We start from the raw sequence: 57,671 nt of genomic DNA, 5'->3' as shown, positions 1-57,671 counted from the left end.
TGTAAGACTGGTCAAGTATGTTCTCAGAGAAACAAAACTTGACCCTGATTGCCTTGAAATAGAGCTAACCGAGAGTATTGTGATGGATGACAGAAAACAGAATCTGCACAAGTTAAAACAGCTTAAGGAGATAGGGGTTCATTTAACAATTGATGATTTTGGAACAGGTTATTCCAGTCTCAACTACTTAAGGGAATTTCCCGTCGATAAACTTAAGATTGATCAATGCTTCCTTCATAATTCTGCCCATCATCTTAATGATGCCTCCCTCCTTCAAGCCATCATTGCGATGGGCCATAGCTTGAAGCTTCGGGTACTGGCAGAAGGTATAGAAACCTTTGAGCAGCTGCAGTTTTTAAGGGAAAACAACTGTGATGAAGGCCAGGGTTTCTTTTATGATTACCCGATGAAAGCAAACGAGTTTGCCCACTTGTTAAGCAAGAATGAACGATACCAATTTAAAAGATAGCTCGCTGGGTCTGCGACTTGACACACCTGTCCTGTATGAGACAGGTTAATTACTCTCTGGTTGCTATAACACTCATATGATTACCACTTGGTGGCGTTGGAAAGCGCTTCCTTTGCCACAGTCAGGCGTTTTTCAACCAGCCCTAACTCGTTCTTTATTGTTAACAACATTTGAGCATCATACTTGTGCAGCAACCGTTCTTTTACAGCATCTCGTTGTATTGATAAACGCTCTACTTCCTCTTCCAGTTTGCCTATAAGCTGCTGGCGTGTACATAGGCTGTCAAGCGGATGGCTGGCCTCAGTCTTTACCTCTTTAACGTGAATACGGTACAAATTAACCAGCACGTTGATTTTCTGATGAATCCTTTGCGCAAGATAATATCCGCTACGCTCACTCGGGCATCCAGCCAACGCCTGGATATCCTTTTTGACTTCCGTAATAAACGCTGCAGCAGGGGCATTTGCCTGTACCCGGAACAGGCCTTGAGGCAATGATTTGCTTGAAAAGAAAATACGGTCAAGCGCCCGGATTTTCCACTCAAGCTCCGGCAATCTGGCTTCCAGCTCCTCCAGTAATGATTCAATGCTCATCGCTTTACCTGTTTATACGGCAGCCGGATCCGTGTTTAACCGTTGCAAAGCCGCCTGGCGAGACAGGAGTTTGGAGCTAATGAAAGGAGGCAAACACATTAAAATTAACCCAATAATCAAGATCGATTCATAACGGGCCACAGTGCCAACATTGATCCCTTCAGGAGGTATGAAGCTCACCGCCAAAGTGGTCAGCACGCCAACGATACCAACTCCGCCAACCAGCAACATCCCTGGCATGCCGCCTGGAATACGGAAAGCTCGCGGATGTTCAGGCAAACTCAAACGTAACTTAATTGCCGCAGCAAACATGATTAGGTACATCAGCATATAAAGCTGGGCCGCCAATGCCGTTAACAACCAATAGGAGCCATTGACGCTGGGCATAAAAAGGAATAAGCCGGATAGCACCGTTACGATAACCGCCTGAGTCATCAACATAACCAGCGGCGCACCATGCCGATTTGTCTTCTGGAAAGCTGCAGGCAAATTATCATCTTCTGCCGCCACCAATAACCCTTTGGTTGGCGCTATAATCCAGTTGCTTACCCCGCCAAGTCCACCCATGACCAACATCAGGGCGACTACTGGCATCAGGATGCCAAGATGGTATTTGGCAAAAAAGGCATCAAAAGCCTGCATGATCCCTGCCACCAGATTGATTTCCTGATGAGGCAAAACCACAGCAATTGCAAGAGAGCCCAGGATTAAAGTGATTAAAATGATTAAAACAGAATAAATCAGGGCACGAGGGAAGGCTCGCTGGGGGTTATCAACATCATTAGCATGCACCGTGGCTATTTCAATACCACAAAAAGACATCATAATGGCAGTTAAGGAAACCCACATGGAGCTATCCTGCCAGTGCGGGCTGACACTTTGCACATCGAAATCGACTTGTAAAGGATTACCACCGATTATCCAGACGGTGCCCAAGCCAATAATTAACGCCATTGGCAGCAATAACCCTGATACAGCACAAATATTACTAAACAACGCCGAAGAGCGCATGCCGCGCAAATTGATAAAGGTGGCACCCCAAAACGAACTAACAATAATACCCCAGAGGAAGTAAGGGTTATTGGCCATTGATGGGTTAATTAAATAACCAATCGTTCCCGCTACAAATGACAAAATAGTCGGATACCAGATAACATTTTCAATCCATTGCAGCCAAATCGCAAGAAAACCCATTTTTTTGCCGAAGGCTTCCTTTACCCATATGTAGATGCCACCCTGTTTTGGCCAGCCGGAAGCCAACTCGGCTGAAACTAATGCAGTCGGAATTAAGAAAAATAAGGCACCCAAAATAAAAAAAGAAATCAACTGACTTCCAAATAACGCCGTTGCCGGTAAATTGCGGATGCTGTCAACAGAACCAACCGTAATCATTGTGAGGCTAAAAATGGTCAACGTATGTTTTTTACTGCTCATTGCATTCCTTCTTTGCTTTTCAAACACTGGCCAGAATCAGGTACCTGAGCAATTATCCTTTCCCATGAGAGCAGAACATCCTTCTTGCCCGATACAAGCCAAAAATTATTGTAACTTTTCAATCTTAAGTTAACCTTAATAATCGTGTAAAAACTAAACAAAAATCACTTTACGCGACTCTACCTATTTTGTAAATCTAAAATAAAAAAGATTAAACCCACATTCCACAGTAGAGGCTATTTTAAACTGGCTATTTTCAGGCTGGTAAATAGCGTCTGCGAAATACTAAATTTTGCACCAGCCTGAGGATAAGAATATGACCCTGATACATCTAATTCATCAGGAAAATTTTAGCAAACCAGACTGCCTCAGCCCTAAGCTGGTACCTTTGCAGTCCCTACGCCTAATTCCTCATTAATTTTCTCGATTTCCTTAGCAATTTCGGCACGCAGAGCGATATTGGTCTTTTTGGGATGCCATTGAATTGGCTGTTTCTTATCTTCGTTCACCAGATCATCCATCTTGTAAAGATAGCCATCCAATGCCTTCAGACAAGCTTTCAATTCCCCAGCTGGTACCTCGCTGAGTTTATCAATGCCAAAAAGATCGAGTATGATTTTCCCCAAGACACTTCCATCCTTCACTGCCTCTTCATTACCACCATAACTTCGGGTGATTATAATCAAATCCATCAGGAAAGCGCCTGCCACCACCTGTCTTAGATGCGGTGCTACATCAGCCTCATAATTCTTGTTGGCAAATTGTTGATTGATGGAACCATAACTAGCTTTATTCACTTTAACATCTGCTGCCACGGTTTTAACAAACTCAATCTGCTCGAATCTTTGCGGGTTCTTGGTTGCTGGCCGAAAACTGGCAAACCATCGCTTCTCATCTTTAGCCTTGCGCAGCTCCTCATAGCGAGGATTTAATTTATCAGCAGTCTTTAATAAAATTTGCATCGGGGGAATATGAAAGGTCATCTTTTTCTCCAGTTAGTGGTTAATCCTATGTAACTTAAACAACCTTGTAATGAAGAGCGGTTAACCTGGATAACACCAGTTAACATGCTACAGCCTTTAATCATCCTTCTGCTCAAACCGACTAACGCTTGCCATGATCTCTTCACGAGCAGCTGCCGGACCTTCCCAACCATCTATCTTGACCCATTTACCTTCTTCCAGATCCTTATAGTGTTGAAAAAAATGCTCCAGTGACAACAGTAAATGACGAGGCAAATCACTGTAAGTTTCTACCGACTCATACATCTTGGTTAATTTACTCGCAGGAACAGCCAACACTTTTGCATCAGCGCCTGCCTCATCGGTCATCTTAAGCATACCAACGACCCGACAAGGGATCACTGCACCATTAATCAATGGTACGGGAGTCACAACCAGCACATCAACCGGATCACCATCTTCCGACAAGGTGTTAGGAACATAACCATAATTGGTAGGGTAATACATTGCTGTTGCCATAAAGCGGTCGACAAATAAGGCACCGCTATCTTTGTCTACCTCATACTTGACCGGCTCGCCATGCATAGGAATTTCAATGATAACATTAATTTCATTAGGAATATCACGCCCGCTTTTAATATCCATCAATCCCATTTCACACCTGATTCTAAATTAATAAGGCGCTATTATGCGAAAAACCATTTCAAAAGGCAAAAATTAATGCCTCAAAGGTGCGATTAGCCAATTAACGTATGGCCTGAGCGAGCCTCTTTTTTATCTTATTAAACTCAGAGTATAATAAGATAAGCTAAAAAACCATCAGGATGATTATGAGTTGCTTGTTTTGTAAAATTGCATCTGGAGAAATCAAAGCCAATATAGTCTTTGAGACGCAGGAAATTATTGTCATTCGCGATATTAAGCCACAGGCACCAACCCATCTGCTGCTGATTCCCAAAAAGCACATTGCCACCATCAATGATGCGGACAGCCAGGATGAGCAATTGTTGGGCCGCATGATTCTTACTGCAAAAAATATGGCGAAAACTGAGCAACTGAGTGAAAATGGATACCGGCTGGTTTTTAATGTTAATTCCGGTGGCGGGCAGGAAATCCACCACATTCATTTACATCTACTGGGCGGGCGGCAGATGACGTGGCCTCCAGGTTAAGGCTGTTAGTAATGCAGGAACTATATAAACAAATTTTAGAACGAATCGGGGAAGATCCGACTCGAGAAGGCTTACGCGATACACCAGAACGTGCAGCAAATGCATTTCGTTACCTGACTAAAGGCTACACTGAGCGTCTTGATGACATTATTAACGATGCCTTGTTTGAATCCGACATGAGTGAAATGGTGATTGTGAAAGACATAGAAATGTATTCCACTTGTGAACACCATCTGCTCCCTTTTCTGGGCAAATGCCATGTGGGCTATCTTCCTAACGGACGGGTATTAGGCTTGTCTAAAATTGCCCGGATTGTCGACTATTTTGCACGTCGTTTGCAAATCCAGGAGCGGTTGACGGCGGAGGTTGCTGGCTGTATCGAATCAATTACCGGAGCACGCGGCGTCGCTGTGGTTATAGAAGCAAAGCACCTGTGCATGATGATGCGCGGTGTGGAGAAGCAGAACTCAACCATGACTACTTCTGTAATGCTGGGCGAGATGCGCAACAACCCTCCCAGTAGAAGTGAATTCTTGCGTTTGATAGGATAATTTGCCCTTTTATTGATATTAAATACTTAAAGAAGAATCTATCATAGTTCCTACAAAAGGATAAAATACATTAGTACAACGTTTCACTGAGTCTGTCCAGTTTGTCATTCCCGCGCAGGCGGGAATCTATCTCTCAGGTGAAGTGAGGAGCTAAATTGGGCTATGGATTCCCGCCTGCGCGGGAATGACAGTGTAAGACAGAATCAGTGAAACGTTATATTAGGTTGAAATTAATAAGGGATTACCATGAGAGCAAATGATCATGCTGCAAAAATACAGGGGATGGAAGAAGTTAAACAGTACCAACTCATCAGCAGCGATAAGCAGATAGACCTATTTTCTTCCTTGCTGCGAAATCCTGAAGCGCTAACCAATGAAATGATCCAATCAATAGGCAAGCGGTATTTAGCGTTATATAAGGTTGAAAAAGATCCAGGTCTTCTTGCCATTGTTGGCAACCATTTTGGTTTTCACCAAGTACACGTTAATCATCCATTTGCGCGTCATTAGTCAGCTTTAATTACCCCAGGGCTCAAAAGCGCTGGAATGCTTTAGTGGATATCTATTCAAAATTGCCAGACACTACCGAGGATTTGGCGATGACTTTACTCTATGTCTTTGGTTGGGCATTTCATAAAACCTATAAGACAGTTGACGCGAATGAAGTTTATTCAAACCAGGAGGTTGCCGAGCAGTTGCAAGCTTCCGTTGATCGTCATTACGCCACTCAGTATGACTTGCTTATGACTAATAATGACGAAATGAGTACTGAAAATAAAATTAAACCGGATTAAGCATCCTGCGAACGAGCAGATACCCGGTCCTCTGTGTTGGCATTCAGAGAACCGGGTATCAGACAAATGCCTCTATTCTTCAGAAGCTTGCTGGTCCTGATCGGCTATTTCCGGCGCCAATTCAGCCCCTGCTTTTTCTTCTGCTGGCTCCTCAGGTACAGCTGCCTGTGGTTTGTCCTTCCATTCCAGCTTAACACGTCCTTGCTTATCTACACCGGCAACAAACACTTCAATTTCCTGCCCTTCACTTAAGACCTCTTCAACCTTTCCTGAGCGGCTACTGCATATCTGAGAAATGTGCAAAAGCCCGTCTTTACCAGGCAAGAGATTGATAAAGGCGCCGAAATCAACGATTTTGCTTACTTTTCCTTTATAAGTTTGCCCGACTTCAACTTCAGCAATTAACGCTTTTATTTGACGTTGCGCATCCTCCAGGGCAACAGCATCAGGAGAGAATAACTGCACAACCCCAGTGTCATCTATATCAATGGATACGCCAGTACTTTCAATAAGGCCTTTTATCGTGGCACCTCCTTTCCCAATAATGGTGCGAATTTTGTCTTCAGCAACCTTCATCGTCGTAATCCGTGGAGCATGTTGGGATAACTCTTCACGATGCTCGGATAATGCACTATTCATGACCCCAAGAATATGCATCCGTCCAGCCAGGGCTTGAGCCAATGCCTGTGACATGATTTCTTTGGTGATTCCCGTAATTTTAATATCCATCTGCAAAGCGGTAATCCCTTTCTCCGTTCCTGCAACTTTGAAGTCCATATCACCCAGATGATCCTCATCACCCAGAATATCTGTCAAAACGGCAAAACGTTCGCCTTCCTTGATAAGTCCCATCGCAACACCCGCCACAGGTGCCTTAAGCGGCACACCGGCGTCCATTAACGCCAGACTGGTACCACATACGGTAGCCATCGAGCTGGAACCATTTGACTCAGTAACTTCGGATACTATCCGCAAGACATAAGGAAATTCACTGGCTGAAGGTAATACTGCCATCATGGCGCGTTTTGCCAGGCGGCCATGGCCAATTTCACGGCGTTTAGGACTGCCCACCATGCCAGTCTCTCCTACAGAGTAAGGAGGGAAATTGTAGTGCAGCATAAATCGGTCTTTGCTTTCACCAGTCAACTGATCAAGTATTTGCGCATCTCGCTCATTACCCAACGTTGCTACAACAATCGCCTGGGTTTCCCCTCGGGTAAACAAAGCAGAGCCATGCGTTCTTTCCAGGAATTTGGTACGGACAGCAATCGGACGTACTGTTTTTTGATCGCGCCCGTCAATGCGTGGCTCGCCATCAAGTATACGATTACGGACGATACTTTTTTCCAATGCACTCAACATATCAGATACAGCATCAATATTAAGTTCTTCCTGTTCGCCGGACAATGTTTCAGTAATCTGTTGCCTGACTTCAGCCAAACGCTGGCGACGCTGAGGCTTATCCTTGATTAAATAAGCTTCCTGAATCTGCTCTGCTGCTAACGCCGCAATACGAGACTCCAAGGTTTCATCCACTGGAGAAGGCACCCAATCCCAGGCCGGTTTACCTGCTTCTTCTGCCATCTCAGCAATAGCTTTGATTACTCCTTTCATCATTTCATGGCCAAACAATACAGCACCAAGCATGATTTCTTCACTTAATTCACGTGCTTCGGACTCTACCATCAGGATGGCATCTGAAGTTCCTGCAACCACCAGGTCAAGCTCAGATTCAGCGATTGCCTTATAACCAGGATTAAGGAGGTAAATACCGTCTTTATAACCGACTCGCGCTGCTCCAATTGGACCCTGGAAAGGAATACCGGAAATTGTCAGCGCGGCAGAGGCAGCAATCATTGCTACGATGTCTGCAGGCACTTCCGGATTAAGTGACATAACAGTCGCAATAATTTGCACTTCATTGTAAAAACCCTCGGGGAACAACGGTCTTATCGGGCGGTCCATTAATCGGGAAACCAAGGTTTCATGTTCACTTGGACGTCCTTCCCGCTTGTTAAAGCCACCAGGAATTTTGCCTGCAGCAAAAGACTTTTCCTGATAGTTTACAGTTAAGGGGAAAAATCCCTTACTGCCACCTTCTTCTTTTTTGCCAACGACAGTCACCAATACCTGGGTTCCACCCATATTTGCAAAAACAGCACCATCTGCCTGCCTTGCTATTTCCCCTGTTTCCAATACCAGGTTATGCTCACCAAATCGTATTTCTTTTGTGATTTTAGCCACGTAAGTTACCCCCTAAATTGTAATAGTGAAAAAAAAGGCGCAGAAAACTGCGCCCTTTTTAGATTGACTATAATGTTGAGGAATTTAGCCTCATTGAAATAATTCCAACTATCAATATGAATCCCGCAGACCCAGCTTTTGGATTAGAGTCTGATAACGGGCTTGATCGTTTTCTTTCAAATATTTAAGCAATTTACGACGCTTATTAACCAACGCCTGTAAACCACGTCGGGAATGGAAGTCTTTTTTATGGGCTTTAAAATGCTCAGTCAGATACTTAATACGCCCGGTCATCAACGAAACCTGTACTTCAGGAGACCCGGTGTCTTGATCAGCTCTTTTAAATTCATTAACAATTTCTGCTTTTTGTGCGCTTGTTAGCGACATATTCACTCCTAGAGATAGCTAAGTGTTCTTTCAAAAGGATGCATTCTACCAAGTCACGATTACAGAAACAAGCATTAAAGTTAATAATTTGTGCATCCAATCGCGGTAAGCGTCCTTTATTAAGAGAGCACTGTTGATAGCGCTTCATTTTAGCAGCTTATAACATAATTCCGGCTGCTTGCTCTGTCAACAAACGCTTTACTACAAGTGTATTCAATGGTTGTAACTCTCCCAAACCGATAAATTGAGCCGCTTCATTATGAAGGCGTACACAACCGGCAACATTCGCAAACCGTTCATCCTTAACGCTTCTGCCCTGACGCAATGCCAATACCTGCGTGTCATCTAATGTGAGCACCGGTAAATGCTTTACTGCCGACTCTATCGGCAGAAGACAAGACAATAATTGTTGCGGCTCTGTATTCTCAAGCTCATCAAGAGTATACATTTTTTCATAATCAAAGCCGGCAGTATATGAGCGGTGGAGCCTGGTAACATGGGCGCCCACCCCCAGATAATCGCCAATATCCTCAACCAGATTGCGGATATAAGTCCCTTTACTGCATCGCACGTCAATAGTAAACGAATGACCATCAAAAGCAGTCAGCTCCAGTTGATGGATAATAATATCTCGGGCATTCCTTTCAATATTCACCCCCTCCCTTGCATACTTGTAAAGTGGGAGACCTTTATGTTTTAACGCTGAGAACATAGAAGGGATTTGTTTGATATTGCCTCTGAAAGACACCATGGCGGCACGCAATTGTGATTCGGAGACAACCACATTTTCCTGCTCTTCAATTATCTCGCCCAACGCATCGGCAGTACTGGTTTTAATGCCCAATAAACCTGTTGCCTGATAAGCCTTATCAGCATCTAAAAGATATTGACAAAATTTTGTCGCTTCACCAAAGCAAATTGGCAACATGCCTGTTGCCAGTGGATCAAGGCTACCTGTATGGCCAGCCTTCTTTGCCTGGTACAACCTTTTTGCGCGCTGCAAGACAGCATTGGAGGATACACCCTGAGACTTGTTAACCAGTAAGATACCATTTATAAACTGGTTACAATCAATTTTGCTCATTATCATCATCCGGCGGATTAACCTCATCAATCAACCGGCTCAACTTTCTACCATATTCTATCGATTCATCATAAACAAAATGAAGCTGAGGCACAGTACGCAGTTTCACCGAGCGCGCAAGTGCCGTACGCAAGAAACTGGCTGCCGCATTCAGAATCGCTGCAGCCAGCTTCTTGTCACCATTAAAAACAGTAAAATAGACTTTAGCATGCCCCAGATCAGCAGATACCTTCACTGAGGAAATCGTGACGAAAGCCGGCAATCGCGGATCTTTGACTTCCTGATGAATTAATTGCGACAACTTGCGCTGCATCATTTCAGCAACGCGGTCGGTTCGTTTAAACTCGTTACTCATAAATCCCGTTTTACTTCAATCGTTTCAAAAACTTCAATTAAATCACCTGATTTAACATCATTATAGTTTTTCACACCAATTCCGCATTCAAATCCTTGACGAACTTCAACAACATCTTCTTTGAATCGTCTTAATGACTCCAGTGTTCCCTCATAAATCACTACGTTGTTTCTGAGAACACGAATAGGATTATTACGTTTGACAGAGCCTTCGGTCACCATACAACCAGCAATTGCTCCCAGTTTTGGCGAACGGAAAACGTCCCTTACTTCTGCTATGCCAATAATTTCTTCTTTAAATTGAGGAGCAAGCATGCCTGTCAAGGCATTTTTTACCTGATCGACAATATCATAAATAACACTATAGTAATGCAGGGAGACTGCTTCCTGTTCAGCCAGACGCTTCGCACCACCGTCAGCCCGGACATTAAAACCAATTAGAATTGCATTCGAGGCAATCGCCAAATGAACATCCGATTCAGTGATACCGCCTACACCGCTGGCAATAATCTCAACTTTCACCTCATCAGTTGACAGCTTAACCAATGCATCGGCAATAGCTTCTACAGAACCTTGAACATCGGCTTTCAGAACCACATTCAGTATTTTGACTTCGGCAGAGGCCATATTTTCAAAAATGCCTTCCAAAGAAGATTTTTGCCGCCTTGCCAATTTTACATCGCGGAATTTTCCTTGACGGAACAGGGCGACTTCACGGGCTTTTTTCTCATCTGGAACAACAATCGCTTCATCGCCGGCATGTGGAATGGCCGATAAACCTAAAACCTCGACCGGTATTGAAGGACCGGCCTGATCAACCTGCGTGCCACTATCACTTACTAACGCACGAACACGTCCATACTGTAACCCAGCAAGCAAGATATCCCCCTTCCTCAGAGTGCCGCTTTGAACCAGAACTGTAGCCACTGGTCCACGTCCTTTATCAAGACGAGATTCAATAACAACACCCTTGGCAGCGCCATCAGTAGGAGCAGTTAACTCCAATACCTCAGCTTGCAGTAAAACAGCATCCAGTAATTCATCAATACCAAGCCCGGTTTTAGCTGAAATACTAACAAACATGGTATCACCGCCCCATGATTCAGGAATCACCTCATAAGAAGACAACTCATTCATGACGCGATCCGGATCGGCATCCGGTTTATCCATTTTATTGACAGCGACAATAACAGGTACGTTGGCGGCTTTAGCATGTTGCACCGCCTCAATCGTCTGAGGTTTAACACCATCATCAGCCGCTACAATCAGAATAACGATATCCGTTGCTTGTGCTCCCCTGGCACGCATTGCAGTAAACGCAGCATGGCCTGGGGTATCCAGAAAAGTAATCTCTCCCTTTTCTGTACTCACATGGTATGCACCAATGTGTTGTGTAATGCCGCCGGCCTCACCCGCAGCCACTTTGGTGCGTCTGATGTAGTCTAATAACGAGGTTTTACCATGGTCAACATGACCCATAATAGTTACTACCGGAGCACGGGATTCAGTATGGCTCCCCTTGCTAATGACCTCACCCAGCGTATCTTCAATCGCGTTTTCTTTCAGTAACTGTGGTTTATGTCCCATTTCCTCAACAACAATAACCGCCGTATCCTGATCGATAACCTGGTTAATTGTAGCCATGGCACCAAATCCCATCATGACCTTAATCACTTCAGCCGCTTTTACTGACATTCTTTTCGCAAGATCAGCCACGGTAATTGTTTCAGGGATTAACACTTCACGGATTACTGGTGCTGTTGGCATCGCAAAACCATGGGTCAGTGCCTCTTCCGCTTCTCTGTATTTTTCGGATTTCTCATTGCCTCTACGCTTCTTAGGCTTGCTTCGCTTGTGGCGAATCAACAGCTGCTCGTCATCTTCTTGCTCTGGAGCCTGGTACTTACCGCGTTTTTTATTCCGTTTAAAATCTGAATCTGCATCAGCAACTTTTTCCTGATGCTTTTTCTTACTCGCTTTCTCAGCCCGCTCTTCTACCTCTGAGACAGTAGGCTCATTAGGCATCTCAACCGCCACATCAGGTTTTGCTTCCGATTCAGTGGTTTGATTTGATACTTCTGTTGCTTCAGCAACTGTTTCCATAATTTGCTCTGGTTCTTCAGTCACCGGCGCGGCAATTTGTGCTTCTTCAGCAGGCGCTGCATTTTCGGGTAATGTTGTTTCCACTGTCTTCGTTTCTTCCACAGGTATCTCTGCTGCCAATACCTCGTCATTCTCAACTTCAATCTCAGGCGGGTTTTGCTGTTCAAGCAAACTACTCCGCTTTACATAAGTTCTTTTCTTACGTACTTCGATATTCACAGTTTTACCACTATGAACATCATGCCCTACCGTAACCTGTGTAAAACTTTTACGTTTAAGCGTTATCCGCTCAGGTGCTACGCGGCTCTCTCGATAATTCAACAAGATTCGTTTTTGCTCTTCATTAACCGTCTGACTGTCATCAGTGAAGGCTAATCCTGCTTCCTGTAACTGATCCAATAGGCGTTTAGCAGGGATACCAACGACTTGAGCCAATTGTTTAACCGTCACATCCGCCATAATTTACCCCCTTTCGGCAATCCTAAAGCAAACTGCCTTCATTCTAATGCTGCTTAGCTTATAATAAGTGCTTAATCAAATTGCATTTTTGGTGCTTTTTGATATCCAATAATCAGCAGGTCTAAAACCTACTCTTACAACCAGCCAGTATAACTTTACCCGGAGAAACAAATTCACCAGGAACTGACAGAAATTATTTATTGCCAATGATCAATGAGAATTTTTATCTTACTTACTGGAACCATGGTTCACGAGCCCTCATAATAAGTTCAGCAGCTTTCTCTTCGGTCATACCTTCTATGTCAAGTAATTCATCGACCGACTGCTCTGCCAACTGCTCCATCGTACTAACCCCTTTCGCAGCCAAACGAGTTGCCATGGTGTCCGTCATACCTTCCATGTTCAACAATGATTCATCAGGGCTTGCTGGGGTCCCTTCTCCTGAAGCTAATGCTTGAGTTAAGAGGATATCATTAGCACGGTTTCTCAATTCATCAACAATTTCTTCATCAAACTCTTCGATGGCTAATAACTCTTCCTTTGGCACATAGGCAATTTCTTCCAACGAAGAAAAGCCGTTGGCTACCAGAAGATTGGCTATTTCCACATCAATTTCCAATGCCGAGATAAAGAGATTCGCTATCTTATTGGTTTCTTCTTCACTCTTGCTATTAAATTCCTCAACCGTCATGACATTTAATGTCCATCCAGTCAATTGGCTGGCCAGTCTGACGTTTTGACCATTACGTCCGATTGCCTGCGATAATTGTTCCTTCTGTACGGCCAGATCCATGGTATGGCTGTCTTCATCAACGACAATAGAAGTAATATCCGCCGGTGCCATAGCGTTGATTACCAGCTGTGCGGGATTATCGTCCCAGAGGATAATATCAACACGCTCACCGCCAAGCTCACTGGAAACAGCCTGAACCCTGGATCCCCGCATCCCTACACAGGCGCCAACTGGATCAATCCGCCCATCATTTGTTTTTACTGCAATTTTAGCACGGCTTCCTGGCTCACGTGCTGCAGCCTTAATTTCAATAATATTTTCACCAATCTCCGGCACTTCAATACGAAACAGTTCGGTAAGCATTTCATTATGGACTCTGCTAACAAACAATTGAGGCCCGCGTGCCTGGGAAACAATATCATAGAGGTATGCTCGAACCCTATCATTAGGCCTGAACATTTCATTAGGCAGCATCTCACTACGAGGCATAAAGGCTTCTGCTTTACCGCCCAGATCAATGATTACATTATCCCGTGTTACTTTCTTGACAACACCATAAATTAGTTGCCCCAGCTTGGCTTTAAACTGATCCACAATCTGTCGTCGCTCTGCTTCACGAACCTTCTGCACGATAACCTGACGGGCAGTCTGGGTAGCAATTCTACCGAACTCGATAGAAGCCATGGGTTCTTCAATACGATCGCCGATGGCTATTGAAGGAGAACGCTCCCTGGCCTGTTCCAATGTTATTTGGCTTTCTGGAAATTCCAAATCCTCTTCAGCCACAACATCCCAATATCGAAAAGTTTCATATTCACCAGTTCTGGGATCCAATTTAACCCTTACGCCGATATCCTTATTCGTAAGTTTACGAGTGGCAGATTCAAGTGCTGACTGAATGGCTTCCAATACCACTTCCTTACTTATACCTTTTTCATTAGATAATGCCTCAGCAACTAATAACAATTCTTTACTCATTGTTCGCCTCACTCGCTGTCAAGTTTGCCTTCACTATTTGGTTTAATTGTATGTCCAGTTGCTCATCGCCAACTTTCAATACCAAACTATCCTCATTAACAGACACAATAATACCAGATAATTTACGGCTGCCACTTATTGGTTTAAATAACTTAAGTTGAACACTATGCCCTGTATAACGCCGGTAATGCTCTTTACTGAAAAGAGGACGAGGAATACCCGGAGAGGAAATTTCCAGGCTGTAATTCCCTGTAATAGGATCTTCGACGTCTAAAAGTGCACTGACTTGCCTGCTTACCCGCTCACAATCTTCAAGCCCGATACCACCATCTTTATCAATGTAAAGACGAAGCAAGGAATGCTTCCCCTGTGCTAAATATTCACACCCCCAAAGCTCGTACCCTAAATCCTCAACCAGAGGTTTTAATAATTCTTCAATTTCACTTTTTATCATATGCTACCTAGGCCACCTGTTTAGAACAGGTATTTTGAAATGATGCCCTCATCTGACAAACCTGCAGCAGCTCTTATCCTCTCTCGTAAAGAACACGCATTCCTGATAAGAGGAACGGCTGTCAGGTCTTATTGAACACTTGCAGCATCTACGGCCTGACAAGTATCAATTAACTTTAAGAGAAAATAGTGATCTCATTTGGGTAATATTACCCTGCTGATGGCAATCGCAATTATCTTTTTAAACATAATAAAAAACCCCAAAAATGGGGTTTAGAATAGTGGTAGCGGGGGCAGGATTTGAACCTACGACCTTCGGGTTATGAGCCCGACGAGCTACCAGGCTGCTCCACCCCGCATCAACTGAAGGCAATTATACTTAGCCTTCTTTTATTAATCAAGTTTTTTATCATTTTTTTATTCAATTGCCTGTAAATGCTTACTAAATCACAATTTAAATACAGCAGCGGGTTAAACTGGTGGAATCCTGCAGTTAAGTCTGCAGGAGACAATAGCTCACTTCTAATATCTTAATCCTCCATTTGCGCAGAGTATTTAAACTCTATCCGCTAAATGCATTCATACAGGCAGTAATCAATGCCGAAGGGAATATTCCCAGATAAAGCAAGGAAAGGCAATTAACAGAAAAAATCATGTTCATCGGTATTGAAAACCGCACTGGCATATCGTCCTTTGCTTCATCAAAATACATCACCTTAACAATGCGGACATAATAGTAAGCACCCACCACAGCAAAAATCAAACCAAGCACAGCAAGCCAGGTTAAATGAACATCGACCAGTGCTTTCAATACCAGCAGTTTTGTAAAGAATCCAACGGTAGGAGGCACACCCGCCATTGAGAACATAACTATCAGCATCATAAAGGCAATCCAGGGATTTCTTTTGTTTAGTCCCTTCAGATCATCTATAAGCTCTACCTCAACCCCTTTATGCGATAAAAGAACAAGAAGGCCGAATGCTGCGACCGTCATCAGTGAGTAAACTAAGATATAATAGAGCGAAGCGGCATAACCAGCTGAGTTGCCCGCCACTATGCCAAACAAAGCATAACCTATATGCGAAATGGCAGAATAAGCCAGCAGTCGCTTTATATTAGACTGGGCAATAGCAAGTAAATTACCAACAGCGGTTGACAGCAAAGCCATAACAATTAAAATTTGTTGCCACTGTAACCAAACATCCGCTAACCCGAGGGTTAATAAACGCAAAGCCATACCAAGCGCTGCAATTTTAGGTGCAGAACTGATTAATAAGGTAACGGAGGTAGGGGCACCTTGATAGACATCCGGCGCCCACATATGAAATGGAAATGCTGCCAGCTTAAAGCCAACTCCTGCCAGGATAAATACTAATGAAAACAGTAATAATGTATTTTCCTGCTGCCAGTTAGCCGCAATGGCATTTGCTATATCGAGTAGATCCAGTTTTCCTGTCGCCCCATACAGTAAAGATAAGCCATAAAGCAGCATTCCAGAGGCAATCGCCCCCATTATAAAATATTTCATTGCCGCCTCAGTTGCGTTGCTATTGCTACGTTGAATTGCTGTCATGGCATAAAGCGGTAAGGAAAGCAGTTCCAATCCAAGGTAAATAGTCAGCAACGAATGCGCCGAAACAAGAACCATCATTCCCAGCGTTGAAAACAAGCCAAGGATATAATAATCCCCTGAGGGTATTTGCCGCTCTTCAATATAATTTCTAGAGTAGATGAAACAAAGAAACACACTCAGGCAGATGAATAATTTCATCAGCTGGGCAATATCATCACTGATAAACAATCCACCCAGAATTGTGATCTTGAAATTGCCAAGAAGAAGGAAACTAACCAGGCCAGCCAGCACTAAACCAATGGCTGAACAAGTGAATGCGATGGAAGAACAGCGCTGACGTAGAAAAAGATCGGCCAGCAAGGCAACACAAGCCGTAATCAGCACAATTATTTCGGGTAAAGCAATGTGTAGATTCTCAAGTAATCCTGTCATGTTTGTTTAACCTTGCTAGTTATAATTTTGATTTATCAGCCTGAGCCAAAGTATGACTTACGGAATGATGTACATACTCCAGCACTGGTTTTGGATAAACACCCATCCCTACCACCATAAAAGCCAGGAGGGCATAGGCGCTTATTTCAAAACCGGAAAGATCACGCAAAGCGGCTACTTTTTCATTAGCTACCGGACCAAAAATAACACGCTTATACATCCATAAGGTATAAGCAGCACCAATGATAAGGGTGCTTGCTGCCCAGAATGCTATCCAGAAGCCTGCCTTTATACTGCCTAAAATCACCATAAATTCACCTACAAAACCGGATGTCCCAGGCAAGCCCGCATTTGCCATAGCAAATAACATAAAAAAGGAGGCGAATATGGGCATCGTATGGACAATACCGCCAAAATCCCTTATCTGCCGGGTATGCATTCGATCGTAGATATAGCCTACCCCTGCAAACATTGCACTGGAAACAAAAGCATGCGAAATCATCACAATGATTGCCCCCTCTAGAACCAAGCCTGCATTATGCAGTCCGGATTGGCGGGCAATGGCAAAAATCGCAAAACACCCCAGTGTCACAAATCCCATATGAGAAATAGAGGAATAAGCGATAAGGCGTTTCATATCCTGCTGGATAATTGCCACTAATCCCACATACACCACCGCTATTAAGGACAACGCGATCATAACCATCGCATACTTGCTGCATGCATCGGGGACAATCGGCAGAGCAAAACGGATAAAGCCGTAAGCGCCAAGCTTCAACAAGATGGCAGCCAGGACTATTGAACCACCCGCTGGCGCTTCGGTATGTGCATCCGGCAACCAGGTATGGACCGGAAACATAGGAATTTTGATAGCGAAACCAAGAAAAAATGCGATAAAAATTAAGGTTTGCGCGGTCATTCCCAGTTTTACAGCATAAAGGGCTTCAATCTTGAATGAGCCTACAATGTAGCCCATATAAAGGAACGAAGCCAACATGAGTACTGAACCTAAAAAGGTATACAGGAAAAATTTGATCGCGGCGTAAACCCGATTGTCTGATCCCCAGATACCAATGATTAAGTACATTGGAATTAGCGTTGCCTCCCAGAAAATGTAAAAGACTATCGCATCCAGGGCGGAGAAAACACCGACAAGCAGGCCTTGCATGATTAGAAAAGCAGCCATGTACTGGGCCACACGCTTATGAATGCTGTTCCAGGTAGCCAGTATTACAATCAGATTGGTAAATACACTCAACACAATAAGTAACAGTGATAAACCATCAATTCCAAGACTGTAATTTATCCCCAATGCCGGCATCCAGGGAAATTCCTCGATGTATTGCATGCTATAGGTGTTGAGGTCAAATCCGGCAATTAAAGGAATGCACATGATTAACGTTAATAACACTGTAAATAGCGATAAATAGCGCGATACATTAGGGTTGTTATCATCGCCAGTGAGGAACACAAAAACACCGCCGATGATGGGCAACCAAATCAATAAATTCAGCAAATGATGCATACCTTCACCTTATAATCAGCCTAGTAACAACCAGCATAAGAAAACAAAAAGACCAAGAATCATAACCGTTGCGTAATGGTATAAATAGCCACTTTGAATATTACGACCTCTCTGCGCAAACCATTTAACCGTACGACCAGTCCCATTAACAATCATTCCATCAATAAGCCTTTGATCTCCTGTTTGATAAAAAAGGCGTCCCATTGCTTTTGAACCACGAACAATGACATGGTCATTAAACGTATCAAACCCATATTTATTTAAAAGGATGCGATAAACCCAGGAAAAGTTCCGGGCAAAGAAAGCAGGTATCGTAGGCAGGGCAATATAGCAGATCCAGGCAATCAGCACACCCGCTATAGCAAGCCAGAAAGTCACTGAATTGACTGCATGCAAAGCTGACTGTAATGGAGATGTAATTTCTTTCCCTAACTCGGCTAAAACATTATGTTCAGGAAGGACAAACAATGACTTACCCAGCAATGAGGGTACATCAAACAATATTGGCATATATAAAATATAACCAATAACAACCGATGGGATTGCCAACAAAACTAGAGGCAACCACACAACCCAAGGTGATTCCTGGACATGTGAAAGCGTATGCTCATCCATTCTTGGCTTACCATGAAAGGTCATAAACAATGCCCTGAATGTATACAGGGCAGTTACCATTGCACCAGCAGCAACACAAAAATAGGCATAGGCACTACCTGGAATTTCCGATAGTTTTGCCGCTTCGATAATGGTATCTTTTGAATAGAATCCTGCAAAAGGGGGAATTGCACACAGCGCCAAGCTACCAATAACAAAGGTTAGGTAGGTAATCGGCATTTTATTCCATAATCCACCCATTTTACGCATATCCTGCTCATGGTGCATCCCAATGATAACCGAACCGGCTGCAAGGAATAACAAGGCTTTGAAGCAGGCATGTGTCAGTAAATGGAATATCCCCGCACTGTAAGCCGAAGCACCCATGGCAACCATCATATAACCAAGCTGAGACAAGGTTGAATAGGCCACCACTCGTTTAATATCATTCATTACTATGGCAAGAATCCCGGTAAATAACGCTCCAGTACCGCCAATAACCAAGATAACGCTAAGGGTAGTGGTTGACAGTTCAACCAGTGGCGAAATCCGGGCAATCATAAATACTCCTGCCGTTACCATTGTGGCAGCATGGATCAGCGCCGAAATAGGCGTCGGACCTTCCATTGATTCAGGCAGCCAGACATGCAAGGGCACCTGGGCAGACTTACCCATTGCGCCGACAAAGAGCAACAGGCAGATTATGGTAATTAATGACCAGTGATGACCTGCAAAAAGCTCAACCGATTGAGAGGCTAATGAACTGGCACCCTGGAATACTGTCTCGTAATCAAGGCTTCCGCTATAAGCCAAAACCATCCCAATGCCTAAAACAAAGCCAAAATCACCGACACGGTTAACGATAAAAGCCTTTAGGCCGCCCTGGAGGGCTGACTCTTTTTGATACCAAAAACTGATTAGTAAATAAGAAACCAAGCCAACGCCTTCCCAACCGAAAAACAACTGCAGGAAATTATTGGCAGTCACCAGCATCAGCATCATAAAGGTAAACAGGGAAATATAGCTAAAAAACCGTTGGTAGCCATCGTCATCTTCCATGTAGCCAATGCTGTAAATATGAACAAGAAAAGAGACGAACGTTACAACAACCAACATGACTACTGTCAGTGGGTCGATTAAAAAGCCAATGTGAAAAACATAAGGGAATAACTCACCACCGCTTGCCCATGTGTAAAGGTTGCTATTAACCGGCTCGACAGAACCACTAAGAATAACAGTGGCGACATAAAGCGATAATATCAGCGACAGGCCCACACCAGCGATAGTTACAGAATGAGCTCCTGAGCGCCCTACCTGATTACGAAAAAAGCCTGCAACTACTGACCCTGCCAGAGGTGCAAGAACAATTACAAGACACAGTTGTTGTATACTCACTTTATTAACCTTTTAAATGATTCATCTTGTCAACATCGATATTGCCTCGATTACGGAAAAGCAACATAACAATAGCTAAGCCTATTGCTGCCTCTGCTGCAGCAACGGTTAATATAAAAAACACAAAAACCTCGCCTGCCACCCCACCATAAAAATGAGAAAAAGCAATAAAGTTGGTATTTACAGCCAAGAGCATTAATTCAATACAAACCAACAACAGGATAATATTTTTGCGATTAAGCATAATGCCTACAAGGCTTAAACCAAATAAAATCGCAGCCAATATCAGATAATTATTTACTGGTATCATTCGTTTTCCCTAGTGTTTATTTCTCTGATTTCATGTTAATGAGTTTTACTCTGTCTTCCCCACGCGTCATAATCTGCTTGACAATATCCTGACGCTTAGAGCGAATCACTCCACGATGAGCCAAGGTAATCGCCGCAATAATTGCCACTAAAAGCAAGACTGCAGCAATCTCAAAAGCAAAAACATAATCTGTATACAGCACCATGCCAATCTCTTCGGTATTGGAGAGTGGCTTTAAGGGCTCGACGTAATTTTCATCATCGATGACCTGAGCTTGTCGAGCGCTAACTGATTGCTCCACGGCGGTATTGAACATATTATCTGGAATCGCAACCAATAATAATCCAACCAATAATGCAACCAGGATTAAGCCAAACGGTAAATAGCGGACAAAATGAGCCTTCATCGATTCAACATCAATGTTAAGCATCATGACCACAAATAAAAACAGGGTCATTACAGCGCCCACATACACTAAAATTAAAATAAGCGCCAGAAACTCTGCTTCCGCAATAATCCACAGGCCTGCGGCAGCAAAGAAAGTCAATACAAGAAAGAGCACACAGCGCACTGGGTTATTTTGGGTAATAACCATCAAGGCTGATATCAGCGCCAATCCAGCGAACATATAGAAAACCACCTGTAAAAATATTTCGTGCATCTTTCACCTCGTTAGCGCCATTTTTTATCGGCTTCTCTGTCTGCGGCTAATTTTTTCTCCATCAAATCCCCTACCGCAAGCAGTTTTTCTTTGGTCATGATATTTTGCCCCCGCTCACTGACATGATAATGATGGATGGGCGTCACAACGATTGAATCAACAGGGCAAGACTCTTCGCACAACCCGCAATTGATACATTTAAACATGTCAATATCATAGCGGGTTGTCCGTCGAGAACCATCTTCCCTGGGTTCAGATTCAATCGTAATTGCAAGTGCGGGACAGACAGCTTCACATAACTTACATGCGATACACCGCTCCTCCCCGTTAGGATAACGCCTTAAGGCCAACATCCCACGAAATCGCGGTGACAACGGAGTCGCTTCTTCCGGAAACTGTACGGTAACCTTTTTTTTGAAAAAATATTTACCAGTTAGCCTCAAGCCGGATAACAATTCCAGAAGCAGAAAACTACGAAAATAATGTTTAATGTATCGATATGCTTGTTTCATTAATCTGCTCAATTGACTGAATTAAAACCAAGGTTTCAGGTGTGCTACAACCATTAAGGCTGTGACAATGACCCATACAATGGTTACCGGAATTAATACCTTCCATCCTAAACGCATTAACTGATCATAACGATAACGAGGGAAGGTTGCGCGAACCCACAAATAGACGAAAAGGAAAAAGGAAATCTTGGCAAACAGCCAGATTATTCCCGGAACAACGAAGAAAATATCTTCCAGCACAGGAATACCTTCAAAAGGCGATAACCATCCCCCCATGAACAACAAGGCCATGACAGTTGAGATTAATATCATGCTGGCATATTCAGAAAGGAAAAACAGTGCAAAACCTATCCCTGAATACTCGACGTGAAAACCAGCTACAATTTCCGACTCACCTTCGGCCAAGTCAAATGGCGCACGATTGGTTTCAGCAATTCCTGAAATCCAGAAAACGATAAAAAGAGGCAGCAGAGGCAAGAACCACCAATGCCAAATTCCCCCTTGCTGGGAGATGACAATCTCGGTGAGATTCATGCTGCCAGCCGCCAGCAAAACACCGACAAAGGCAAAACCCATGGAAATTTCATAGGAAACGGTTTGGGCGGCACTTCGCAGAGCACCAAACATGGCGTACTTTGAATTAGAAGCCCAGCCTGCAATAAGCACCCCGTAAACGCCCAAAGAGCTCATGGCAAAAAGGTATAAAACCCCGGCATTGATATTGGCAAGAACAACACCTTCTGCGAAGGGAATAACAGCCCAACCAACGAGCGCCGGGACAAGCGCAAATAAAGGCGCAATTACAAACAGATATTTATTCGATTTTGTTGGAACAATTATCTCTTTGGTTATCAACTTGAAAAGATCAGCAAAAGGCTGAGTCAATCCACGCCAACCCACACGATTGGGGCCAATTCTGGCTTGAATATAACCGATTACTTTCCGTTCTGCATAAGTCAGATACGCCACCCCTATCAGAAGGGGTATCACCAGAACCAGAATCTTAATAATGATCCACAGCAAAATGCCAATGTCTTGTAGCATGTGTTTACCTGTTTAGCGCTTAATAGTTATTGCAGCAAAAGAGTGCCCCAGGTCAATTGTCTCTGGCATTGCATTTGCTACCCACACCACATCGGGTGCTATTCGTTCATCGCGTTTAAGCGGCAATGTTATCTCAATATCACCTTGAGATACAGTAGCAGCTTCACCTAATTTCAGTCTATCTGCTGTTGAAGGATGAATCCTGATGCATGCTGCTTCTGCTGCAGCACAAACCTGTAGGGCCTGGGCATGACGAACAATCATATCTGAACGATATAAGGGCCATTCACCGAGGCGAATCAATTGTTGATTACTTAATGGCAATGATTCAGGGTAGTAAGGTTGATATTTAATTTCCGCGGCCAGATTCGCCTGGGATTTGACTTCATTAAGGACATCCTCGGAAGAGGTGTACTCAAAACCCTTGCAGTGCAGCAAATTTCCTAACACCCTGATTACTTTCCAGGCTGGCCTGGCTTCTGCGTGAGGTGACAAGGCACCTTTAACTGTTTGCCATACCCTATCAACATTAATATAAGTGCCGGAGGTTTCAGTATAGGGCGCTATAGGCAGGATGACATCAGCATAATCCTGCATCGACTCATGTTGAAATGCGGATAGCATTACCACGAATTCAGCGCCAAGCATGGCTTGTCTGGCACGGTAAGGGTTGGCAAAATCATAACCTGGCTCTACGGCACAAAGCAGATAGCCTTTTAGTTTGGCACTTAAAGCAGCCTGGATATCCAATCCTGGATTTTCGATGGTTTTACCGCCAAGCGTACGATGAGGCAACATCCCCGCCAGGCAGGCACCAGCACTATTTGCGCCTGTCGTTAACCTTAGTATACGCACGCCAGATTGCTCCATCAAATATGCAAAGGTGCGTAATAAAGCAGCATCAGGGTGATTTTCACAAAGGGCACCCATAATAACGGCAGCATTGGGCTGGGTTAGTGCCTCGGCTATTGCCTGAGTCGTTTCATCAGGTTGCAGGCCGATCAGTAATTTTTGCACTTCAGGCGGCAGCTTTGTCACCTCTTTAGTCATTGCCAGGATAAGCTTTGCAACCTGCATAGGCAATTCTTGTGGGGATGCAATTACCTTTTCAGCCACATCAAAATGATATTCATAGTCTACGGAATTAATTGCAAAAATTTTAGCGCCATTCCTGAAAGCCTTGCGAACCCGCACGCCAGCAAGCGGTACTTCCCGATGAATGTTACAGCCCAGGATGAGGATATTGTGCTGATTTTCCAGCTCAGCATAGCTTAAAGAGCTGGCTGGCAAGATTTCCTGGTTATCCTGATCACGGAAATCGGTATGGTGAATGCGGTGATCAAGGTTATTAACACCAAGCTCCCGCATTAATTTTTGCAACAGGTAAAACTCTTCCACGGTAGAGGAAGGAGAAGCAAATGCTGCAAATTGCTCAGGACCGTGTTGTTTGATAACACGGCTGATGCCTTCCGCGGTAAATTTTAGTGCCGTTGGCCAATCCACCGTTTCCCATTGGCCATCACGTTTAATCATCGGCTGGGAAGCCCGAGCCTCGTGATTTAAGCCAAGATAACTGAACCGATCCCTGTCAGACAACCAGGTTTCATTGATTGATTCATTTTCCCTTGGGACAGCCCGCATTAATGTATTGCGGCGGACATGCAAATAAACATTAGAGCCCAAACAGTCATGAGGCGCTATACTGTCATGCTGGGTCAGTTCCCAAGCCCTGGCAGTAAAGCGAAAAGGCTTGGAGGTTAAAGCCCCTACCGGACACAGATCGATCACATTGCCAGAAACCTCTGAAACAATACTGTGTTTCACATAGGTCCCAATCTGCATTGCTTCACCACGGCCTGTTGCACCCAGTTCCCGCAGTCCTGCCACCTCCTCGCCAAAACGGACGCATCTTGTGCAGTGAATACAACGGGTCATTTCTGTGGCAATCAATGAGCCGAGATCATCATCCGCTACTGAACGCTTGCTTTCCTCATACTCTGAAGAATCATAGCCAAACCCCATTGAAATATCTTGCAGTTCGCACTCTCCACCCTGATCACAAATAGGACAGTCAAGTGGATGGTTAATCAGCAGAAACTCCATTACCGCCTGCTGCGAACGAAGCGTTTCTTCTGATTTTGTAAATACTTTCATGCCATTGGTAATTGGCGTGGCACAAGCAGGTACCGGCTTGCGTCCATTCTCAACTTCAACAAGACACATGCGGCAATTAGCAGCGACTGACAATTTTTTATGGTAGCAAAAGCGAGGGATATAGATTCCTGCTTCATCAGCTACTTCTATAATCATCTTACCGTTTTCAACTTCAAATGTTTTACCGTCGATCTCAATGGTGGCCATTGTTCAAACCTTCTCAATTATGCTGCAACGATAGAGCGTTTATGCTTAATGAAATAATCAAATTCATGGTAAAATTGCTTCACAAAACTTTGCACGGGCCATGCAGCAGCTTCGCCTAAAGCACAGATGGTGCGTCCTTCAATCTTGTCAGCAACATTTACAAGCTTTTCAATATCACCCGGCTCACCATGCCCTTCTTTAATCCGATGGAGCAATCGCACCATCCAGCCTGTTCCTTCACGGCATGGGGTGCATTGCCCACATGACTCGTCCATATAAAACTCAGAGATGCGATAAAGAGCATCTACCATGCAGGTTGTTTCATCCATAATAATTACTGCACCGGACCCCAAACCAGAACCGGCCTTTTGGATGCTGTCATAATCCATATCCAATTCCATCATCACATCGCCTGGCAATACCTTCATTGAGGTACCGCCAGGTATGACAGCCTTAATCTTACGACCTTCGCGTACGCCGCCCGCCAATTCAAGAAGCGTTTTGAAGGGGGTTCCCAAGGGAATTTCAAAATTCCCGGGCTTATTGACATGGCCGCTGACACTAAAACACTTAGCACCACCATTGTTTGGCTTACCAAGTTTAAGGAACCATTCTCCGCCTTTCTCCAGGATAACGGGAACAGAGGCAAACGTCTCTGTATTGTTGATGGTAGTTGGCTTGCCATATAAACCATAATTTGCAGGAAATGGCGGTTTAAAACGCGGTTGCCCTTTCTTTCCTTCAAGGGAATTCAGCAATGCCGTCTCTTCGCCGCAGATGTAAGCACCAGCGCCTAAATGATTATATAAATCAAAGTCTACACCACTGCCTAAAATATTTTTACCCAGTAAACCGGCAGCATATGCTTCTTTGAGCGCAGCTTCCATACGCTGATAGGGCAGCCAGAATTCGCCGCGAATATAGTTATAACCTGCGGTAGAACCCATAGTGTAACCAGCGATAGCCATTCCCTCAATCAACTGATGGGGGTTACGGCTTAGTATTTCCCTGTCTTTGCAGGTTCCAGGCTCTCCTTCATCGGAGTTGCATACAACATATTTCTGGACTGGCGTATTGCGGTTCATAAAACTCCACTTCAAACCAGTAGGGAAACCCGCGCCTCCGCGCCCACGCAGCGCGGACGTTTTTAATTCCTCAATTATTTGTTGGGGCGGTGTCTGTTCCCTTAGAATACGCTGCCATACGCTATAGCCGCCAATACTTTTATAAGCGGCCAATGTCCAAGGCTCATCCAAATGAAATGTCCGGTAACAGACCTGATTTAATTCAACCATGACAACCCACCTCTACGTTCATTGGTATTGCTCCAAAATCTTGTCAATCATATCATCAGGAGTCAGATTTTCATGATAATCTTTGTTTACCTGCATCATTGGAGCATTGGCACATGCCCCCAAACATTCCACTGACCTTAGGGTATATCTTCCATCGGATGTTGTTTCGCCAAGTTTGATACCCAGCTTTTTCTCTAAATGGCCGACTATTTCTGCAGAGCCACAAAGCTTGCATGAAATATTGGTACATACATTCACCAAGTGCCGACCAAGGGGTTTATGCTCATACATTGTATAAAAAGACGCCACCTCATAAACGGCAATGGCAGGCATATCCAGGTATTCAGCCACTGCATCCATCTGCTCTGATGTTAAGTAGCCATGCTCTTCCTGAACAACCATTAATGCCCGCATCACTGCTGACTGCTTTTCATCTGCAGGATATTTGGCAATCCACTGGTCAATTTCATCCATCCCTGCAGACGAAACTAATTGCCGAAGTAATTTAGCTGAACTTTCAGACATTCTTTTTAACCTTAATACTTGATAATCAAAGCGGTGCTGCCGCTAACCCGGGGCTTATCGCTAACGGTCAATTTCACCAAACACTATATCCTGGCTTGCAAGAATGGCAACCCCATCGGCAAGCATATGCCCCCTGACCATTTCATCATAACTTGACAAATGAGCAAAACCCGGCGCCCTGATCTTGACGCGGTAAGGTTTGTTAGCCCCATCCGACACCAGGTAAATACCAAACTCTCCCTTAGGCGCCTCAACCGCAGTATAAACTTCTCCTGCAGGCAAACAAAAACCTTCGGTAAATAATTTAAAATGATGGATCAACGCCTCCATATCATGCTTCATTTTTTCACGTGTCGGAGGGGTTATCTTATGATCATCTAGCTTTACTGGCCCAGGATTTTTCCGCAGCCACTCAATGCATTGCCTGATAATTCGGTTAGATTGGCGCAATTCTGCTACACGAACCAAATAGCGGTCGTAACAATCTCCCGTTTTTCCTACAGGAATATCAAAATCAACTTTATCATAGGCTGCGTAGGGTTGTTTTTTACGCAAGTCCCAGGCAATTCCAGAGCCACGGAGCATTGGCCCGGTAAACCCCCACTGTAAAGCAGTCTCAGGAGAAACGACACCAATATCTACCGTTCGTTGCTTCCAGATTCGGTTATCTGTAAGCAAGGTTTCATATTCGTCTACCCGCTTGGGAAAACGTTCAGTAAACGCCCACAGGAAATCAAGAAGACTTCCCTGGCGATCTTTGTTCATTTTTTCAACCTCGCGCTCATTATGCCAGCGAGAAGGCTTGTATTGAGCCATTGTATCCGGCAGATCCCGGGCAACGCCTCCTGGACGATAATACTTGGCATGCATGCGTGCGCCAGAAACCGCTTCATAGCAATCGAACAAATCTTCCCTTTCACGAAAGCAATAGAGGAATACAGTCATAGCACCGATATCCAGGGCGGTGGCGCCAAGCCAAAGCAAATGATTCAGTATCCGGGTAACCTCATCGAACATCGTGCGAATATACTGTGCCCGAACAGGCGCTTCAATGCCAAGCAATTTTTCAATTGCCAGAACATAAGCATGTTCATTGCACATCATGGACACGTAATCTAACCTGTCCATATAGCCAATATTCTGTATATAAGGCTTGGTTTCCGCTAATTTTTCCGTTGCACGATGAAGCAAACCAATATGTGGGTCAGCACGAACAATAGTCTCACCTTCCAGCTCTAACACGAGACGGAGCACACCATGTGCTGCCGGGTGCTGGGGGCCAAAATTGAGCGTGTAATTCTTTAATTCGATCATTGCTATTGCTCACCCTCGTGTTTTTCAATGTCAAGATAGCGATTATCATTTCGTATCACTTTAGGCACCAGTACCCTTGGCTCGATATCAACAGGTTCATAGATCACTTTTTGCAGGCCCGCGTCATAACGCATTTCCACATGACCACTAAGCGGGAAATCCTTACGGAAGGGATAACCCACAAAACCATAATCCGTTAAAATTCGCCTTAAGTCGGGATGATCTTCAAATAATATCCCATACAGATCGTAAGCTTCACGTTCAAACCAATTGGCTGCCTTCCAAATCTCATGCACGGAGGGAACGACCAAATAAGATTCATCAACAAAAACTTTTACCCGCACACGATGATTCTTCTTTATTGAAAGCAGATGATATACAACAGCAAAACGTGGCTTGGTCAATGCATAAGCTCTTGCTTCCTGCCGCTCAACCCCTCTGGAAAATCCACTTTCAGTAGCAGACTCCGTTTCCCAATCATATTCTCCATATTGGAGATAATCGACCGCACAAAGGTCAATGAGCTGTTCAAAAGCAAATTCCTCATGATCGCGCAATTGATATAAAGCAGCTTTAATATAATTGGCCTCACACTCCAAGGTAATTTCATCATTAGCCAAATTAATTGAAGAAATAAGCCCGTCTAATTCCGTCGTTAATTTTTCAGCCAAATTTGTTAATTTAGTCATCTGATATGCACCACCTGGTCTTAAGCTTCAATGATCTGCTTGCGTTTGATTTTATTCTGCAATTGAATGATGCCATAAAGAAGCGCCTCAGCCGTGGGAGGACAACCTGGCACATAGACATCAACCGGAACAATACGATCACAACCACGCACGACAGAATAAGAGTAATGGTAATACCCACCCCCATTAGCACAGGATCCCATTGAAATAACCCATCTTGGTTCTGGCATTTGATCATAAACGCGACGTAAAGCCGGTGCCATTTTATTGCATAGAGTTCCGGCAACAATCATCACATCTGACTGTCGAGGGCTGGGCCTGAAAATGACACCAAAACGATCCAGATCATAACGAGCAGCACCAACGTGCATCATTTCAACAGCACAACATGCCAAGCCAAAGGTCATTGGCCACATTGAACCGCTACGAGCCCAACCAACCAGTTTGTCCACTGAGGTTGTAACAAAGCCATTCTTCTGCAATTCAGCAACAGCCATAGCAAGCCTCTATATATTCGGGGTTTAATAATAACGTCACGGTATTCTTAATCAATAGAAAAGAACAGGCCCCTATTCCCATTCCAGAGCACCTCGTTTCCACTCATAGATAAAACCAATAACCAACAGGCCAAGAAAAATCATCATCGCGGCAAAACCAAACCAGCCAACCTTGCGCAACACCAAAGCCCAGGGAAAGAAAAAAGCAGTTTCCAAATCGAATATGATAAAAAGGATAGCAACCAGATAAAATCGCACATCAAAAGGAATACGAGAACTTTCAAATGCGTCGAAACCACACTCATAAGGTGCGTTCTTAGCAGAGTCAGGATTATGTTGACCTAGCAATGAACCGGCCGTCAACATGGCAACGCCTATAATCAGGCCAACGACGATAAAAACGAGTACAGGCAAGTATTGGGATAACATCATTTCATATCGCTCGGATTAATGGTGCCGAAGGCCGGACTCGAACCGGCACGGCTTGCGCCACCGCCCCCTCAAGACGGCGTGTCTACCAATTCCACCACTTCGGCATAGTTAGTTTTAGTTATTGTTTTCCATCTTCATTATTATCAACCGGAACTGGAATCTTAGTTTCCGGAATACTGGTTTGCTGCGGTATTGCCTGCTGTGTTGTCCTTTGGTACTGAGTAGATACCATATAGGAGAGCGACAGGCTGGTAATAAAAAAAGTCAACGCCAAACCACCGGTTAATTTGAATAAGAAATTTCCTGTGCCTTGGCTGCCGAACACCGTACTGGATGCCCCGGAGCCAAATGCTGCACCAATGTCAGCACCCTTCCCATGCTGGATAAGTACCAGGCCAATTAAAGCCAGGGCAACCAACACATGAACCATTAAAATCAATTGATACATTCTACTATGTCCAAAAACTGTCGCGCATTAAGGGATGCACCACCGATCAATCCGCCATCGACATCGGGCATGGCAAACAATGCACTTGCATTTTTCTCGTTAACACTGCCGCCATACAATATAGGCAGCCGATTTGCATCCTCAGAATTAAACTTGGCCACCAGGGCTCTAATTAACTCATGTACTTCTTGTACCTGTACAGGTGTAGCAGTCTCTCCTGTTCCTATTGCCCAGACAGGCTCATAGGCAACAATGCAGCCCTTGAAGGAACGATTATCAGCTTCAGTTACCGCAAGCAATTGCCTGGTTAACACATTCTCAGTCAGCCCTTGTTGCCGCTCTTCCTGGGTTTCACCTACACAAAGAACAGGTATCATATCATGTTCTTTTACATGGTGGAATTTTTCTGCAACAAATTTTTCGCCTTCAGCAAATAACCGCCTACGCTCTGAGTGGCCTACCAATACATACTGGCAATTGTAATCCTGCAACATCGCGGCAGATAACTCACCCGTAAATGCACCGCTATCCCGGGGATATACATTTTGTGCGCCCCAGCCAATATCACTCCCATTAAGGCACTCTTCCACTAAAGGAAGATAAATAGCGGGAGGGAAAACAATACAAGTTGCCTTGCCCTGCGTATTTTTTAATAGAAGCAATTGTTGCAGCAAGGACTTAATCTGGCTGATACTGCCATTCATTTTCCAGTTGCCAGCTACTATTTTTTTCCTCATCAGCCCCCCACCGATTATGGTGCGTGACTATACATCAAAGGCAAGTTAAATCATAGCATCAGAACCTTATTTTTTGTTTTTCAGCAGAGAAACATCACAAATTTTATACTAATTGACTCTTGTCAATCTAATCAGTTCAGTTAAAATCAATAGAAGCTATGGAATTAAGGCGCTCGATTTCCACTAATTTATTGCATGCGCAAGGAGGTGCTGTGATGAAGGACAAAATAAATGCTTTGATTCATACATTGGCTAATTTTTCACAGCCCTATCCTTTAGACCAGCTACTCTCCATCTTTAATGAGTATAATGCGCTATTCCATCCAGACGCCCTCCTTCCCAAAGACTGCATTTCAAGCTGGCATGCACTTCGTAATATAAAAATACAGCTTATCGGCTGGAAGCAGTTAGCCGACGAACAGCAAATGCGCAAAAATTTAGCCGAAGAATTAACTGAACTCGACCATCAAATGGACACAGTCAGGCAAAAGATAAGGCAAGTCGAAAAGAACCGTCTGTTATATGAAGAAAAGCGAAGCCTGATTTCCTCTCTGCTGGATGAATACAATGCCTACTTAAAGAGCCATAATCCCCTTATTGCAATGCACATTGCCTGTGATTTGCGGCAACAGCGAAACTTGCTCCTTTCTTATCTGGATATTCTGCAAACACAATATAGTGTATCCCGACTGGAAAGTATTCGCTTAGATCTTGCCCAATCCTTGCGTGAGCGTACCGCCATAATTGAGCGATTAAGAACATACAACCTGACAACTAGCATTGCTAATCCTGCAGAATTTATGCAGAGTTATGAAAGATTACAGGCCAAGCAGCAATCGCTGCTTAATCTACAACATCAACTCGAAAAGACACAGCAGGAATTAGCAGAAATTGTTTCAGCGGAAGAAATTCGACTGGCAATAGAAAATAAAACGCAATTGACTAGAAAAATTAAAGCAGAATTACATCGTGTCGGGTTCCAGCTTGATAATTGTCCATTACCGCCAGACGTTAAAGAAAGTCTTCACCAGACGTATCAGTCGGTCAATGACAAAACCGAATTTATTCATAAACAACAACAAACTGCAAGCTGGGATGCCTCCTTTTTTAATCCTGTTGCCTGGTACAATTGGCAGATGGATGCCGATTACAAGAACCGCTTAAACCAACAACAGACAAAAGCGCATTACCTGAAATTATTGCATAGCCATAACCAGCTAACGGATGACATAAACAGCCTGCACCAGCAAATCATTGATAGCCAAAATCTCCTGTCTAGCTCACCACAACCACCTCAGCATGCCATTGATCCAGAACTTCAGCAAAGGGGGTTAAAACTACTGTGTGAATGGAATTCTGACTATTCAGCAGCTATCAATCCCGTTTCTTTGTTATCCGACATCATTGAAACAATGGGTCCTTTAAGTAAACAGATTGGGGCATTTGGTGAAGCATTGACTCTTCTGCAGCGTTTACAGGAACTGGACAGCAAAGTATTAGAATTACGCACCACGAATTGCTTAATGATTGAAACATCCGAATTAATGCTCAGCGAGGAAGAAATTGCTTCTTTAGAAGCTTCAGAAGCAACCCGGCAAAGCAACCTGTTGGACTATGCTGAAAAAATTAGCCGCTGCAAAACAGCTATTAATGCGATTGATAGCTTCAATGACCTGAATGATGAACTAAAAAATCTTAAGAAAACCCGCCATCATTTACAAATAACCCTTGCTGGCCAGGAAAAAAAACTGTCAGACTTAGCTGATTGCAGTAATCTTGAGGCCAGGATTGCTTCCATCGCACGCTGTGTAAACTTACAAATTACCGCCTTAACTGAGCAACCAACAGCAGCAGCCAACCATCCTGAAGAAAAAATGAAGGATAATTCTAAAGCCATTATGTCCTACCAGGATAAACTAATTTCATGGAACCAGTATATTTGTCAATTTAATATCGTCATTCCCAATGAGTTAGCGGAGTGGTATCAGATTTTATTTATCACCCTGCAGGCAAAAGTTAATGATGAAATAACATGTAATCAAGCTTGCCAGCTATTGCACGACATTTTATTTGAATTAGAAAACACTGTTGGGAATGAATACCCTGTGTTAAAGGCTTATCAAGTCATTTGTCCCGACCCTTCTCATTCCTGGGAAAAACTAACCTGTCTCAAACCAGCTTTTCCGGTTGGGAATGAAAAATTAATGGATGTTCAGGATAAAAATTTAAAGTTAAAGCTGCAGGCGCTATATAAGCAGCAAGATGCACTGCAAAAAAATCACCCCAAAGAAGCCGAGCTACTGCGCCAGGCGACCCATACTCTCCACCAGGCAACGCTTTTGGCTGAAACAAATCCTCATCATCCCGGATTAAAAAATCTTGGCGCCAGTATTCATGACCCGCGCTATCAACCTTTGCAACGACACAGGGGGGTGTTAAAGCTATCTGAATGGCTGGCCGAATTATGTGCCTCCCTGATGAATTTAATCAAGGGCAGGCAAGAAAGCGATTATCGGCAGATTTTCTTCTTTAAACCCACCCATACCGCCACCCTGCTTGCAACAACGACGCAACTGGTTGATTGCATGAGCAGTCCATAATAGCTATAACCAGACTGCGCTGTGAACCTGTGCAATTAAACATAGGCTGAGGCTGTAAAGCTTCTGCATTTTTTTCTGTTCCTGGCTATTTGCCGGGCGTTACAGCCCAGCCTGCCTGTAGCTCCTTTGCTGCCTGCAACAGGTTTCTGTGGATACAAGGGAAAAGCAATGACCTTGCTCAAAGATATTGCTTTTCAAGATGGATTATTTCTGCACTCAACTGTTGGGCATGCGATTCTACTGCCTTACTCTCTTTGCCCTCGACCATAACTCTTAATAATGGCTCCGTTCCGGAAGGGCGCAACAAAACACGTCCTTCGCCGCGCAACTCATTGTTTAAGGCAGCTACCATTTCAATAACTTTCGGGTTTGCAACAAGCTGCTGTGCAAAGTTTGTTTTTACATTAATTAATGTTTGCGGCAACAAACTGATCCCTTCCACTAATTGCTGTAACGTTTTCCCTTGTTTTACCATGCAATTCAGAACTTGCAATGCAGCAATGATGCCATCGCCGGTTGTGGTTTTATCAAGACAAACGATATGCCCTGAGGATTCGCCTCCAAGCTTCCAGCCTTGCTTCTTTAACGCGTCCAGGACGTAGCGGTCACCAACTTTGGTGCGCATAAAAGGAACACCAAGCAGGTTCATTCCCTTTTCCAATCCGTAATTACTCATTAATGTGCCAACCACGCCTCCCTGCAGCAAACCATTGTCTTGCCGATCCTTGGCAATGATATAAAGGATTTGATCGCCATTGATAACATTGCCTGAGGAATCAACAAGAATGAGCCTATCACCATCCCCATCCAACGCCACCCCCACATCTGCACCGCTTCTCAGGACTTGCCGGCATAGGGCTTCAGGTGCTGTTGAGCCACACTGTCCATTGATATTAAAACCATCAGGTTTATTACCTATGGCGGTTACATCAGCGCCCAGCTCGGTAAAAACATTAGGGGCAATATGGTAGGTTGCCCCGTTAGCGCAATCCACAACCACCTTAAGGCCGGTCAACCGGGTTAACGAGGCAATGGTTGATTTACAGAATTCAATATAACGACCTGATGCATCGTTAATACGGGTAGCCTTTCCTAACCGCGCTGAAGAAACAACCTCCAGCGGCTTCTCCATTTCTGCCTCTATTGCCAGTTCCAATTCATCAGGAAACTTACTTCCCTCGGCAGAGAAAAATTTAATCCCATTATCTTCAAATAAATTATGGGATGCACTAATCACTATACCAGCGCCTGCACGCAGCGTTTGAGTAAGATAGGCAATACCCGGTGTTGGCATTGGTCCCAATAAGTTAACATGGATTCCGGCAGCAGCAAGACCCGCCTCCAGTGCTGATTCCAGCATATAACCAGAAACACGGGTATCTTTACCAATGACCACCTTTTTATGCTCGCCATTGGCAATTATTACACGCCCTAGCGCCCACCCCAGTTTTAACATAAATTCGGGATTAATATGGGATAATCCGACCCGACCACGAATCCCATCGGTACCAAAATATTTCCGTTGACTCATCCGTTATTCCTCTTTGTTCTAGGGTGCGATTAAAAATGCGGTTGGTGTTAATTAGTGGTAGCCTGGATGGAGCGCCAGCGAATCCGGGCTACCACTTTTAAGGAAAAACCGCAGTTTTTATCACACCCTTTGTTCTATCATCTTTTTCAATAATTTCAGTGCTGAGATACAATCCAAGCAATTAAAAGAGTGCGTTATTTATTGCTTGCAATATTGTCAAAACCTGATGAGTCTCCTCCACATCATGGGTTCTAATAATTGCCACGCCTTTTAAAGCGGTATACAAGCCAATCGCCAAGCCGCCTGACAATCGCTGCTCTGTTGGTTTATTCAATATCTTCCCGATAGTGCTTTTACGGGATGCACCAATCATAAGCGGCAACTGATGTTGATGGAATTTATCGAATTGCTTTACCAAGCGCAAATTATGCGCCACTGTCTTGCCAAAGCCAAAGCCCGGATCAAGAATAAGGTTTTCCGATTTTATCCCGGCAGCAAGGCAAGCTGCTATTTTCTGTTGAAAAAAATCATTAATCTCATCAACCACATCGTTGACATAGCAAGGCGCATCCTGCATTGTCCCAGGCTCGCCTTGCATGTGCATTAAGCAAACGGGAACATTTAACTGCGCAGCATGATACAAGGCATCCTCAGTAGCCAGTGCAGAAATATCGTTAATCATAGCCGCGCCAACGGCCACTGCTTCCTGCATGACCAGCGGTTTTGTCGTATCAATTGAAATGCAGATTTCTTTTTCTGCCATTAATGCCTGAATAACCGGGATAACTCTGGATAATTCTTCTTCAGGGGCAACTGGCAGGGCCCCCGGTTTGGAAGACTCCCCGCCAATATCAATAATATCAGCTCCTTTGGCAACCATCTCAAGCGCATGATCTACAGCACGTCCTGTGTCAAAATAAAAACCACCATCTGAGAAGGAATCAGGCGTCACATTGAGTACACCCATGATTAACGGCCGAGGATGGATGGCATCAGGCCGACTGTAAGACCTGCGCCACCGCTCAAACTGTTCATTATTCATAATTTACATCTGGTTGGTATGGTTCCCAGTGAGGAGCCAGCAGATGGAGCTTCACAGCCGGGAATGAAAATCAGACCTGGCCACCTGCAGAGTCATCGACTGGTTTGCCATTAATTGTTTTTGGCGTTGCATCCCCGCCTTTTTTATCTTTATCTGTCATTGTCTTTGCCGCTTCCCAACCCTCCGGTGGTGAAGGCTCCTGATCTGACATGATTTGCTGGATCTGCCTGGCATCGATGGTTTCATACTTAATCAAGCTCTCAGCCATCAGATGCAGTTTCTCCATATTTGCAAGCAAGATTTCTTTTGCACGCTGGTAGTTTCTGTCAATAATCTGTCTGACTTCTTCATCAATCTGCTGAGCCGTTCTATCAGAGATCTCCTTATGCTGACTCACTGACCTTCCCAAAAACACCTCGCCTTGTTCTTCGCCAAAAGTAAGTGGACCAAGGCTTGACAAGCCCCAGGTTGTAACCATCTTCCGTGCGATTTCCGTTGCCCGTGTAATATCGTTGGATGCACCAGTAGTTACACTTTCAGCACCAAAGATGATCTCTTCGGCAATACGACCACCAAATAAACTTGACAACTGGCTTTCCAAGCGCCGCTTGCTATGGCTATAGCGGTCTTGCTCCGGCAAGAACATGGTTACCCCCAAAGCGCGGCCACGCGGAATAATAGTAACCTTATACACCGGATCATGCTCAGGGACAGACAGTCCAACAATGGCGTGACCTGCTTCATGGTAAGCGGTCAGCTTTTTCTCATTCTCATCCATCACCATGGAGCGGCGCTCCGCTCCCATCATGATCTTATCTTTCGCCTTATCAAGCTCAATCATCCCCACTTTGCGTTTGTTTGCGCGCGCTGCAAACAGAGCAGCCTCATTCACAAGGTTAGCCAAATCGGCGCCAGAAAAACCTGGAGTTCCCCGAGCAATCGGCAGCACTTCAACATCTCGCTCAATGGGAACTTTCTTTAAGTGGACCTTTAGGATCTGTTCGCGGCCACGAATATCGGGTAAAGGTACAACAACCTGGCGATCAAAACGGCCAGGGCGCAATAACGCCGGATCAAGCACATCCGGGCGGTTCGTTGCTGATATAACAATTACGCCTTCATTTCCTTCAAAGCCATCCATCTCAACCAGCAATTGGTTTAATGTCTGTTCCCGCTCGTCATGACCGCCGCCTAAACCAGCGCCACGATGCCTGCCTACAGCATCGATTTCATCGATAAAGATGATGCAAGGTGCGTGCTTTTTAGCCTGCTCAAACATATCGCGGACACGAGAGGCCCCCACACCGACAAACATTTCAACAAAATCGGAGCCGGAGATAGTAAAAAAGGGAACTTTGGCTTCACCTGCAACCGCCCTGGCCAGCAACGTCTTACCGGTTCCAGGAGGCCCCACCAATAAAACACCACGAGGGATACGGCCGCCAAGATTCTGGAATTTGGAGGGGTCACGCAAGAAATCGACAAGTTCCTTGACTTCTTCCTTGGCTTCATCAGCACCGGCTACATCAGCAAAAGTGACCTTTACCTGATCCTCACCAAGCAAGCGCGCGCGGGAACGGCCAAACGACATGGCACCACGGCCGCCGCCGCCTTGCATCTGCCGCATAAAGAATATCCACACACCAATCAAAAGTAGCATCGGGAACCAATTGATGAAAAGATGCAACAGGAAGCTTTCCTGCTGTTTTTCCTGTCCGCTGATATCTACTTTATTTTTTAATAATTCACCCAGCAGGGCTTCATCCTGCATCGGCATGTAGGTGACAAATCGATGGTTATTTTTCATCGCCCCCTTAATGACCTTGTTATCCTCAATAGTCACCGAGCTAACCATGCCTTGATCAACTTCTTTCAAGAATTGGCTGTAAGATATTTTTTCCGCAGTCGTGTGGCGAGGGCCAAAATTACTGAACACCGAAACCAGCACGATTGCTATAATCAGCCACAAAAATAAATTTTTTACCATGTCGTTCAAAGCATTAACCTCAAAATTATGACGTATTTATACGACGTTAGAACGATTAATTAAATTACTATAAATTATAGTCCTTCGCCAGCAAATAGGTTTCTCGCGAGCGAGAACGGGAAGCCTGGGGCTTACGGATGACAACCTTGCCAAACTGTAAGCGAGCCTGCTTAACCAACTCATCAAACCCCACCCCGTGAAAAACTTTCATAAACAAAGTCCCTCCTGGCTTTAGCATTTTGGCGCCAAAATCAAAGGCAAGTTCTGCCAGATACATCGCGCGGGGAATATCAATTGCTGCCGAACCACTCATATTTGGGGCCATATCGGATAAAAGCAAGTCCACGCCATGTTCGGGAATCAAATTCAGCAGTTTTTCCAGGACATCCTGTTCACGGAAATCCCCCTGAATAAATTCAACACCAGCTAATGCATCCATTGGCAGTATGTCAAGAGCAATAATCGTGCCGCGTCCTTCCAGTTTTTCAGCAACATATTGTGTCCAACCGCCAGGAGCTGCCCCTAAATCCACCACCGTGATATCAGGCCGTAATAAATGCTCTTTCTCGTCCACTTCCTTTAGCTTGTATACCGCCCTGCTGCGATAGCCTTCGGTCTGCGCCTTTTTTACGAAGGCGTCATCAAAATGCTCTTTCAACCACCGCTTGCTACTCTTGGAACGAGGCATACCTTATTTCCAATAAAAGAATTAGGCTATCATACTGAAATTTACTACCTATTCCCAGCAAAACGTGCAATAATTTGCCATTTAATTAATAATATTCCTATGGACACCTCATTTAAACAAACATTAAAGGCTAAAGCCCATCATTTAAAGCCCGTGGTTCTTTTAGGCGCAAAAGGATTAACGCCAGCAATTATAGAAGAAGCGAACATAGCACTCACAACCCATGAGCTGATTAAAATTAAGATTAGCGGGGTGGAGCGGGAAGAAAAGCAACAGATAGCAAACGAGCTTTGCCAGCAGCTCAGTGCAGAATTGGTCCAATTGATTGGCAACATTATAGTGGTTTATAGAAAAAACGAAGAAAATTAATAACTCCGCTATTATCTCACCGAAGTAAAATGACTTAATGTGCTATATATTAAGTCATGTGTCCTGATGATTAGGCATGATGAAACCACTAAGCTATCTTCTGATGCTGGCAAGTGCAATAACCTTTCTCCTGGCAGGTTATTATCTTATTGAAAGCTGGCGTTTGACGCTTAAGAGTGTCCAGGTACAAGGGGAGATCATCAGCTTTGTTGTCAAACCTTCACAAAATAATATTTACCGCGCCGAAATGTTAAGCTACCCTGTTGTCCGCTTTGAGACCGTAGAAGGGAAAACGGTAGTATTCACCAGCCAGTTTGGTTTTCATCCTCCTTACCATTACCAGCCTGGCGATCAGGTTGACGTACTTTATCACCCCCATAACCTGGAACATGCCACCCTGGGGAATTTTCTTATCAGCTGGCTGCGATTTGGCGTTATCTCCATTGCGGCAGTATTTCTTACCTTACTGGCGTATATTTCTTATCCCGGTAAAAAAACCAACTAGGGTTTGTTGACAATTGGAGCCAGAGCCTACGTTCCGCGCTTTATGCGCGGAATCTAGTCTCAAACCTTGTCAAGAGGATGGTTGGTTTCGTGTGGTTTACGTGGCTCCCGCGCATAAAGCGCGGGAAGTGGGCAGTTTAAGTTGAAATGTCAACAGACTCTAGCTTTCTGTCACTTAAAATTTTACTTGCGAATGAGAATGATTATCATTTATATTAAGGATAATACTAGCGTACTATTCGCCTGCATAAGCGATAAGGGAGACAGATATGGCCTTGGCTTACGGCAATTTTAATGAATTGAGCCATCAGTTGCGCTTTTTATTGTTTGAAACAGGCATCGGCCTCTCACAGCATTCTATTGACTACTTCATTGCCCAGGCTCATCAAAACTTGCTAAGAAGGTTAATTGATGCAAGCAAAAGAGAACAATTAACGCCCCAACCCATAGTCAGCCACCACCTTCATGACTTCATCGATCAGCTGGAAGAGCAGATGAAGAATACTCAACCCTCCTCTGTTTTTTTTCGCTGGGCAACCTTGCGTCATGAGCTTGATGAAGCGCTTGCTAATGAAGCCATGGCGCAGGCCTACCAGCAACGCTGGCAGATGGAACTAAGTAAAGAAGCCAATGGTTTTAAGCGATTTTGGGACTGGCTATGCAACCAAAACTCCCCTGAAGAAATAACGCAGCTCCTTGAACAATGGGGCTGTACAGGACACGCTGCTTACCCTGTTTTCAGGGCAACGGCCGGGTTTAATCGCCGCGAGGTTTTACAATACTCGCCACAATTCAACGCTCAGGTGAGCCTGCATTGGGCTGCCCTGCATAAATCCTATGCCTGTTCGACCTCTGCCAACCATTACAAACATTTAATGGCGAGTCAATTTCCTGATGAATACCAATTGTGGCAGAGCAAGCTGGCCTTCAAACACCATCATCATGAAGAATTTTACCCCCTTCCACTTCACCCATGGCAGTGGCGTAACAAAATACAACCCTTTTTTACTGATATCATCGATAGTAAAAAGCTGATTTTATTGCCTCATCATCAACTGGCAAAGCCAGCCATGTCTCTCCATACCCTGATGCCATCAAATGGCTGTCATTTAAAACTTTCTCTGGAAATAAACAGCGACTCCACTTTACAAAAGGTATCAGCAGCGTCTATTGATGCTGCTCCCGCTTTATCCGCATGGCTAAACCAGCTACTGGAACAGCATAATCACTATCAACAGAGTCTTTTTATTACTGCCAATTTGGCCGGATTGCGAATTAAGAACAAGACAGGATCCCGGCAAGATACTGGGTTAATTATTCAGCAGCCTCCCCTGAATTTAGCAGGCGGACAGCAGATTGTCCCGTTGGCTGCTCTTTTTAGCCGCTCCCCTTTATCCAATGCGCCCTTGCTCTGCGAAATTATGGCTGCCAGCAACATCGACCCCCTGGATTATTTCAGCCGCTATTGCCGCTGTGTATTATCAGCGCAATTACACTTATTACTTCACTATGGCATCGCGCTTGAAGCCAATCCACAGAATACATTGGTGGTGCTCAGCAACAATCAACCCACCGCGTTAATAATCCGCAACCTGGAGAATGCCAGTCTCTGCATCCATCAAAAATACGATACACAATCGAAGCCTGAATTGCCCCCTGGCGCAATCATTATGACAAATAGCCTGGATGATTTGTGCGGCAAATTTGTCGAGGCTAACCTGCAAAACAACTTGGCTCATTGGGTCAATTACCTTAACCAGCACCATTTTCTTGGCACCAGGAAATTATGGCAATTGCTCAGGAATGAGTTGCAGCATCTGCTAACGGCAATTGCGCCTCATAGCGACCAAACGCTACTTTCTTTCTATCAAAACCGATTACTTGCGTCTCCCTGGCAACAGAAATGCCAGTTATTGATGCGCCTTAACAAGAAAACAGACCATTCTATTCCAATACCTAATCCTTTGACTCAATCTGATTAAAGACTATGTGAAAATGGCCAGATTTCATCCTTGAAAATTATTGAGCGTTTTGGCGTATGACAGGCTTATCCAGTCTGAGATTGCTCATCCTTTATAAGGCGACCCTGGACAATCAATAGAACAAACGTGACAGTGACGCAAGTATTGTATACACTTGATAGAATCAAATTCGTGATGCTTAGTAGAGCAACAGCAATAACGCAATGGTCCGAGCCAAATAAGGTATGTTTAAATTACCACTTCATAGCATGTTAAAAAGTATACCTAATGCACTTACCTTATCTCGCTTAGTGCTGATAGTGCCTTTTTTGATATTTCTTTATCAACAAAAATATGTTGGCGCCTTTTACCTGTTTCTCATAGCAGGTCTTACTGATGGCCTTGATGGCTGGCTTGCGAGGCATTTTCATTGGCAGAGCCCCTTAGGTTCCTTTATTGATCCACTGGCTGATAAATTACTGGTTGCTTCAAGCTTTGTTTCATTAGCACTCATCGGTGCCTTACCCTGGTGGCTGGTTATCCTGGTATTTCTCCGTGATCTGACCATTTCACTGGGTGTTTTAGTCTGGCTTTGGTTCATTCAGCGCCGCCTGGATTTTGAACCGACGTTGCTCAGTAAGGTAAATACTTCCTTACAGCTTGTTCTGGTTACAATTTGCTTGTTTGAATTGGCCTTTTTTAAATCGGCGCCTTATTTAACCGATATCTTCATTGTCATTACAGCAGTAACCACAGCAGTAAGCTATGCCGATTATGTCTGGACCTGGGGAAGGAAAGCCTACTCGGGAAATCAAGAGGCCAAATGAACCAGCAGTTGGCTTTAGCAATACAGCTTGATAATGAAGCGACCTTGCATGACTTCTGTTGGGATGGGAATACTCTCTTGCAGGAGCAGATTGCAAAAGCACTGACAGGTGCAGGTGAGCGCCTGCTTACTATCTGGGGGACAGCTGGCTGTGGCAAATCCCATTTACTTCAAGCCTGCTGCCAGGCAATAGAGCATAATGCCTCCGCTATTTATCTTCCTTTAAGAGTATTGAATGAATGGGGGCCAGAATGTATCGATGGCGTGGAAGAACAAGCCTTAATTGCTATTGATGATATTGACATCATTGCCGGCCATGGAGCCTGGGAAGAAGCCTTATTTCATCTGTACAATAAGGTACGGGATAATGAGAAAACCATCCTGCTTATCAGCAGCAGACAGCCACTGATGTCTATCGATATCCGCTTGGCTGATTTACGTTCTCGTTTAAGCTGGGGGCTTGTTATTCAGCTGAATGAATTAGAAGATGAACTAAAAATTAAAACACTCCAGCAGTACGCCAGAAAGCGCGGTTTTGAATTAGCTTCAAGTGTGGGTCATTTCTTAATCAACCGCTGCGCACGTAATATGCATGACCTGCAAAGTATTCTCAATCGCCTTGATGAAGCCTCCCTGGCAGCGCAGCGAAAAATTACTGTTCCCTTTGCCAAAACAATCCTAAAAATTTGACTTTTGCCAAATCTAATCTATTAATTAAAAATTAAGCTTTTCAAGAAGATAAGAGCAACAGCCCCAAACCTGCATTGATCTTTTTCTAGGGAGAGAAAAATGAGCAATTCTTTGATTTTTAATACAGAAACGCTGCTAATGGCTCCGGACAAGCCATTAGCCAGCCATTATACCAATGCACTCAAGCAATTCATCCATCAGCATTATCGTGTTAAGCATGGCAGTCAGCTTGAAGAAACTATACTCGGGGTAGGTAAAGCGGGAGAGTTGTACATTTTTTACGACAAATCTCAAAAAATCATCGGGTTTACCCGTATTGGCTATCAGTTCGTTCATCATAAAGGGAAATCTGTCGTCGTTTATTATGGGGGAACCTACCATGATAAGCGCATTGACCTTTTCTTTGATGCCGCCCGATGCGGCTTAACCGCGGTTATGAAATATAAGCTAGCCCACCCTGAACAGGAAATGATTTATCTCGCCAATGCAGATACCCCGGAAAAATATCAATTCCTGGCCAGCTTAAGTTCAACAATTTACCCGAAAGAAGAAATTCGTATACCTCAATCGGTATTAGGTCTGGTGACAAACTGGAAAAAACACAACAGCCTGACGTCAACAACGGCCCATCCGATGCTTATCGATAACCCCATTGCCCTGCGTCATGTTCCGCCAGTACATCAGAACAACCCTTGCACCAGCTATTACTTATCGCTAAATCCTGATTATGCGCTGGGGAATTCTCTTCTGGTTTACGTACCGCTTAACCTTGTCAATATCAGTCAAGGTATTAAACGATTGTTGATGCACTGTACCCCGGCTTAGTGTCTCCGTTGCCACTAACCGGAGGTCCAGAAGGAAAAAAGGTGTCTCTTAAACTCCCTGTAGACCAAGATCTTCTCAGGGATGCTGAAGGATTAAAGGGATGATTAAGCTCTGTATTTACTCTATTGGGATTAAATCCTGCAACGTCGTTAACCGCTGGCTCAGATCTAATCTGATCCTTAAGCTGGAGTAATCCCTTCAGACGAGCTACTTCTTCTGATAATTGCTGGTTAGTTTCCGTTAACTCACTATTGGTCTTTTTCGTCTTGACTAACTCGTTTAAGTTATCATGTGTATTGCGCAATTCCTTTTCCTCTTGAATAACCAGTTCTTCATTGCACAGTGTATCAATTTTATCTGCATCCAGATTAACCCAGCGGCCAATAAGATTTTGTAGTCTGGGGCGTTCGACAAACCAATAAACACTGAAGGCGGCGATACCTACCAACACACTGGCTACAACAACCGGCCAGAATGTTGCTGATACCGAAGCAAAAAAACAGCTGGCAACATACAGGGCAACCGTCTCCCCCGCAAAAAAGCCGCCACTGAAAAAGATAATCCCCGCGATAGCTGCGGTGAGTACTTTGCCTGCCTTCAGCAACTTATTATCCAATGCGCTTTTTAGCTTTTCCCGCACCTCTTTCAGCGCTTCATGCTTTGCCAGCAACATACTGGCAATTAAAAATTCCTCTTCAAGAACGTCCTTGCTTTTTCCTGTTGGATTAGACAGTTGTTTTCTTATTTCCTGTATTTGTTTCACCTTGTTAAGATAAACATCAAGTAATTGGGAGGTAGAAGAGAGCTTCACCCCCAGGTTCTTGGAGATCTCGACCAAATCAAAGCTGTAAAAAACAATGATTGACAGGAGGGCAAATACAGTACCTACGACAAACACAGCAATAGAGGGAACAGAGGGAATAGTGCCGAGCATCGCAGTGATGCCATCAAAGCCCTCACAGCCAAAATAAACAGTGCCGGCGATAGCGAGTAATATAAAATTAGCCTTGGATCCCCACCGGGATGGTTTAGCAGGCTTACTTTGAGGGGAGGATTGCTGCCTGGCAGCCAATGTCCGATTCAAATCCTTTAGGAGAGCAACTTCTAATGCTTCCAGCAAGAAGGTATTTTCCTTATCTAGCGGACGCTGGCGAGTTAACCATTGATGCAGCTGTAAATAAGTGAGTGTCTCCCTGGGCTGATTAGAATCCTGCAAGTCTTCGATCAGGGTTGGATCCTTTTCGATAAGCCTGGATATCAGATCTTTGCTTTTTCCACTCAGTGTAATGTTGCTCACTCGTCACTCCAATGCAAGATTAGCCCACCATTCCTTGAAACGGATTAGATGCATTAAACTAATAATAGAGTAATGATAATGATAATTTATTAACCAAATATTAACTCAATAAATATAATTTGGCTTTGAGTGCAAAAAGGTTGTTCCTGATGAACAATAATTAATCCGTGACTTCTTTTTGCGTTTTGCGTGATAAACCAAGCTTTTCCTTTAAGCGTGCCACCGCATCCGGATCAAACTGGCGTGAAGCCTTATGTTTCACCAACACAGCAGGACGTGGGGATGTTGCTGGATTTTGTGCATGAAAAGCAGGCGCACGTTCAGGATAAGGATTAACATCCTGTGAACCATAGTTTGTGGTTAACGATTTTGGAGTGGGAGCAGCGGTCTTACCGGCAAGTACTTTACGGGCATTGCGGGCACTTTTTTCAATCCGCTTTTTAATCTTTAAAGCGGCTCTTTCTGCTTCTTCTTCTGTAACCAGGCTGACAGGATTACCGAGCAAGTCAATGCGCATTTCCCGGGCTTTTAAGCAGGTTAAATAATCAATGCGGCGGGTGAACAGCACGACAGCTTCCCGTAGTTTACTCCTGGAAATACCAGCATCTGCCGCTTTATCAGCATGGCTCAGGATATCTTCCATTATACCAATTTTCAAAGGGCGGATCCTGAGGGAATTATCAAATGCCAGAGGAAACGTAGCTGCAAGCCATTGAAGTGCTTCATTGCGTGCGCTTCTTGATTTGTTTTTTTGTGTTTTATTCAGTATTGCTGTCCGTGGATGAAGCTCTTGTCTTCTCATCTTACTACCTTCATTAGATAACCCTGATTTTCAGCTAACAGCATCTCATTCCAATACTCCTTAAACAGAAAGGATGCCGCTTGCGTTATGCAGAAAATAATCGTCTGGAAAATGCGCATACAATGTACAGCTTTTAATTGTCATTTGCAAGTATGGCAGACTAATTCATTGTAACCAATGCCGCTATTTTGTCTGGGCTCTGTGCACTTATCGCTAGCTTGAGCCAAAAAGCCTTGATCGGCGAGCACCGAAGCGGAAAATCAAGGCTTTTTGGCCAAGACAGTATATAAGTGCACAGAACCCAAGGCTCCCATTTTCAAAGAATAGATATATACTAGTTCAATAGTATAATTGAACTTTAAAGCGCATTGCTTCGGGTTTCTGCAGTATGACCTGGAAGAATGAGCTGGCACACCACTGTTTGATAAAGGGTAATTAGTAATGATTAGTCGATTTTTTTGGTCTCTTGTTGCTCTTGGTTTCCCCTGGATTATTTTATTGCTGGACGATAATCCTGGAGGTGCCCTGGTTGCGTTGATCATGCAGGCTACGGTAATAGGTTGGATACCAGCCAGCATATGGGCACTGCGGGTTGTTTATGGAAATAGCGAATCCAAAAAGAAAAAGCCGCAATAAAATACTAACTGGAGAACAGATGACTACCCGAATTATTGTTAATGGAGCAAAGGGTAAAATGGGAACCCTTGCTTGTGAAACCATTAAAAATCATCCTGATTTTGAACTGGCAGGCAGCCTAAGCCATGAAGATAATCTTCGCCAGGCGATTATTGAAACAAAGCCTGACATAGTCATCGATCTAACCCGGGCGGATAGTGTTTATGACAACAGCCTCACTATCATTGAAAATGACGCCCACCCTGTAATCGGCACCAGTGGCTTGACCGAACCACAAATAGAAAGGCTGACAGCCTATTGTAGCGAGAAAAAACTGGGCGGCCTTATTGTTCCCAATTTTTCCATCAGTGCGGTCCTGATGATGCGCTTTGCAGCAGAAGCAGCCCGATTACTGGAGACAGTCGAAATTATTGAGGCCCATCATCCGCAAAAATTTGACGCACCATCAGGCACTGCCATGAAAACGGCGGAAATGATTGCAGCAGCCAGGACGGTCAAAAACAAACAATCTGACTCCCATGAGCTGGTGAGTGGCGCCCGTGGGGGGACCCATCATGGTATTCCAATCCATTCCCTGCGATTGCCTGGCGTAGTCGCCCGTCAGCAGGTAATTTTTGGCAGCACCGGTGAAACCTTGACCATCAGCCATGACAGTATCGACAGAATCTCTTTCATGCCTGGACTTGTACTCGCCTGTCAAAGGGTTCCGACGCTGGATTCACTTTATTATGGGCTGGAACATTTATTTAGCCAGTAATTTCGCCAGGGCATGTGCACCTCCTGATAAAATTTACCCCATTTAATATTGGGAGCAACCGCTGTGTCCTCATGATTTTATGAAGGATAAACAAGCTTTGAAGTATGACACCATAACTAATTCAATGAGGGGCTTTGAGACAGCTCTGGCTTTTCTGCTGGCGTGCTGCGCTTAAAAGAGGCGTTTTTTATACGGTCCAGGCTTTCCAGGGTCTGTTTTACCTGAGCCTCGGGATCCTTTGCATTATATAAATCCCGCATTGCGGAGTAGATAGTTTGAGTATGAGGGCTACGCAGGAGAGAGTCCACAGGCCTGCAATTGATCGCATAATAAATTTCTGCCAGTTGAAAAATGGTGCTTTTGCTGCCACCTTGAAGAGCCCCCTTTATGTTATTGATTCCTGTAGGGGCAGGAGCCAGCCAGCCTGACTGCTCCTTCCAGAATTTTTTTTGACCCCCAAGCACACTGAATTTATTAATGATCCTCACCCTGCTTTCATCTGACAGCCTTTGTGCTGCAAGCACACAGGTGGCAAAGCCCGGCCTTATTTTTTCATTTACCGTTCCAATACGGCACACTTCATTATTAGTCGCCAGTATGTCGTCAACACCCAAAGCCTCCGAGCCTGATTTTTCACGAATGGCAGCAGCAATGTCGGCAGGCAGATAATTAGCCGGTGTTTTAATACCGTTGGATCCCGGCGCATTCTGGCCAGCATGCTCATGGGGATGCCTGGAAATATACACTGTAGCAACCAGTTCGACAAAAGCAGCCCTTTGCTTGCCTCTATCATCAAACTTTGGCCAATTCCCGTATCGTTCGCGATAAAGAATCATCCCATCCGTATGGATTAATTCAATTGCCTTGCGGTCTTTGCCACTGACACAGGAACCATAACTTACCATATCAATCGCCAGCACGAGTAAATTTTCCAAAGAACTTAAAAACAGCTCTCTGCCATTATAATCAAGCACTGTAGCAGAACCATAAGATGAGTTCAAAACCGCTTGATACCCTTTTACAAGCGCAGCCAAATCATAGTCATCCTCAATGAATGAATTTCCTTCTTTATTGGCCTTTTGATTTTTAATAAGATGCTCGGCTCCTAATTGCTGCCACCCTTCCACGCCGGCTAACAAGCTGTAATGCTCATCAAATAAACCAACAAGCTCCCTTTGTATTCGCTCTTCCTGATGACTCAAAGGAGCAGTCGGCAGTAGTGGGTTAACTTTGATGCCCTTACTTGCTCCTACCTTAAGGAAGGCTCGGGAGATAACCTGTTTGGCCTGCTCTAAATCCAGGGAACCCTGCAAAACCGCAATTTTTTGGATTGCAAGAATCATTTCTGCCATTCTTAATAAAACCAGACAAGAAGGCTCTGCTGCCGAAGTGTAGTAAAGTATTTTAGCCCTGTTAAAAGGGTGATTCGTGGAAAAAATTAAACGCTTCTCTTGAAAGCGCATATCGGCCACCACTTTCTGACGCTGCCTGTCCAGAGCATAATCAGGAATATAGCGATCCAACCAACCTACGGGACTAATTAAAGTTTGTACCAGCAGTGGTTTTTCCTGGCAAAAACTCATGATTCTTGCCAGGTTACGCTCAGCATGTAATCGGCTAATTTCATCAGGCAAATCCTTTACATCACGGGAAGCCAGATGACTGGAGCGCAGCCTTGGCCGGCAGGCTTTGCTGACTTTCCCCTCTTTACCAAGCAATAATAGTTGGTGTTCACCAAAATTAGCGGCCAAGGGAATTTTACGTAAACGACTCGGAATGAAAGAGAGGACTTCTTCAAGACGAGGGCTACTGTTTAATGCCTCCTTAAAAAAACGCTGCTCGTAATCTTCCAGGGTCAAAAACCAATAAGGCAGCCTGCGTATATCCTTTAATCCGCTGATGAGCAATTCCTTTTTGCTCTGCTTATGCAATCCCAGTAGCCGCTGATTCAGCGCATCCAGCGTCTTATCAATTTCATCTATTGTCAACGAAGAATCACAAAATAGTTTGACCAGTTTTTGCTGATTATCAGCCAATGATTCAAACCAGGACGGTAATTTCTTGCCATCACCGATATCCTTTAAATCCTGCGCCAGAATTTGTTGCTTTTTAATCGCTAACCAGTTCAGTTCAAACTGGTTGAAATTGATTTTTAGACGGTGAATATCATCAACCTCATCACTAAAGTGAATGTACCTTTGCAGAACGGGAGGCAACTCGCGGAACCAATCGGGTGTAGTGACTAAACGACTGGATTTTATTGCTGCACACTCTGTGAGGGTTTCTTCCAAATAGGGCGACAATTGCCTTTCCCATTGCAAGACAAATTCTATTTCTTTATTGACGTTAAGAGGGATTAAGGTGGCCAGATCTGCGCGGCCTTTTGACATCAACAGATACTGTTCTGCTTTGTTTAAGAGTTCAATGGCCGACTCTGATGTCTGTCGCTTGGAATCACTATCAATTAAGGCATTGATAAGTAATGCCGTATACTCAGACAAAATTGCCTGATATTTATCAATAGAGGCTGCTCCAGGTAAGGGGTATTGCGCTTTGCACCATTGAAGGTATGTTGTTAATTCACATTGCTTCTCGGTGCGAATTGTCTTCAGGATAAATAAAAAGGCATCATAGAGGCTGTCCATACGGCGCTGATAGCTTTGTTTAAGATTTGGCCTGGCTGTATATGATTCTATTTCAACCTCGCCGAGTAAATCCCTTAGGTTCTGTTCCTGCTCTTCGGTAAGTTTGATACCCTCGGCTACACGCAATATTGTTTTTCTTCCCATGTTAAACTATCCCTTGCCTGCATCGGTTGGTTATTATTAAATAATTTAATCCGCTTAACAATTTGTTGTAGATGATATTAGTAGGATTTTCAACGATTTTTCATGTTACACTGCATGTCTGCAAATTTTTTAAGGAAGCAAAATGAAATTAAAAACAGGAGAATATACCGGTTCCTCTGACTCAGGCATTAATGAGGCGATTCAAAACGCTTTACAGAAAGCGGGCGAACATACAAGGATTGAGGTGGTCGAAACACGAAGCTCCCATGTTGGCGACGACAAGCGCTACTACCAGGTAACTGTAAGTACTTTTGCAGAATAGACTTCTTCTAAAAACGAATTTGATTTTAAGTGGATGTACCTGGCAAATAGAATCGTCAACCGCCGGGATGAAGATACAAAATAAAGGTTTTGAAAGCAGTCTAAATTTACCCATCCTAAAAGGAGTTTCAGATGAGTTACACCGTACCTCATTATATTGATGGCAAGGCCTGGTCTGATACCGGCTCCAGATTTCATCCTCTTTGCAATCCGGCACTTGGCGAAACAATAGGCCAGGTTCACTTTGCTGATCAGGCAATCACTGATAAGGCTGTTGCTGCAGCCAAATCCGCCTGGCCTGCCTGGGCCGCCACCACCCCGGTTAAAAGGGCACGTATTTTATTCAAATTTCGCGAACTGTTGGAAAAATATCAACTCGATTTAGCACACATTGTTACCCGTGAACATGGCAAAACCCTTGATGACGCCAAAGGTTCCATTGCCAGAGCCATTGAAGTGGTTGAGTTCCACTGCGGTCTCGTGAACCAGTTACAGGGCTGTTTTTCTGCGGAGGTTTCTACCGATATTGATTGCCATACGATACGCCAGCCCTTGGGCGTTTGTGCAGGCGTATCCCCATTTAACTTCCCTGTAATGGTTCCCATCTGGATGATGATCCCGGCGATAGCCTGTGGCAATACCTTTGTATTAAAGCCTTCCGAACAAGACCCATCAGCCCCTGTCCGTTTACTTGAGCTGTTAACGGAGGCAGGTTTGCCTGCTGGTGTTGCCAATTGTGTGCAAGGTGACAAAGCAACAGTTGATCAATTGTTGACTCATCCAGACATCAGCGCCTTCACTGCGGTTGCCTCAACGCCAGTGGCGGAATTTATCTATACTACAGCCACTGCCCATGGAAAGAGAGCGCATACTTTTGGCGGCGCAAAAAACCATTGTGTGGTAATGCCCGACGCTGATTTTGACCAGGCTGCCAATGCGATTGTAGGTGCAGCCTATGGTTCGGCCGGCGAGCGCTGCATGGCTATTTCAGCAATAGTCGCGGTGGGTGAGCATACCGCAGAGAAGTTGCTGGACAGGTTAATCCCCTTAATTCGGGCTATCCGTGTCGATGCAGGGGATGTCGAAGGCTGTGATATGGGACCTTTAATCAGTCATGCCCATAGAGAGCGGGTTATTGCCGCAATTAATGAGGGCGTTGCCGAGGGCGCACATTTAGCGGTTGATGGCCGCAGCTTCACCCATAATAAATACCCGGAAGGTTTCTTTATTGGCCCCTCCTTGTTTGATAAGGTCAGTGAATCAATGTCCATCTATCAAAAAGAGATTTTTGGCCCGGTGCTGGTTATGCTGCGAGTTGCTGATTTTCACCAGGCATTAGCCCTGGTAAACAGCCACCCTTACGGCAATGGCACAGCCATCTTCACGCGCGACGGGTACAGCGCACGTGAATACAGTCACCGCGTTCAAGTGGGTATGGTCGGGATAAATATTCCCATTCCAGTACCTATCGCCAGCCATCCTTTTGGAGGCTGGAAACGCTCTTCCTTTGGCGATGCCAACATGCATGGCATGGAAAGCATTAATTTCTATACTCGCCGCAAAACCATTACCAGCAGATGGCCTGTTACAGAACTTAACGAAAATGCCTTTGCCATGCCAACCCACCAATAGCAACCAGAGTGGAGGGTTGGCGTGGAACGCCTGAAACAGTATGGCGTAAACTAGTTCATTATCCTGCAGGTACAGTATTTAAAATAATCAGTGCAACGTTTAAGCTTGATATAGCAGTTGTATTCTCCTATCAAGCTTAAGTTAATAAAGGAGAGCAAATGTCACGCATTGGTTTTGTTGGCTTGGGACATATGGGATTGCCTATGGCCATTAATTTAGTCAAAGCCGGCCATACTGTAACCGGCTTTGACCTTCAATCACAGAGCCTTAAATCCCTGGTTGCTGCAGGCGGCAAAGAAGCGCAGCTGTTACAACAGGCCGCCATCAATCAGGACATCATCATTACCATGCTGCAAACAGGAGCGCAGGTTCGTCAGGTTTGTCTGGAAGAAGCCGGATTATTCGCCGCAGCGGCACCCAGGACTTTGCATATTGACTGCTCATCAATCGATGTGACCAGCAGCAGAGAGCTTCATCATCAAGCAGCAAGTCAGCAACTTTTATCGGTTGACGCCCCGGTTTCAGGGGGAGTAGCAGGAGCCGGCGCAGGCACTTTGACCTTTATGGTGGGCGGCTCGGAAGACGCATTTTTAAAAGCAAAACCCATCCTGGAAAGCATGGGGAAAAAAATTATTCATACCGGAAGCGCAGGGAGCGGACAGGCAGCAAAAATTTGCAATAATATGATTTTAGGCGTGACCATGCTTGCCGTTTCCGAAGCCTTTGTACTGGCAGAACACCTTGGACTATCCGCCCATAAATTATTTGAGGTAGTCAGTAACTCCTCCGGCCAATGTTGGGTAACCAACCAATACCTCCCGGTGCCGGATGTGCTGCCTGATGTACCTGCAAATAATAACTATCAACCTGGTTTTACTGCAGCCATGATGCTGAAAGACTTGCATTTAAGTCAGGATTCTGCAAACAAAGTGGGTGTGGAAACACCTATGGCTGCCCGTGCCACAGCACTTTATCAAAAATTTAATGAAACAGGTTCAGGCCATTTGGACTTTTCTGCCATTATAAAAGCCATTTCAAAAGAACAGGTGCACCCATGATTAACAAACCGACAAACAATGAGGATTCCTTAAACAAGTTTTGGGGTGAGATAGCGCATCAATATGTTGATTGGATTAAGCCCTGGGATACGGTACTGACCGGCAGTTTTGCAACGGGGGATATCCGTTGGTTTAATGGTGCAAAACTTAATGTCAGCGCTAATTGCCTCGACAGGCACCTGCCCACCAAAGCCCATCATACCGCCCTCATTTGGGAAGGCGATAACGCCGGACAACAACGCAAATTTACTTTTGCCGAGTTGCACCAGGAAGTATGTCTGATGGCAAATGCCTTGAAATCGCTGGGCACTGCCAAGGGTGAGGTGGTCGGTATTTATTTGCCCATGATCCCTGAGGCAGTTATCGCAATGCTTGCCTGTGCCCGCATTGGTGCCGTCCACACGGTAATCTTTGCCGGCTTTTCGCCTGCGGCCCTCAGGCAGCGCCTGCAAGCCTCTGCCTGCAAGTTACTGATTACGGCAGACAGTTACCAGCGTGCAGGGAAAAGCTTTGCATTGAAACAACAGGCAGACGAGGCAACAAACGGGCTTCCAATACAAACGCTGGTCTGCAAGCATACTGCCGAGCCAATCCCTTTCCATATCAAAACTGATCACTGGTGGCATGATTTGAAATTAAAAGCCGATTCCAGTTGCCCTCTTGAACCAATGGATGCAGAAGACCCGCTCTTTATTCTCTATACTTCTGGCAGCACCGGTAAACCCAAAGGCCTGATACATACCACCGCCGGTTATCTTGTTCAGGTTGCTTACAGCCAGGATTATATTTTTAATTGTTCTGCCAAGGAAATATTCTGGTGCACAGCCGATGTAGGCTGGATAACCGGACATAGTTATGTCGTATATGGTCCCCTAAGTAATGGGATAACCTCCCTTGTTTTTGGTGGTGTGCCAACCTGGCCTAACCCTGCCCGCTATTGGGAAATCATCGACAGACATCAAGTCAACGTGTTCTATACAGCCCCCACGGCCATTCGCACATTAAAACGAGCAGGAAATAAATGGTTAAAGACAACATCCCGTAAGTCCCTGCGCTTGTTAGGAACGGTAGGTGAGCCTATCAGTCCCGATGTATGGGAGTGGTATCATAAAGAAGCAGGGAGATTAAGTCCGGTGGTTGACACCTGGTGGCAAACTGAGACGGGCGCTATTATGATATGCCCGCAAGACAATCCGGACAAAGCAAAACCAGGCGCTGCCAGCCAGCCTTTACCGGGCATCTTTCCTCTTATTCTCGATGACCAGGGTAATGAAATTAAAGGGACAGGGAAAGGCTCTCTGGTTATACAACAACCCTGGCCTTCGATAGCAAGAACCATTGCCGGCGATCATGAACGCTATTGCAAGACTTATTTTAAAGACGGGTATTATTTGACCGGTGACGGCGCAAGACGCGATGAAGAAGGGGACTACTGGATTACAGGGCGCATTGATGATGTCCTCAACGTATCCGGACATCGCCTGGGAACTGCCGAGATTGAAAGCGCCCTGATAAGCCATACCCATGTTGCCGAAGCCGCTGTCGTTGGAGTACCCCATGAGATAAAAGGACAGAGTATTCATGCCTTTGTCAGTTTAAAGCATGATCAGACTATTAACAGCAAGCTCCATGAAGAGTTAACAGCGCTCATAAAAAAAGAGATAGGGGCGATCGCAAAGCCTGATGCCATTCATTGTGTCTCGGACTTGCCGAAGACACGTTCAGGTAAAATCATGCGCCGCATATTACGGCAGATTGCCTGTGGAATAACAGACCCTTCCGAGTTTGGTGATTTATCAACATTAGCAAATCCACAAGCTGTCAGGGATTTAATCGAGGAAAATAAATCGTAGTTAACCGTAAGGCTGAATAAAACTGTTGCTTATTTCCCTTCCGGCCATTCAAGCCATTGATTTAATTTGCTAACTAACGCGTCCACTCCCTCTTTTTTTAGAGAGGAAAAGGCTTGTATGGTAATTAAATCTTCCATCAGTTGATAATGCCTGCGTACCTTTGCCATGGTATTTTTTACTTCACTACGATTTAATTTATCTGCTTTGGTTAATAAAATATGGACAGGCAATTGCCGATCCAAAGCCCAGTCAATCATCATTTGATCAAGTTCTTTAAGCGGATGGCGGCAATCCATTAACAGGATTAATCCCTTAAGGCATTGGCGAACTTCAAGGTAATGGGCCAAATTGATTTGCCAATTTTCTTTGATTTTCTGCGCTACCTTAGCATAGCCATAGCCTGGCAAATCAACAAGGCGGCGTGACTCATCCAGGGTAAACAAATTAATCAACTGCGTTCGCCCTGGTGTTTTACTGGTGCGGGCCAGTTGTCTAATGCCGGTAAGGCAGTTTAACGCACTTGATTTACCTGCATTAGAGCGGCCAGCGAATGCCACTTCATAACCTTCATCCTCAGGTAACTGCTCAACGCGGGCAGCACTTTTCAAAAAAATTGCCCGGGCATAAGGATTTGCTAACATCATATCAATTTCATTTTGGGATTTTGGCTAAGCAGTGTAACATTATAATTTGTATGCTCATAATAGAGAGTATGATTAAAGCGCGGGCTTGATGATTCATGGAACCCGTGGGGCGGCGATCAAGAAAACCACCTCTTTAATCGCACTCATAATAGAACATAGAAATTAAGCTGAAATCCCGGATCAACAATGAAAAAAATCGTGTTTGCTGTTGTACTACTCTGCCCATTGACAATAAATGCTGCAGAACAACCGAATACAATAAAAGAAAAAACAGCGCTTTGTGTAGCCTGTCACGGAGAAAAAGGGATAAGCCTCAACCCCCAATGGCCAAACCTCGCAGGTCAACACGCCCAATATCTTCTTAAACAGCTGCAGGATTATAAAAAAATTACCCCGCGCAACGATCCGACAATGACAGGAATTGTCGCTACTCTGACAGAAGCAGACATGGCGGAACTGGCTTCTTTTTATGCCCAACAACCCCTTCCTGAGGGAACTACTCCGGAAAAATATTTAGACCGAGGGGAACAATTATACCGCGGGGGGGATTTTGACAAGCATATCACAGCCTGCATTGCCTGCCATGGACCCAGGGGCACAGGGAATGCCCAAGCCGGCTTTCCGGTGCTGTCCGGACAGCATGCAGCCTATACTATAGCGCAGTTACAAGCATTTAAAGAGAAAAAACGCTTGAATGATTTAAACCATATCATGCAGGATATCAGCGAACGCATGAGCCAGGACGATATGGAAGCAGTAGCCTATTACATCCAGGGCTTGCATTAGTTTAACTTAAGAGAGATAAAGATGTTAAAACGTTTACTTTTCATATTGTTATTCATTCCAGCAATTACTTTTGCCCAGGAGTTTATTGCAGGAAAAGACTATGAACTCATCAGCAATACGGTTAGAACACCTGCTGATAAACAGAAAGTCGCAGTCACTGAGTTTTTTAGCTATGGTTGCCCCTGGTGTTATCGTCTTGAACCTTCACTCACCCATTGGGTTAAACAAAAGGGTGAGCTGATTGAATTTTCCCGGGTTCCTGTCGTTTTTAATAAAGACTGGAAATTATATGCCAAAGCTTACTACACAGCCCACCTCCTGGGCGTAGAGGCAAAAATGAATCCTGCCTTATTTAAAGCCATTCAGGATGACAGGCGCTCATTGAACAATAATCGGGCGATGATTGATTTCTTCACTGCCGAAGGCATTGAGAATACAACCGCAAAAAGTGCGTTTGAAAATTCGACTACCCTTGATTTGCAGGTCGCAGAAGGCAGTGCCTTGATGTCAAGTTTTCATGTTCAGGGGGTTCCTGCTGTTGTTGTCAATAACCAGTATAAAACTGATTTGCAAATGGCGCAGAATGAGGAACGATTTTTTAAGATCCTTGATTTTCTTGTTGCCAAAGCCAGCCAACAATAAAGCCCGGCAAGTCTGCAAACCCTAGGTTCTGTGCACTTATCGCTAGCTGCTTCCGGCTGGTTGAGCCAACTCCTCCCGTCAAAATCATCAGGCAATAGTCACCCGCTGCAGAATGCTTTTTTAACCTCTCTTAAATTATTTTGCCTTAGGGGCTGTGGACAATTGATCCCTACTGCCTACGTACCGCGCTTTATGCTTCCAATTGGCCCTAAGTTTTTATTGACAAAGCTCTTATAATGCTGTTTAAGAGCTTTTTTATTTTAATGGAGTAAGAAGTGCTTGGTACAGGAACAACAGAAACGTTTTTTCGGGATGAG

55 protein-coding genes and 2 tRNA genes (1 of these 57 running past the window's edge) are annotated in these 57,671 nt (G+C 44.5%); 20 read left to right on the top strand and 37 right to left on the bottom strand.

Annotated elements, in window-relative coordinates; all coding sequences use genetic code 11:
• On the top strand, positions 1-469 hold the final stretch of the coding sequence (locus E1O65_RS08435; protein ID WP_242601567.1) for an EAL domain-containing protein. Its footprint begins 1,913 nt before the window's first position; 469 of the gene's 2,382 nt are visible here — the last part of the coding sequence; its start codon lies beyond the left edge, outside the window; it ends in the stop codon at positions 467-469.
• Between the two features lie 80 nt (positions 470-549).
• Here E1O65_RS08435 and E1O65_RS08430 read toward each other — a convergent pair whose 3' ends face one another.
• From E1O65_RS08430 to ppa, 4 genes are all read right to left on the bottom strand, one after another.
• Complete coding sequence (locus E1O65_RS08430) at positions 550-1,062, bottom strand: hypothetical protein (protein ID WP_133133162.1); 513 nt, start codon at positions 1,060-1,062, stop codon at positions 550-552.
• A 12-nt stretch (positions 1,063-1,074) separates the two neighbouring features.
• Positions 1,075-2,496 carry an APC family permease gene (locus tag E1O65_RS08425; RefSeq protein WP_133133161.1) on the bottom strand — a complete coding sequence of 474 codons (1,422 nt, stop codon included), beginning with the start codon at positions 2,494-2,496 and terminating at the stop codon, positions 1,075-1,077.
• Positions 2,497-2,870: 374 nt separating this feature from the next.
• Positions 2,871-3,479, bottom strand: coding sequence for a hypothetical protein (locus E1O65_RS08420; RefSeq protein WP_133133160.1), 609 nt, complete (start codon positions 3,477-3,479; stop codon positions 2,871-2,873).
• Positions 3,480-3,575: 96 nt separating this feature from the next.
• The gene (ppa, locus tag E1O65_RS08415; protein ID WP_133133159.1) at positions 3,576-4,112 is read right to left on the bottom strand and encodes an inorganic diphosphatase; all 537 of its coding nucleotides are present in this window, start codon (positions 4,110-4,112) and stop codon (positions 3,576-3,578) included.
• Between the two features lie 176 nt (positions 4,113-4,288).
• Here ppa and E1O65_RS08410 point away from each other — a divergent pair, with 176 nt between their 5' ends.
• The 4 genes from E1O65_RS08410 to E1O65_RS08395 all read left to right on the top strand — a co-directional run bounded on the left by E1O65_RS08410 (position 4,289) and on the right by E1O65_RS08395 (position 5,975).
• Positions 4,289-4,630, top strand: a complete 342-nt coding sequence (locus E1O65_RS08410) for a histidine triad nucleotide-binding protein (RefSeq protein ID WP_133133158.1) — start codon at positions 4,289-4,291, stop codon at positions 4,628-4,630.
• An 11-nt stretch (positions 4,631-4,641) separates the two neighbouring features.
• A complete protein-coding gene (gene folE, locus E1O65_RS08405) occupies positions 4,642-5,181 on the top strand; it encodes a GTP cyclohydrolase I FolE (protein WP_207384237.1) in 540 nt (179 codons plus the stop codon).
• A gap of 246 nt (positions 5,182-5,427) precedes the next feature.
• Positions 5,428-5,691, top strand: coding sequence for a hypothetical protein (locus tag E1O65_RS08400; RefSeq protein WP_133133156.1), 264 nt, complete (start codon positions 5,428-5,430; stop codon positions 5,689-5,691).
• Positions 5,692-5,735: 44 nt separating this feature from the next.
• A complete protein-coding gene (locus E1O65_RS08395) occupies positions 5,736-5,975 on the top strand; it encodes a hypothetical protein (RefSeq protein ID WP_133133155.1) in 240 nt (79 codons plus the stop codon).
• Positions 5,976-6,047: 72 nt separating this feature from the next.
• Here the strand turns inward: E1O65_RS08395 and pnp are convergent, their stop codons facing one another.
• The 25 genes from pnp to tpiA form a co-directional block, all read right to left on the bottom strand.
• Positions 6,048-8,219, bottom strand: a complete 2,172-nt coding sequence (pnp, locus tag E1O65_RS08390; RefSeq protein ID WP_133133154.1) for a polyribonucleotide nucleotidyltransferase — start codon at positions 8,217-8,219, stop codon at positions 6,048-6,050.
• Positions 8,220-8,330: 111 nt separating this feature from the next.
• Positions 8,331-8,606, bottom strand: a complete 276-nt coding sequence (gene rpsO / locus E1O65_RS08385; protein WP_133133153.1) for a 30S ribosomal protein S15 — start codon at positions 8,604-8,606, stop codon at positions 8,331-8,333.
• 157 nt (positions 8,607-8,763) lie between these two features.
• Entirely contained in the window at positions 8,764-9,690 is a 927-nt protein-coding gene (gene truB, locus E1O65_RS08380; RefSeq protein ID WP_133133152.1) for a tRNA pseudouridine(55) synthase TruB, read from the bottom strand.
• Complete coding sequence (rbfA, locus tag E1O65_RS08375) at positions 9,677-10,045, bottom strand: 30S ribosome-binding factor RbfA (protein ID WP_133133151.1); 369 nt, start codon at positions 10,043-10,045, stop codon at positions 9,677-9,679. The genes truB and rbfA overlap by 14 nt, the downstream gene beginning before the upstream one ends.
• Entirely contained in the window at positions 10,042-12,606 is a 2,565-nt protein-coding gene (infB, locus tag E1O65_RS08370; RefSeq protein WP_133133150.1) for a translation initiation factor IF-2, read from the bottom strand. Before infB ends, rbfA begins: the two co-directional genes overlap by 4 nt.
• A 232-nt stretch (positions 12,607-12,838) precedes the next feature.
• Positions 12,839-14,317 (bottom strand): transcription termination factor NusA, encoded by a 1,479-nt coding sequence (gene nusA, locus E1O65_RS08365; protein WP_133133149.1) that lies wholly within the window; start codon positions 14,315-14,317, stop codon positions 12,839-12,841.
• The gene (gene rimP, locus E1O65_RS08360; RefSeq protein WP_133133148.1) at positions 14,310-14,771 is read right to left on the bottom strand and encodes a ribosome maturation factor RimP; all 462 of its coding nucleotides are present in this window, start codon (positions 14,769-14,771) and stop codon (positions 14,310-14,312) included. Before rimP ends, nusA begins: the two co-directional genes overlap by 8 nt.
• A 281-nt stretch (positions 14,772-15,052) precedes the next feature.
• Positions 15,053-15,129: transfer RNA gene (locus E1O65_RS08355), tRNA-Met, on the bottom strand.
• Positions 15,130-15,332: 203 nt separating this feature from the next.
• Complete coding sequence (gene nuoN, locus E1O65_RS08350; protein ID WP_133133147.1) at positions 15,333-16,775, bottom strand: NADH-quinone oxidoreductase subunit NuoN; 1,443 nt, start codon at positions 16,773-16,775, stop codon at positions 15,333-15,335.
• A gap of 19 nt (positions 16,776-16,794) precedes the next feature.
• On the bottom strand, positions 16,795-18,300 hold the full coding sequence (locus E1O65_RS08345) for an NADH-quinone oxidoreductase subunit M (RefSeq protein WP_133133146.1): 1,506 nt from the start codon (positions 18,298-18,300) through the stop codon (positions 16,795-16,797).
• A 15-nt stretch (positions 18,301-18,315) separates the two neighbouring features.
• Complete coding sequence (gene nuoL / locus E1O65_RS08340; protein WP_133133145.1) at positions 18,316-20,289, bottom strand: NADH-quinone oxidoreductase subunit L; 1,974 nt, start codon at positions 20,287-20,289, stop codon at positions 18,316-18,318.
• 4 nt (positions 20,290-20,293) lie between these two features.
• Positions 20,294-20,599, bottom strand: coding sequence for an NADH-quinone oxidoreductase subunit NuoK (gene nuoK / locus E1O65_RS08335; RefSeq protein WP_133133144.1), 306 nt, complete (start codon positions 20,597-20,599; stop codon positions 20,294-20,296).
• Between the two features lie 16 nt (positions 20,600-20,615).
• Entirely contained in the window at positions 20,616-21,260 is a 645-nt protein-coding gene (locus tag E1O65_RS08330) for an NADH-quinone oxidoreductase subunit J (protein WP_133133143.1), read from the bottom strand.
• An 11-nt stretch (positions 21,261-21,271) separates the two neighbouring features.
• On the bottom strand, positions 21,272-21,772 hold the full coding sequence (gene nuoI / locus E1O65_RS08325) for an NADH-quinone oxidoreductase subunit NuoI (RefSeq protein ID WP_133133142.1): 501 nt from the start codon (positions 21,770-21,772) through the stop codon (positions 21,272-21,274).
• A gap of 21 nt (positions 21,773-21,793) precedes the next feature.
• On the bottom strand, positions 21,794-22,816 hold the full coding sequence (nuoH, locus tag E1O65_RS08320) for an NADH-quinone oxidoreductase subunit NuoH (RefSeq protein ID WP_133133141.1): 1,023 nt from the start codon (positions 22,814-22,816) through the stop codon (positions 21,794-21,796).
• Positions 22,817-22,828: 12 nt separating this feature from the next.
• On the bottom strand, positions 22,829-25,177 hold the full coding sequence (nuoG, locus tag E1O65_RS08315) for an NADH-quinone oxidoreductase subunit NuoG (protein ID WP_133133140.1): 2,349 nt from the start codon (positions 25,175-25,177) through the stop codon (positions 22,829-22,831).
• Between the two features lie 17 nt (positions 25,178-25,194).
• Entirely contained in the window at positions 25,195-26,472 is a 1,278-nt protein-coding gene (gene nuoF / locus E1O65_RS08310) for an NADH-quinone oxidoreductase subunit NuoF (protein WP_133133139.1), read from the bottom strand.
• Between the two features lie 18 nt (positions 26,473-26,490).
• Positions 26,491-26,997 (bottom strand): NADH-quinone oxidoreductase subunit NuoE, encoded by a 507-nt coding sequence (gene nuoE, locus E1O65_RS08305; protein ID WP_133133138.1) that lies wholly within the window; start codon positions 26,995-26,997, stop codon positions 26,491-26,493.
• Positions 26,998-27,057: 60 nt separating this feature from the next.
• Positions 27,058-28,311, bottom strand: a complete 1,254-nt coding sequence (locus tag E1O65_RS08300) for an NADH-quinone oxidoreductase subunit D (RefSeq protein WP_133133137.1) — start codon at positions 28,309-28,311, stop codon at positions 27,058-27,060.
• A gap of 2 nt (positions 28,312-28,313) precedes the next feature.
• Complete coding sequence (locus E1O65_RS08295) at positions 28,314-29,000, bottom strand: NADH-quinone oxidoreductase subunit C (protein ID WP_133133136.1); 687 nt, start codon at positions 28,998-29,000, stop codon at positions 28,314-28,316.
• Between the two features lie 20 nt (positions 29,001-29,020).
• The gene (locus E1O65_RS08290; RefSeq protein ID WP_133133135.1) at positions 29,021-29,497 is read right to left on the bottom strand and encodes an NADH-quinone oxidoreductase subunit B; all 477 of its coding nucleotides are present in this window, start codon (positions 29,495-29,497) and stop codon (positions 29,021-29,023) included.
• Positions 29,498-29,569: 72 nt separating this feature from the next.
• A complete protein-coding gene (locus tag E1O65_RS08285; RefSeq protein ID WP_133133170.1) occupies positions 29,570-29,926 on the bottom strand; it encodes an NADH-quinone oxidoreductase subunit A in 357 nt (118 codons plus the stop codon).
• A 22-nt stretch (positions 29,927-29,948) separates the two neighbouring features.
• Positions 29,949-30,033: transfer RNA gene (locus E1O65_RS08280), tRNA-Leu, on the bottom strand.
• 14 nt (positions 30,034-30,047) lie between these two features.
• Entirely contained in the window at positions 30,048-30,377 is a 330-nt protein-coding gene (gene secG / locus E1O65_RS08275; RefSeq protein ID WP_133133134.1) for a preprotein translocase subunit SecG, read from the bottom strand.
• Entirely contained in the window at positions 30,365-31,114 is a 750-nt protein-coding gene (gene tpiA / locus E1O65_RS08270) for a triose-phosphate isomerase (RefSeq protein ID WP_133133133.1), read from the bottom strand. Before tpiA ends, secG begins: the two co-directional genes overlap by 13 nt.
• Positions 31,115-31,329: 215 nt before the next feature.
• On the opposite strand from tpiA, the gene E1O65_RS08265 reads away from it, so the two are divergent.
• Positions 31,330-33,714: a hypothetical protein gene (locus E1O65_RS08265; protein WP_133133132.1), complete on the top strand. Its 2,385-nt coding sequence runs from the start codon at positions 31,330-31,332 to the stop codon at positions 33,712-33,714.
• A gap of 178 nt (positions 33,715-33,892) precedes the next feature.
• Here the strand turns inward: E1O65_RS08265 and glmM are convergent, their stop codons facing one another.
• The 4 genes from glmM to rlmE form a co-directional block, all read right to left on the bottom strand.
• Positions 33,893-35,245 (bottom strand): phosphoglucosamine mutase, encoded by a 1,353-nt coding sequence (gene glmM / locus E1O65_RS08260; RefSeq protein ID WP_133133131.1) that lies wholly within the window; start codon positions 35,243-35,245, stop codon positions 33,893-33,895.
• A 181-nt stretch (positions 35,246-35,426) separates the two neighbouring features.
• Positions 35,427-36,287, bottom strand: coding sequence for a dihydropteroate synthase (gene folP, locus E1O65_RS08255; protein WP_133133130.1), 861 nt, complete (start codon positions 36,285-36,287; stop codon positions 35,427-35,429).
• 70 nt (positions 36,288-36,357) lie between these two features.
• Entirely contained in the window at positions 36,358-38,274 is a 1,917-nt protein-coding gene (gene ftsH, locus E1O65_RS08250; protein WP_165474937.1) for an ATP-dependent zinc metalloprotease FtsH, read from the bottom strand.
• A 67-nt stretch (positions 38,275-38,341) separates the two neighbouring features.
• Positions 38,342-38,962 (bottom strand): 23S rRNA (uridine(2552)-2'-O)-methyltransferase RlmE, encoded by a 621-nt coding sequence (gene rlmE / locus E1O65_RS08245; RefSeq protein ID WP_133133128.1) that lies wholly within the window; start codon positions 38,960-38,962, stop codon positions 38,342-38,344.
• 99 nt (positions 38,963-39,061) lie between these two features.
• On the opposite strand from rlmE, the gene yhbY reads away from it, so the two are divergent.
• The 6 genes from yhbY to E1O65_RS08215 all read left to right on the top strand — a co-directional run bounded on the left by yhbY (position 39,062) and on the right by E1O65_RS08215 (position 44,137).
• Entirely contained in the window at positions 39,062-39,331 is a 270-nt protein-coding gene (yhbY, locus tag E1O65_RS08240; RefSeq protein ID WP_133133127.1) for a ribosome assembly RNA-binding protein YhbY, read from the top strand.
• A gap of 76 nt (positions 39,332-39,407) precedes the next feature.
• On the top strand, positions 39,408-39,836 hold the full coding sequence (locus E1O65_RS08235; RefSeq protein ID WP_133133126.1) for a DUF3592 domain-containing protein: 429 nt from the start codon (positions 39,408-39,410) through the stop codon (positions 39,834-39,836).
• A 268-nt stretch (positions 39,837-40,104) separates the two neighbouring features.
• Complete coding sequence (locus E1O65_RS08230) at positions 40,105-41,817, top strand: IucA/IucC family protein (protein ID WP_133133125.1); 1,713 nt, start codon at positions 40,105-40,107, stop codon at positions 41,815-41,817.
• 224 nt (positions 41,818-42,041) lie between these two features.
• Complete coding sequence (locus tag E1O65_RS08225) at positions 42,042-42,623, top strand: CDP-alcohol phosphatidyltransferase family protein (protein WP_242601566.1); 582 nt, start codon at positions 42,042-42,044, stop codon at positions 42,621-42,623.
• The gene (gene hda / locus E1O65_RS08220) at positions 42,620-43,312 is read left to right on the top strand and encodes a DnaA regulatory inactivator Hda (RefSeq protein ID WP_133133124.1); all 693 of its coding nucleotides are present in this window, start codon (positions 42,620-42,622) and stop codon (positions 43,310-43,312) included. The genes E1O65_RS08225 and hda overlap by 4 nt, the downstream gene beginning before the upstream one ends.
• A 99-nt stretch (positions 43,313-43,411) precedes the next feature.
• Positions 43,412-44,137: a hypothetical protein gene (locus tag E1O65_RS08215; protein WP_133133123.1), complete on the top strand. Its 726-nt coding sequence runs from the start codon at positions 43,412-43,414 to the stop codon at positions 44,135-44,137.
• Here the strand turns inward: E1O65_RS08215 and E1O65_RS08210 are convergent.
• On the bottom strand, positions 44,103-45,434 hold the full coding sequence (locus tag E1O65_RS08210) for a hypothetical protein (RefSeq protein WP_133133122.1): 1,332 nt from the start codon (positions 45,432-45,434) through the stop codon (positions 44,103-44,105). The two genes, E1O65_RS08215 and E1O65_RS08210, sit on opposite strands and share 35 nt — an antisense overlap.
• A 160-nt stretch (positions 45,435-45,594) precedes the next feature.
• On the bottom strand, positions 45,595-46,236 hold the full coding sequence (locus E1O65_RS08205; protein WP_133133121.1) for a ProQ/FinO family protein: 642 nt from the start codon (positions 46,234-46,236) through the stop codon (positions 45,595-45,597).
• Positions 46,237-46,677: 441 nt separating this feature from the next.
• Here E1O65_RS08205 and E1O65_RS08200 point away from each other — a divergent pair, with 441 nt between their 5' ends.
• Both E1O65_RS08200 and dapB read left to right on the top strand, forming a co-directional pair.
• Complete coding sequence (locus E1O65_RS08200; RefSeq protein ID WP_133133120.1) at positions 46,678-46,872, top strand: hypothetical protein; 195 nt, start codon at positions 46,678-46,680, stop codon at positions 46,870-46,872.
• A gap of 19 nt (positions 46,873-46,891) precedes the next feature.
• Complete coding sequence (gene dapB / locus E1O65_RS08195) at positions 46,892-47,629, top strand: 4-hydroxy-tetrahydrodipicolinate reductase (protein WP_133133119.1); 738 nt, start codon at positions 46,892-46,894, stop codon at positions 47,627-47,629.
• Between the two features lie 116 nt (positions 47,630-47,745).
• On the opposite strand, the gene sidP is transcribed toward dapB, so the two are convergent.
• Positions 47,746-50,418 (bottom strand): Dot/Icm T4SS effector PI-3-phosphatase SidP, encoded by a 2,673-nt coding sequence (sidP, locus tag E1O65_RS08190; RefSeq protein WP_133133118.1) that lies wholly within the window; start codon positions 50,416-50,418, stop codon positions 47,746-47,748.
• 142 nt (positions 50,419-50,560) lie between these two features.
• Between sidP and E1O65_RS08185 the strand changes: the two genes are divergently transcribed.
• From E1O65_RS08185 to acs, 4 genes are all read left to right on the top strand, one after another.
• Positions 50,561-50,740 (top strand): dodecin domain-containing protein, encoded by a 180-nt coding sequence (locus tag E1O65_RS08185; RefSeq protein ID WP_133133117.1) that lies wholly within the window; start codon positions 50,561-50,563, stop codon positions 50,738-50,740.
• A gap of 131 nt (positions 50,741-50,871) precedes the next feature.
• Positions 50,872-52,371 carry a CoA-acylating methylmalonate-semialdehyde dehydrogenase gene (locus tag E1O65_RS08180; RefSeq protein ID WP_133133116.1) on the top strand — a complete coding sequence of 500 codons (1,500 nt, stop codon included), beginning with the start codon at positions 50,872-50,874 and terminating at the stop codon, positions 52,369-52,371.
• A gap of 158 nt (positions 52,372-52,529) precedes the next feature.
• Positions 52,530-53,429 carry a 3-hydroxyisobutyrate dehydrogenase gene (gene mmsB / locus E1O65_RS08175; protein ID WP_133133115.1) on the top strand — a complete coding sequence of 300 codons (900 nt, stop codon included), beginning with the start codon at positions 52,530-52,532 and terminating at the stop codon, positions 53,427-53,429.
• Positions 53,426-55,282: an acetate--CoA ligase gene (gene acs / locus E1O65_RS08170; RefSeq protein WP_133133114.1), complete on the top strand. Its 1,857-nt coding sequence runs from the start codon at positions 53,426-53,428 to the stop codon at positions 55,280-55,282. The genes mmsB and acs overlap by 4 nt, the downstream gene beginning before the upstream one ends.
• 29 nt (positions 55,283-55,311) lie before the next feature.
• Here the strand turns inward: acs and yihA are convergent, their stop codons facing one another.
• Complete coding sequence (gene yihA / locus E1O65_RS08165) at positions 55,312-55,923, bottom strand: ribosome biogenesis GTP-binding protein YihA/YsxC (RefSeq protein WP_133133168.1); 612 nt, start codon at positions 55,921-55,923, stop codon at positions 55,312-55,314.
• Between the two features lie 189 nt (positions 55,924-56,112).
• Between yihA and E1O65_RS08160 the strand changes: the two genes are divergently transcribed.
• Together E1O65_RS08160 and E1O65_RS08155 are read left to right on the top strand one after the other, a co-directional pair.
• The gene (locus tag E1O65_RS08160) at positions 56,113-56,712 is read left to right on the top strand and encodes a c-type cytochrome (protein WP_133133113.1); all 600 of its coding nucleotides are present in this window, start codon (positions 56,113-56,115) and stop codon (positions 56,710-56,712) included.
• A 21-nt stretch (positions 56,713-56,733) separates the two neighbouring features.
• Positions 56,734-57,354, top strand: coding sequence for a thiol:disulfide interchange protein DsbA/DsbL (locus tag E1O65_RS08155; RefSeq protein ID WP_133133112.1), 621 nt, complete (start codon positions 56,734-56,736; stop codon positions 57,352-57,354).
• The last annotated feature ends 317 nt before the right edge of the window (positions 57,355-57,671 follow it).

This window comes from Legionella sp. W10-070 (genome assembly GCF_900640175.1).
Classification (GTDB): domain Bacteria; phylum Pseudomonadota; class Gammaproteobacteria; order Legionellales; family Legionellaceae; genus Tatlockia.
This window is presented reverse-complemented; position numbering and strand designations above follow the sequence as displayed.

Bases quoted from the DNA above. Each gene is read 5' to 3' on its own strand.
- E1O65_RS08430 (WP_133133162.1), bottom strand. From the start codon at position 1,062: ATGAGCATTGAATCATTACTGGAGGAGCTGGAAGCCAGATTGCCGGAG.
- E1O65_RS08425 (WP_133133161.1), bottom strand. From the start codon at position 2,496: ATGAGCAGTAAAAAACATACGTTGACCATTTTTAGCCTCACAATGATT.
- E1O65_RS08420 (WP_133133160.1), bottom strand. From the start codon at position 3,479: ATGACCTTTCATATTCCCCCGATGCAAATTTTATTAAAGACTGCTGAT.
- ppa (WP_133133159.1), bottom strand. From the start codon at position 4,112: ATGGGATTGATGGATATTAAAAGCGGGCGTGATATTCCTAATGAAATT.
- E1O65_RS08410 (WP_133133158.1), top strand. From the start codon at position 4,289: ATGAGTTGCTTGTTTTGTAAAATTGCATCTGGAGAAATCAAAGCCAAT.
- folE (WP_207384237.1), top strand. From the start codon at position 4,642: ATGCAGGAACTATATAAACAAATTTTAGAACGAATCGGGGAAGATCCG.
- E1O65_RS08400 (WP_133133156.1), top strand. From the start codon at position 5,428: ATGAGAGCAAATGATCATGCTGCAAAAATACAGGGGATGGAAGAAGTT.
- rpsO (WP_133133153.1), bottom strand. From the start codon at position 8,606: ATGTCGCTAACAAGCGCACAAAAAGCAGAAATTGTTAATGAATTTAAA.
- truB (WP_133133152.1), bottom strand. From the start codon at position 9,690: ATGAGCAAAATTGATTGTAACCAGTTTATAAATGGTATCTTACTGGTT.
- rbfA (WP_133133151.1), bottom strand. From the start codon at position 10,045: ATGAGTAACGAGTTTAAACGAACCGACCGCGTTGCTGAAATGATGCAG.
- infB (WP_133133150.1), bottom strand. From the start codon at position 12,606: ATGGCGGATGTGACGGTTAAACAATTGGCTCAAGTCGTTGGTATCCCT.
- nusA (WP_133133149.1), bottom strand. From the start codon at position 14,317: ATGAGTAAAGAATTGTTATTAGTTGCTGAGGCATTATCTAATGAAAAA.
- rimP (WP_133133148.1), bottom strand. From the start codon at position 14,771: ATGATAAAAAGTGAAATTGAAGAATTATTAAAACCTCTGGTTGAGGAT.
- nuoN (WP_133133147.1), bottom strand. From the start codon at position 16,775: ATGACAGGATTACTTGAGAATCTACACATTGCTTTACCCGAAATAATT.
- E1O65_RS08345 (WP_133133146.1), bottom strand. From the start codon at position 18,300: ATGCATCATTTGCTGAATTTATTGATTTGGTTGCCCATCATCGGCGGT.
- nuoK (WP_133133144.1), bottom strand. From the start codon at position 20,599: ATGATACCAGTAAATAATTATCTGATATTGGCTGCGATTTTATTTGGT.
- E1O65_RS08330 (WP_133133143.1), bottom strand. From the start codon at position 21,260: ATGCACGAAATATTTTTACAGGTGGTTTTCTATATGTTCGCTGGATTG.
- nuoI (WP_133133142.1), bottom strand. From the start codon at position 21,772: ATGAAACAAGCATATCGATACATTAAACATTATTTTCGTAGTTTTCTG.
- nuoH (WP_133133141.1), bottom strand. From the start codon at position 22,816: ATGCTACAAGACATTGGCATTTTGCTGTGGATCATTATTAAGATTCTG.
- nuoG (WP_133133140.1), bottom strand. From the start codon at position 25,177: ATGGCCACCATTGAGATCGACGGTAAAACATTTGAAGTTGAAAACGGT.
- nuoF (WP_133133139.1), bottom strand. From the start codon at position 26,472: ATGGTTGAATTAAATCAGGTCTGTTACCGGACATTTCATTTGGATGAG.
- nuoE (WP_133133138.1), bottom strand. From the start codon at position 26,997: ATGTCTGAAAGTTCAGCTAAATTACTTCGGCAATTAGTTTCGTCTGCA.
- E1O65_RS08300 (WP_133133137.1), bottom strand. From the start codon at position 28,311: ATGATCGAATTAAAGAATTACACGCTCAATTTTGGCCCCCAGCACCCG.
- E1O65_RS08295 (WP_133133136.1), bottom strand. From the start codon at position 29,000: ATGACTAAATTAACAAATTTGGCTGAAAAATTAACGACGGAATTAGAC.
- E1O65_RS08290 (WP_133133135.1), bottom strand. From the start codon at position 29,497: ATGGCTGTTGCTGAATTGCAGAAGAATGGCTTTGTTACAACCTCAGTG.
- E1O65_RS08285 (WP_133133170.1), bottom strand. From the start codon at position 29,926: ATGTTATCCCAATACTTGCCTGTACTCGTTTTTATCGTCGTTGGCCTG.
- secG (WP_133133134.1), bottom strand. From the start codon at position 30,377: ATGTATCAATTGATTTTAATGGTTCATGTGTTGGTTGCCCTGGCTTTA.
- tpiA (WP_133133133.1), bottom strand. From the start codon at position 31,114: ATGAGGAAAAAAATAGTAGCTGGCAACTGGAAAATGAATGGCAGTATC.
- E1O65_RS08265 (WP_133133132.1), top strand. From the start codon at position 31,330: ATGAAGGACAAAATAAATGCTTTGATTCATACATTGGCTAATTTTTCA.
- glmM (WP_133133131.1), bottom strand. From the start codon at position 35,245: ATGAGTCAACGGAAATATTTTGGTACCGATGGGATTCGTGGTCGGGTC.
- folP (WP_133133130.1), bottom strand. From the start codon at position 36,287: ATGAATAATGAACAGTTTGAGCGGTGGCGCAGGTCTTACAGTCGGCCT.
- ftsH (WP_165474937.1), bottom strand. From the start codon at position 38,274: ATGGTAAAAAATTTATTTTTGTGGCTGATTATAGCAATCGTGCTGGTT.
- rlmE (WP_133133128.1), bottom strand. From the start codon at position 38,962: ATGCCTCGTTCCAAGAGTAGCAAGCGGTGGTTGAAAGAGCATTTTGAT.
- yhbY (WP_133133127.1), top strand. From the start codon at position 39,062: ATGGACACCTCATTTAAACAAACATTAAAGGCTAAAGCCCATCATTTA.
- E1O65_RS08235 (WP_133133126.1), top strand. From the start codon at position 39,408: ATGATGAAACCACTAAGCTATCTTCTGATGCTGGCAAGTGCAATAACC.
- E1O65_RS08230 (WP_133133125.1), top strand. From the start codon at position 40,105: ATGGCCTTGGCTTACGGCAATTTTAATGAATTGAGCCATCAGTTGCGC.
- E1O65_RS08225 (WP_242601566.1), top strand. From the start codon at position 42,042: ATGTTTAAATTACCACTTCATAGCATGTTAAAAAGTATACCTAATGCA.
- hda (WP_133133124.1), top strand. From the start codon at position 42,620: ATGAACCAGCAGTTGGCTTTAGCAATACAGCTTGATAATGAAGCGACC.
- E1O65_RS08215 (WP_133133123.1), top strand. From the start codon at position 43,412: ATGAGCAATTCTTTGATTTTTAATACAGAAACGCTGCTAATGGCTCCG.
- E1O65_RS08205 (WP_133133121.1), bottom strand. From the start codon at position 46,236: ATGAGAAGACAAGAGCTTCATCCACGGACAGCAATACTGAATAAAACA.
- E1O65_RS08200 (WP_133133120.1), top strand. From the start codon at position 46,678: ATGATTAGTCGATTTTTTTGGTCTCTTGTTGCTCTTGGTTTCCCCTGG.
- dapB (WP_133133119.1), top strand. From the start codon at position 46,892: ATGACTACCCGAATTATTGTTAATGGAGCAAAGGGTAAAATGGGAACC.
- sidP (WP_133133118.1), bottom strand. From the start codon at position 50,418: ATGGGAAGAAAAACAATATTGCGTGTAGCCGAGGGTATCAAACTTACC.
- E1O65_RS08185 (WP_133133117.1), top strand. From the start codon at position 50,561: ATGAAATTAAAAACAGGAGAATATACCGGTTCCTCTGACTCAGGCATT.
- E1O65_RS08180 (WP_133133116.1), top strand. From the start codon at position 50,872: ATGAGTTACACCGTACCTCATTATATTGATGGCAAGGCCTGGTCTGAT.
- mmsB (WP_133133115.1), top strand. From the start codon at position 52,530: ATGTCACGCATTGGTTTTGTTGGCTTGGGACATATGGGATTGCCTATG.
- acs (WP_133133114.1), top strand. From the start codon at position 53,426: ATGATTAACAAACCGACAAACAATGAGGATTCCTTAAACAAGTTTTGG.
- yihA (WP_133133168.1), bottom strand. From the start codon at position 55,923: ATGTTAGCAAATCCTTATGCCCGGGCAATTTTTTTGAAAAGTGCTGCC.
- E1O65_RS08160 (WP_133133113.1), top strand. From the start codon at position 56,113: ATGAAAAAAATCGTGTTTGCTGTTGTACTACTCTGCCCATTGACAATA.
- E1O65_RS08155 (WP_133133112.1), top strand. From the start codon at position 56,734: ATGTTAAAACGTTTACTTTTCATATTGTTATTCATTCCAGCAATTACT.